Origin of the sequence: Streptomyces sp. HUAS TT11, assembly GCF_051553595.1 — a bacterium.
In the GTDB taxonomy this organism is placed as follows: Bacteria; Actinomycetota; Actinomycetes; order Streptomycetales; family Streptomycetaceae; genus Streptomyces.
Window position 1 is genome coordinate 512,356 of record NZ_CP196184.1, and the last position, 55,751, is coordinate 568,106.

The window sequence follows — 55,751 nt, forward strand, 5'->3', positions numbered from 1 at the left end:
TTCGTACGCCGTCGTGTTGGCGACATGCGCGCTGCCCAGCAGCACGGGCATGGTGCCCGTCGCGATCGCCGCGAGCAGCTGGGCCCGCCGCACCCCGCCGAACTCCCGTGCGGTCAGCCCGCCCACGACCACCGTGCCCGCGGCGGCCAGTGCGGACCACAGCCGCAAGCCTTCTGCCGAAACCCCGAAGAGAGACAGCGACACCCGGGCCAGCAGCGGCGCGAGCGCCGGCTGGTCCACATAACTCGCCTGCAGATGTCGGGCACAGTCGAGGAAGTAGAGCTCGTCGCGGTGGAAGCCGTAGCGCGAGGACAACACCATCAGCACGGCGAAGACCACGCCTGCCACGACGAACACCTGCCGGTCCAGGGGTGCGATCCGCCCCCCGCTCGTCTCGCCGGTCTCCTCCGTACACCCCACGTCCGCCGCGTCCGCCATTCCCCCGCCACCCCCGGTTCTCGGCCCCTGGCTCGCGTCGTCCACGCGACCGACGCGGCCCGGCGCACACGGCTCCGGGCCGCTCGTACCTTACGCACCCGGTCTACACGGGGTGAAGCGCACCCGGCCGGTGCTTCCGGACGCGAGACCTTCGTCGCTTCAGTACGTGGTGGCCCGCGGTTTGGCCTGTGCTGCGGCCGGCGACTGAGCCTGCCCGGATTTCCGGTCGAGACGCAAAGATCGTCGCTTGCCTGGAACCTCTCCTGCTCGGTGAGGCGACCGGACAACTGCGCTCAGCCTTGCGACGCTGTTCCCCACCGCGGGGCACCACCCGCTGCCACCACATCGATGCCATGCGGCCTCGGCTGACGAGGCGGCACATTCCGAGAGGAAGACCATTCCGTGCGCGACCAACGATCGACGAACGGCGTCGAGCCCGCAGTGGCCGGCATTGCGCTGAGTGACGTCCCAGCCCCGGACACGGCCGCGTCGAGCGCCGCCCTGGAGGTGGCGTCCGCATACCACTCCCCCGCGCTGCTCAACCATTCCGTGCGGTCCTACATCTGGGCGGCGGCCCGTGCCATGGCGCAGGGAATCTCGGTCGATTCCGAGTTGCTGTACGTGGCCGCTCTGTTTCATGACGTGGGCCTGGTGCGGGAATTCGACAGCCACACGGTTCCGTTCGAGGTGGCCGGCAGCGATGTGGCCCGGGTGTTCACAGCCGGCGCAGGGTGGCCGGCAGAGCGACGCCGGCGACTGGCGGAGGTCATCGTTCGACACATGTGGCCCGAGGTCGACGTGTCCATGGATCCCGAAGGGCACGTACTGTGCAAGGCGACGGCTCTGGAAGTCGTCGGCAGGAACGCTGACGACTTCGCTCCCGATTTCAGGGCCGCAGTACTCGAACGCCATCCCCGGCTCGGGTTCGCCACGGAGTTTCTGACGTGCTTCCAGGACCAGGCTGCCCGCAAGCCCGACAGCTCCGCCGCGGGCGCCGTACGGTCCAGCCTGGAGACGAGGATGGCCGACAACCCGCTGGACGCCCCCGAACAGTCGGCAGATTCACAGTGACTACGGGAACGCGGCAGCCTCCGCGCCGGGGCAACATGCGTCCGACGGTTCGACGGTGGCCCCCACTCGCTTCGCGGTTTCGGGGCCCTCGTCGACCACCGCCCGACGTCACAAGAACGCTTTCGGCGCGCTCCGCTCGATGGTGGGCAGTCCGTACCGGGCAAGGCGGTCGGAGATGCACCGGTCAGGCACCGGCGGTGGCGAGAGCAGCTCCGCGGCAACCGCCTTGCTGACCAACCGTTGCCGCGGGCCTTCCCGCTCGGAGCGGGTCAGGTGCCGGGGCGCCCGGCGGCGGTCCACGCGGTGTATTCCTGGCGAACGTACCCGCGGTGGCTGAAGTCCCGTCCCGTCGCGTCGGGTTGATGCGGGCCGGCCACCAGGTGAGGATGCCGACGGTCGTACAGCACGAGTTGCCCGGCGGTTCGTACGGCGGCGCCGACCGGCCCGGGGCTCGGGTCGTTCAGGGCCATCCGGTCCATGAGCGCCGCCCGGCGCAGCAGCCAGGCGCGGTCGGCGACGGCCCCGTCGGTCGGCGGGCCGGTGGCGCTCCTTGGCCGGCGGCCGTCGCGTTCAGCCCCGAGCGCAAGCACCTGGTGCAGCTCGCGGCGCAGGTCGGGGGCGTTCTCGTACGTCTGCTGCGGGGACGGAGTGCTGGTGTCCGCGGCGGCATCCTCGGTCACCGCGGCCGGTAGGTCGGCGCCGCAGCGTCTGCACAGGGCCGTGCTGTGGTCACGGCCGCCTGGCTCGGTGGCCGCCCGGTTCGCCGGTGTCCGTGCGGACACCGCGGGCCGGCTGGAGCAGCCGTCGATCGGACATGGCTTGTGGGTCGAGAGCGCGCATTCGGTGGCGTCGTCGGCTGCCCCCACGGGGATGTCTACGGATCCCCGGGCGCCGCCCTGTTCGGAGGCCGATGACCACCGCAGTGACGTGGTGCCGGCCCGCGCAGGGGTGTGGCGACCGTACGGAAGTCCTAGGCAGATCGTGCCGAGCACCTCAGACGGGCCCGCACTTCACGGCCGCCGCGCGTCTGGCAGATTTCGGTCGACTGCGCGAGGCAGCTGACGATGCCCGTACCGCGGCCGTGTTCGTCCGGGGCGATGTGGGAGTGTGAATGCTCAACAGCCGTTCCGGAGTCACTGACCACGATGTGCAGCATGCAGTCTTCGAGAACGAGTTGCAGGGTCATGCGCTCCCGGCCGTACTGCGCTGCGTTGGCGGTGAGTTCGTCGATGATGAGAACGGCGGAGTCCCGTTCCCTCTCGGGCACGCTCCAGCTCTGCAGCAGCTCGGCAGCGAAGTGACGAGCGACGGAGACGTGTGCTTCCCGCGCGGGCAGGCTGAGCGTCGCCTGGCGTCGGCAAGGCTCGGAGAGCGGTGGGCTCGGGCAGGGGGAATCGGTCACAAGCATGATCTTCTGGCTCTTCTGTGGGGGTGCGGAGACCGGAACGTGGGGTGCCGCCGAGTACATGAAGGGGCGGCCGGTATGCCGGATCCTGCGTAGGAGCGCTCATCGAGTTCCACGTCGCCGCACGCCGATCGGTTCAGGGTATTCATCCCTTTTTTCCGAGCTCTTCGCGGGTCGGATTCGGCGCCTGCGGTGAGGTGCGCACACCTACGCAACCCTGCCGGAATCCGATCCCGAACTCGGAGAGCGACCGGGCTCGTTGGAACTCCGAGCACGGACCTCCCGGCGGCGGCTGCACCAGGGTTTTGGGACCGTCCCGGACGTCCGCAACAGAGCGGTGCGAATGGCCATGCCGCTGCACACCCGACGCCGAGCCTTGTTCAGCTCGCACGCCGCTCCATTGACGCGACGGGCGCGCACATCGCCGCGCGGATACCGGCCGTACGCCCACGCAGGGTCGTGGGCCCGGACAAGGACCCCCCGGGCGTCTCCCCGCCGCCCTCACGCCTGCATGGTGACCAGCTTCTGGCCGTTGCCCGCAACGATCTCAAGGTGCCCGATGTCGTCCGGAGCCATGGGGGCGGACCCCGGGATGGTGGTAGCGGAGGGGTAGGAGCCTGCACGCCAGGTCGCACCGTCCGCCGTTGCCCCGCCGGTCCCGACCACCTTCAGTCGGCAGGTGATTCCGGCGGGCGCTCCCTTGGCGGAGACCTGCAGAGTGCTGCCCCAGGCGGAGGGTGAGACCTTCACCGTGGCGGAGACGCCGGTCGCGGGGTCGTGCCCGGTGAAGGTGCGCAGCGGGGCCGGCGCGGTCGGACCGGGCGGTGTCGCCTCACTGCTCACGGAACCGACGGTGGCCAGCCATGTGCCGCCGACCGCCGCTGCCAAGAACGTCAGGGAAGCGGCGGCACCGGCCAGTTGCAGACGCCAGGTCCTGCGTCGCCGGGCGGCGGCCTGCCGGAGCAGTCTGTCCAGCAGGCCGGCTTCGGAACGGGGCGGCGCGGCGGCAGAGTCGGGCCGCACGGTCAAAGAGGCCTGGGCGCCCTCAGCGGCCCGCGCCACCAGCCGATCGGCGAGGTCACCGTCGGCTGCGGCAACCGTCTCGCCCATGACGTCCGCTCCGGTCACCGTCGAGAGCAGCGCGGGCAATCCGGCCATCTGCGCGTGTTCCGCCCGGCACTCATCGCATTCCGCGAGATGGGCGCTCACCTGCTCCATCTCCGCGGGAGGCAGCGTACCGAGAACATATCCGCCCAACGCCAGCCGGAGGCTGTCGTGGTCCTGGCTCATGGCCGGCACCTCCTCCAGGCCACCGTCATGGCTCGATGCCCCGCTCCTGCAGTGCAAGCCGTAGGGCGTGCAGGGCGTAGTACGACCGCGACTTCACCGTGCCCAGCGGAACACCCAGCACACGCGCTGCCTCTGCCATGGTCCGGCCTCGGTAGTACGTCTCCAGAAGAACGGCGCGATGGTCCGGGGACAGCGTCCGAACGGCCTCTGCCACCGCCCAGCTCTGCAGTGCCTGCTCGATCTGGTCCTCGCCCGGTGTCTGCTGGGCGGCCCGCTCCAACGCCTCGCCACCGTCCTCGGCGACCCTGGCCCGCCGGGCCCGGTGAGCATCGATGACCAGGCGCCGGGCGACCGTGCACAACCATGCCCGAGCCGGGCCGCGTTCGGGCTCGAAAGCCGCGGGATGCTGCCACGCCCGCAGCAACGTCTCCTGCACGACGTCCTCTGCCCATTGCCAGTCTCCCGAGGTGAGTCGCAACACGTAGTGGAACAGTGGCCGGGCGTGCTCGGCGTACAGAGCGCGGAGCAGTTCCTCGTCCGCGGTCGAAAGGTTCCCTTTACCGGAGACACGTTTCGCGGAGCGATCCGGATCGGTTGTCGGGCTATGCCTTCGCGAACCCCATGGCATACGCCGATCATCGCGCACATTGGCTGATTTGTCAGGATACACACCGTTATGCATAGGGGACGCCGGGTAGCACGGACCACGTCTCCCCCTCGAGCCCGGGCGGCGCCCACGTCAGGGCTGCGGGCACGACACGGCCGGGCCTCAGTCGCTCTCGGCGGCCATCAAAGGAAGGCAGAAAAAACGCGCACCCGTCGAACCGCACGGCACACGCCACCCGTGAAGCAGACAAGAACGGTCATACGCGGCATTGCTCCGCCTGGCTCGACCCGGAGCCATCAGCAGTGACCGAGCTGCACCACTCGGATGCGGCATGCACGGAACACCGGTCATGCCCACCCGAGTGCCTTACAGCGAGCACGTCACGGCCGGGCACCCACGCTCGACCGTGACACGTCTCCCCCGCACACCCACTGCCACCGACGGCTGCCTGCTGTCGACGGGCACGTGGCCCCATCTCTGCCGCCCGACCCACGAGGAACCACCACCATGCATCCGAACTTCCGTCCATCACGCCGCCGGACACGCGTCGCAGCCGGACTGGCGGTCGCCACCCTTGGCACACTGGGGCTACTGAGCGCGTGCGGCCACTCGCCGCACCCCTCCTCCCGAGCCGGCGGCATCACCCCGGGCCCGGGACAGAGCCAAACGGCCGGGATGCCCGGTGACGACGGAACGGGCAACAAGGCGGGCTCGGCTTCCAGCGTCCCGGCGATGCCTCACATGAGCATGCCTCCGAGTTCCCCCGACGCAAAGGCACCCGCCACCGGAGACGCGGTGGCGATCAAGAACTTCGCCTTTTCCCCGGCCAAGCTGAAGGTCACAGCGGGCACGACGGTGACCTGGACCAATCAGGACACCGACCCCCACACCGTCACCAGCGCCGGATCGGGCGGCCCGCTGCATTCGGCCGCCCTGACCACCCACGCAACCTACAGCTACACGTTCACCAAGCCCGGCACCTACGCCTACCTGTGCACCATCCATCCGTTCATGACCGCAACCGTGGAGGTGACCTGATGGCCGAGTACCACGACAGCAAGGACGGGAACCAGGAGAGTTCCACGTCGGCACAGGGCATGTCCCGACGACAACTCATGCGGCACGCAGGATGGTTCGGGGGCGCCGTGGTCCTCACCGTGGCCAGCGGAGAGGTGATCAGCCGCATAGCGGGCCCCGAGGACACCACGGCCGGGAACACCGCAGCCCCCGCACCAGCCGGCAGCGCCCTGCGATTCGTGCAGATCTCCGACAGCCACATCGGCTTCCAGGGCCCGGCGAACACGGACGTGACCGGCTCCTTCACCGAGGCGATCAACCAGGTCAACTCCCTGGGCTTCCGGCCCGACTTCGTCATGCACAGCGGCGACCTGACCCACCTGTCCACGACAGGGCAGTTCGACCAGGTCAGGCAGATGATGACCAGCCTGCGGACAGATCGCGTCTTCACCGTACCGGGCGAGCACGACTCCATCGGCGACGCCGGCCGCGCCTACCGCCAGATGTTCGCAGGCGGAACGCTCGGAGACGGCTGGTACAGCTTCGACACCCACGGTGTGCACTTCATCGCCCTGGTCAACACCCTGAGCCTGGAAAAGCTCGGTCACCTGGGCAACGACCAGGTCGAATTCGTCCGCAGGGATCTTTCCGGACTGTCGTCGGACACTCCCGTCGTGATCTTCAGTCATATCCCGCTCTTCGCCATGTACCCGCGGTGGGGCTGGAGCACGGACGACGCATTGAAGGTGATCGCGCTGCTGCGCCGATTCGCCTCGGTCACCTGTCTCAACGGGCACGTCCACCAGCTCTTCACCAAAACCGAGGGCAACATCACCTTCCACTCCGCCACCACGACCGCCTACCCGCTGCCCAAACCAGGCCGGGCGCCCGCCCCCACTCCCCAAGTCGTCCCCGCCCGACAGCTCAAAGACGCACTGGGCATCCGCACCGTCGGCTACCGCCAGGGCGACCGAGAACTGGCCGTCAAAGACCGGAGGCTCGCGTGAACACTCGCAGAATCCTCATCTGCACCCTGCGGTGGGCGACCTCCGCCACCCTCGCCGTGAGCGGGTACATCCACGCCCAACTCTGGGGGGAGGAGTATCACTCCCTCCCTGTCATCGGACTCCTGTTCCTGTTCCAGGCCGGTGTCTCCTTCGCCTTCGCCGTCCTGCTGCTGATCGGAACACCACCACTGGCATTGCGGGTCGGCGCGGCCGGTGTCGCGGCCGGTGCCCTCGCGGGCTTCATCGCCTCCCGCACCGTGGGCTTGTTCGGATTCACCGAACACGGTCTCCAGCCCGCCCCGCAGGCGCTGTTGAGCCTCCTGGCGGAAACGGCCACATTGCTGCTCCTCGCGGTCTGGCAGGCGACCCTGATCGCACAGGAGCGAGCTGCCGGACCGCCCGCCAGAACACACGAATGGCGCCCTCCCGCCACCCGCACACCACCCAACTGATCCACCGCCACCGAGAAGCCGCTCTCCACCGGGGACCCGGCATGAAGCGCGGCGGAACAGGGCTGATCGCGACAACCACCTACCGCGGAAGCGGCGCGGTCCGGGCCCCCGGCAGCCCTCCAGCACGTAGACAAAGGAACAGCCTCCATGCCCCTGGAACCACGCCCCGTACCCGCCGTGCCGGACTCACACCTGCGCGAGCTGAGGGACATCGTGCGCGCCCTGCTCAAACTGGACGACGACACCGCCGTCGTCATCCGCCAACTCAGCTGGACCGCACCGGGCCATCGCCGACTGGAGACCAGCATCTCCGCGCGGCGCATGGACGGCCGGGTGCGCCACTGGACACTCGACGGGCCGACCGACCAGATCACCGAGAATGCCCTGCGGGCCGCCCTGATCCCCCATCCGACGAACTGCCGGAGCTGCCCCCCGCCCGGAGTGGCGGCTTCGGCTGCCACCTTGTTCCAGATGCTTGTCCTGTCCGTCGTCGTCACGCTGAGGTGACCGCCCGGCGGCCGGCTCAGAGGTCCACCCGGAATCGGATGCCCAGGCGTGCAGTCGCGGTCGTGACGCCGTCGCGACCGGTGCCGTGCCGGGGAGAGGACCCCCGGCACGGGCCACGTGGACTCAGAGATCGGCGCAGCCGGGGAAGTCGGCACAGATGCGCTCGAGTTCACGTGCGCCGACGATGCCTTGGACGTTCGTGGCGAGGGGGCCGCCGCCGTGCGCGAACGACTCGGCCGGCCTGCCGCTGTACGAAACCGCGTCGACGATCTGCCGCCTCGCGTAGACGCCGTGACTGCTGACCGATCGGTACCAGGCCTTCCACGCACCCCGGTGCACGCCACCGCGTGTCAGAGGTTGGCGTAGCCGGGGATGCTCGCCTTGATGCGCTCCAACTCGCGTGCGTCGGAGATGCCCTGGAGGTCATGGCGGGGGGTGTAGGGCGCCTCCAGGCGGCGGGCCTCGTCGTCCGTCATCTCCAGGTCGAGGGAGCCGACGGCGTCGTCGATCTGCTGGATCGTGCGCGCGCCGACGAGGGGGGCCGCGACGACGGGGTTGCGGCGCAGCCAGGCGAGGGCGACCTGGGCGCGGGTGGCACCGTGGGCGTCGGCGATCGCGCCGACCTCGTCGAGGATGGCGCGGTCGCTGTCGGCGGTGGCCTTGCTGTAGAGCATGTCGGCGTAGGCGCCGTCGGTGGCGGCGCGCTCGGTGGCGTTCGCCTGGTCGGCGGGTCGGGCGAGGCGACCGCGGGCGAGCGGGCTCCACACCATCGTGGCGACTCCCTCGTCGGCGCAGAGCGGAAGCATTTCGCGTTCCTCTTCGCGGGCGAGCAGGTTGTAGTGGTCCTGCATGGTGACGAACCGGGCCCAGCCGTGGCGCTCCTGCAGATGGAGGACCTTCGAGAACTGCCAGGCATGCATGGAGGAGGCACCGAGGTAACGGGCCTTGCCGGACTTCACCACGTCGTGCAGGGCCTCCAGGGTTTCCTCCAGTGGGGTCTCGTTGTCGAGACGGTGGATCATGTAGACGTCGACGTAGTCGGTGCCGAGGCGGCGCAGGCTCTCGTCGATCTCGGTCATGATCGCCTTGCGGGAAAGGCCGCCGCCGTTGGGGCCGGAGCGCATGGCGTGGCGCACCTTGGTCGTGATGACGACCTCGTCGCGGCGTGCGTAGTCCTTGAGGGCGCGGCCGAGGATCTCCTCACTGGAGCCGTAGGAGTACAGGTTCGCGGTGTCGAAGAAGTTGATTCCGGCCTCCAGGGCATGCCGGATCAGTGGGCGGCTGGCCTCCTCGTCCAGGGACCAGACCGGGTGGCCGCGGTCGGGCTCGCCGTAGGTCATGGCGCCGACGGCGACCGGGGAGACGTCCAGGCCGGTACGGCCCAGCTTGATGTATCGCACGGGAGGGCTCCTACAATGGGGAAGAACAATAAGCGGAGAGCTCTCCGCTTGACCTCGACGACGTTAGCGGAGACCTCTCCGCTTCGCAACCGGTCGATGCCCGCACGCCAGGAGGACCCATGCCCGACGCCGCGCCGCAGCGCTCCGACGCGCTGAAGAACCGCGAGGCGATCCTCCAGGTCGCCCACGACGCGCTCGCCGAGTCCGCGGACGCCTCGCTCAACTCGATCGCCAAGCGCGCAGGCGTCGGCCCCGGCACGCTCTACCGCCACTTCCCCACCCGCGAGGCGCTCATCCTGGAGGTCTACCGACGCGACGTGGACCGCCTCGTCGACTCCGTACCGCACGTCCTCGCCGACCATGCCCCACTGGACGCACTGCGCCAGTGGTTCATCACCCTCGCCGCCTACGTGCGCCTCAAGCACGGGCTCGGCGAAGCACTGCACACCGCCGCGGCTCAGGAGGTCGTGGGAGCGACGTCCGCTTCCGTCACCGCCGCCGTCGGCCGGCTCCTCGACGCATGCGAACGCGCCGGCGAGGTACGACCCGGCCTCGACCCCACCGACGTCATCATGCTTCTGAGTTGCCTGTGGCGGACCCCCGACAACCCCGTCGGCGCCGCCCAGGCCGATCGACTGATGGAACTGGCGATCGCCGGTTTCCGACCGTAGAGCGCACACCTCGGGCCGGTCCTCGGCGATGTCCGGGCGAGGCCGAGGCGCTGAGCCGAGCACGGAGCCCGGCCGTCGAGCAGTGCCGCGACGACCGGGGCGGGCGAATACCTCGGGAGCGAGAGCGGCGCGCACATCCCCGCCGACCGGTGCACCCTCCTCCTCCCCCCGCCCGCACGCCCGTCTCCCGTCGCACGATCCCGGGCGAGGTCGAGCCTGTCGTCCCGGACCCGGCACTCGCCGGAACCAGGTACGGCCGACCTCGCCGCCGGCCGCTCTGCCGTGGGTCTCCCCGGCAACCTCGTCGCTCCTCCTCGCACCCGTCGATCCCCCGGTCTGACAGACGGTGCGTCCGCTCGCGCATGACCGGCGCATCAGGCGGTACTCGCAGGGTTCGCCGCCGCATCGATCGGGCTGGGAGGAGTCATGGCCGAACCGGACACCCCGGGCGGATCGGTGACACGCGTCGAGGACGGCCCCCTGGTTTCGGGGCACGGACGCTTCGTGGCCGATCTGCGGGTGCCCGGGTGTGCGGAGGCCGCATTCGTGCGCAGTGACACGGCGCACGGCCGGCTCCGGGCAGTGGACCTGGCGGCGTCACGGCAGGTGCCCGGTGTGCTGGGAGCCTGGTCGGCGGGTGATCTTGGTGAGATGCCCCTGGTGCCGGCGTTGATGGACCCGGACGTCGCCCGTGGCCGTCCCTGGCCCGCCCTCGCCGACGCCCGGGTCAGATATTCGGGTGAACCGGTGGCCGTGGTGGTCGCCGAGGACCGGTACCTGGCCGAGGACGGTCGCGACGCCGCCCGCGTGACCCTGGACCCCCTGCCTGCCGTGCTCGACCCACAGATCGCCGCCCGGGACGAGGTCCTGCTGTACCCGGGCCGGTCGAACGTGGCCATGGAGACGACGCTCGGCGACCCGATCGACCCGGGAGTGTGGGAGCGTGCCGCGGTGGTCGTCGAGGCGACGTACCGGTATCCGCTCCTGTGCCACACCTCCATGGAGGCCCGCGCGATCCTGGTCAGGCCCGACACCGGCGGAGGTATCACCGTCTGGTGCTCCCACCAGGCGCCGCACCGGTTGCGTGGCGACCTGGCCGACGCGCTCGGCATCGAAGCGGACCGAGTCCGCGTGGTGGTGCCGGATGTCGGCGGGGCGTTCGGCGCCAAGAGCGAGACCTGGCCGGAGTACCTGGCCGTGGCCTTGGCGGCGCTGCGCCTGGAACGCCCGGTGCGGTGGGTGGAGGACCGGAAGGAGGCGTTGACGGCGGGACCGCGTGGTCGCGGCCAGAGCCAGTGGGTGCGGCTGGCCTCGGACGCCGACGGCCGCCTCCTCGCCCTGGAGATGCAGACCGACGCCGCCGTCGGCGGCTATCCGCACACCGGTTCGTTCCTCCCGGAGGTCACGGGCAGGATGGCCGCGGGTACTTACGCGATTCCTCAGGTGTGCGTTCGGGCGCGAGCCGTGGTGACCACGACTCCCCCGCTGTGCCCCTATCGGGGAGCCGGCCGTCCCGAGGCGGCCTACGCGGTGGAATGCACCGTCGACCTGATGGCCCGCCGCCTCGGCATGGACCCTGCTCGGCTGCGCCGGCTCAACTTCGTCCGACCGGAGGCCTTCCCCTTCACCACACCGACCGGGTTCCGGTACGACAGCGGCGACTACGCGACCGCCCTGGACCTGGCGCTCCGCACCGCCGACTACGCGCACTGGCGCTCGGAACAAGCCCGCCGGCGTGCACACGGCGGCACTCCGCTCGGACTGGGCATCTGCACCTACGTCGAGCGTTCCGGTGCCGGAGGCGAGTACGGCGCCGTCGAGGCGCACACGGACGGCTCCTTCACGGCGACGTCCGGCTGCTGCTCGACCGGGCAGGGGCATGCCACGACGTTCGCCCAGGTGGTGGCGGGCGAGCTCGGGGTGGACCGGAGGCGGGTGCGTCTGATCGAGGCGGACACGGCTGTCGTACCGGACGGGATGGGGTCGTTCGCCTCCCGCTCGATGCAGAGCGGTGGTGAGGCTCTCCTCCAGGCGTCGCGCGACCTGGTGAGCGAGGCCAGGCGGCGAGCGGCCGACCGCACCGGAGCGCGCGTCGATACGGCGTCCTACGAGCGGGGCGCCGTCCGGGCGAACGGCAGCACCTTCACCCTCGCGGAACTCGCGGCTGACCGTCCGCTGCGCGCCGAAGCCAAGGCGGAGCCGCCACAGGCGTTCCCCTTCGGCGCCTATGTCGCGGTGGTCGAGGTGGACCCGGACCTCGGCATGGTGCATGTTCTGCGGCTGGTCGCCGTGGACGACTACGGCACCGTCGTCAATCCACTTGTCGTGCACGGGCAGACCTACGGATCGATCGCACAGGGACTGGGCCAGACGCTGTACGAAGCAGCCGTCGAGGACGAGGAGGGCGTACCCCGGGCCGCCTCCCTGCTGGACTATCTGCTGCCGACCCTTTCGGAGATGCCGGAGGTGGCCATGGACGAGACGTGCACTCCCAACCCCAACACGCTGCTGGGCGCCAAGGGGGCGGGGGAAGCCGGCTGCATCGGCACACCCCCGGCGGTCGTGAACGCGGTCGCCGACGCCCTGCGGGTCGACCCGACGGCCCTGACGATGCCGTTGACCCCTTGGGTGTGCTGGGAGGCAGGCCGATGAAACCAGGGCCGTTCGACTACGTCGCGCCCGCCACCCGGCAGGAGGCGCTGGCGGCGCTCGCCGTCGCGCCGGAGGGAACGCGGGTCCTGGCGGGCGGCCAGAGTCTGGTGCTGGAGATGAACCAGCGCGCCGCGCGCCCGCACCGACTGGTCGACATCAACAACATCGCCGGCTTCGACCGACTCGACGTGGACCGTGCCGATGAGGACGGAGGGTGGCTGCGCGTGGGCGCCCTCGTCCGCCATCGCGCCTTCGAGCAGCCGGTGGAGGGTGGACCGTTGGGCCGGCTGCTGGCCCGCACGGCGCACTTCATCGCCCATCCGCCTGTCCGCACCCGTGGCACCCTGCTCGGCAGCCTGGCGTACGCCCACCCCACGGGGGAATGGCCGACCCTGGCCGTCACCCTGGGCGCCGAACTCGTGCTCGTGAGCGCCGACGGTACCCGCACCCTGGACGCCGAAAGCTTCCTCATCGGCCCCTTCACCACCGCACTTCGGCCGGGAGAACTGCTGGAAGAGGCGCGCTTTCCGTTGCTCCGACCGACAACGGGAGTGGCGTTCGTGGAACTCCGGCGCACCGCCGCGAGCTTCGCCCACCTGTCCGCCGCCACCGCCCTGTCCGTCGAGGACGGCATCGTCGTCGATATACGGCTCGGCATGGCGGGCATCGCCCCGCAGCCCGTCCGGGCCCGCGACGCCGAACATCGTCTGGTCGGACGGCCGCCCACCGAGCGGGCGATCGCCGAGGCCGCGGCAGCGGCCGCGGCCGGTGTCGCGGAACCGCCGGCCGACCCGCACTCGGGCAGCGTCTACCGGCGCCATGCGGCAAGGGTGCTGGCCGAGCGGGCTCTGGTGAGGGCATGCCAGGACATCAGCGACGACGTGGAGCGGCCATGAGGATCTCCCTGACGGTCAACGGCGAGAAGCACCAGCTGGACGTGGAGCCTCGCCGGACCCTGGCCGACGCGCTGCGCGAGGACTGCGGCCTGACCGGCACCCACCTCGGCTGTGAGCACGGCGTGTGCGGATCCTGCACGGTGCAGGTGGACGACAACGCCGTACGCAGCTGCCTGATGTTCGCCGTTCAGTGCGACGGCCGGACCGTACGGACGGTAGAGGGCCTCGCTGCCCGCGACGGCACACCGCACCCCCTGCAGTCGGCCTTCACCGCGGAACACGCGCTGCAGTGCGGCTTCTGCACCCCCGGCTTCCTGATGCTGGCCGCAGCCGCCCTGGACGAGGATCCGGCGGTCGCCGACGACCCGGATCGACTCCGTGAACTGCTCACGTCCAACCTGTGCCGTTGCACCGGTTACGAGTCGATCCGCCGTGCCGTGCGACGTGCGGCCCACGCACCCGGCTCGCCGGACCCACTCCCGGACTGACCTCCGCCGGGCAACACGTCGGCCGCGCCCTTCCCTTGGCCTGACGGCTACCGGGAGCACCGCACCGATACTCAGGACCGCCGAGCACACTCAAACCGCGGAGCACACTCAGGACCGCCGAGCACACTCAGGACCGTGGAGCACCGAGGACTCGCTGGTGCCCTCCCCCCTGCGAGCCCTCGAGCCGGTCCCGGCGGTCGGATTCGGCTCAAAGGAGGATGTCGAGGGTGATCGGCAGCGAACGGATCCGCTTCCCGGTCGCGTGGTAGACCGCATTGGTGATCGCGGGCGCGATGCCGACCAGGCCCACCTCACCCACGCCCTTGGTACCCGTCGGCGTACCGCGGTCGGGTTCACCGACGAACACCACATCGAGCTCGGGCACGTCGGCGTTCACGGCCACCAGGTAGTCGGCGAACGTGCCGTTGGCGATGCGCCCGGTACGCGGATCGGTGACGGTGTCCTCCAACAAGGCCATGCCGATCCCGCCGACCGTGCCGCCGATGATCTGGCTCCTGGCCGTCTTCTCGTTGAGAATGCGCCCACCGTCGATCGCCGACACCACCCGGGCGACGCGCACAAGACCGAGGTCGGGATCGACGCGGACCTCCACGAACTTCGCGGCGTAGGCACCGGCGAGGGACATGCCGATCTCCTTGGCGTCCGGAGGCGTGCTGCTCCCGGTCGCCGACAGCTGCGGCATCCCGTGCCGGGCGAGGATGTCGACGTACGACTCCCCACGGTCAGGACAGCCCATGAGGTGGATCCGGCCGTCGCTGCACTCCACGTCGTGCGGGGAAATCCCCTTCAGGGGTGAGTCCGCGTCGTTGCGTACGAGTTCTACGAACGAGCGCACAAGTCGCCGGCAGGCGTCGTGGACCGCGTTGCCGAGGGCTCCGGTCAGGCCGGAGCCGCCCGCCATCATCGAGTTGGGCATGTCCGAGTCGCCGAGGTCGAAGCGGACCTTCTCCAGGGGCAGACCCAGTTCCTCGGCGGACAGCTGCGCCATCACCGTGTACGTCCCGGTGCCGATGTCGGTCGCCGCACTGCGCACGAAGGCACTGCCGTCGCGATGGACGGTGGCCTCGGCCATGCAGGGCTGTGCGAAGTACGGGAACATCGCGCTCGCCATGCCGTATCCGACGAGCCAGTTACCGTCGCGCATGGAACGTGGCTCGGGGTTCCGGTCGAACCAGCCGAATCGCCGCGCGCCGATCTCGTAGCACGCCAGGATCGCCTTGCCGGACCAGGGCAGTCCGTTACGGGGATCGACGTCGGTGTGGTTGCGCACCCGCAGCTCCAGCGGGTCGATGCCCAGGGTGTAGGACAGTTCGTCGAGTGCCGACTCCAGCGCGAAGTTGCCCTGTGCCTCCGCCGGGGCGCGCATCGACGTCGGAACAGCGATGTTGAGCTTGGCCTGTTCGTCCCGGGTGATGACGTTGGGGCACTGGTAGGCGAAGGCGGTTCCGGACGAGAACGGCTCGAAGTCGTTGTCCTCCATGCTCAGCGAGCTGAGGCTGCGGTGGTCGAGGGCGACCATTTCGCCGCCGCGCGTGATGCCCACGCTGAGCCACTGCACTCCGCTCGGCCGGTGCCCGATGGAGGTGAACATCTGCGGCCGGGTGAGCACCAGCTTCACGGGGCGTTTGGTCATTCGGGCGGCCATGGCGGTCAGGATCACATGCGGCCACGCACGCAGACCGGCTCCGAAGCCGCCGCCCACATAGGGCACCAGGACCCGCACCGAACTCTCCGGGATACCGAAGGCCATCGCCAGGCTGGTGCGCACCATCGAGGGCCACTGGCTGGTGTCGTGGACGGTGAGGGTGTCGCCCTCCCACACGGCCAGGGTGGCGAACAAACCGAGCGGGTTGTTGGTGTTGTCCGCCGTCAAGTACGTGCCGTGCAAGGTCACTTCGGCGCTCTCCAGCGCCGCGGCGGCGTCGCCGCGCGAGTGGTCCATCCCCCACGGGTCGAGCAGGTGCTCGGCCCGTGGGTCCTGCAGGTCGAGCAGGGGCTCCGCGGCCTCGTAGTCGGCGCGCACCAGCCGTGCCGCGGCGGTGGCCTGCTCGGGCGTCTCGGCCACCACGAACGCGATGTGCTGGCCGTGGTGGACGATCCGGTCGTTGCGCAGCGGGGCGGGCGGCGACGCGCCGAGCACCGATACCGGGCCCGTACCGACCTCCAGGGCGTTCTCGTGGGTGAGCACGGTGACCACGCCCGGGGAGTGTTCGGCCTCGTCGGTGTGCATGCGGACGATCCGGCCGGCGGCGACGGTGCTTTGCACCAGGGCGCCGTAAGCCTGGCCGGGAACGCTGAAGTCCATCGGGTACGGTGCCGCGCCCGTGACCTTGCGCGGGCCGTCGACCCGGCTGATACCTTCGCCGATCAGCGGCCTGCTCTCGACGGTGCTCATGAGGTCACTCCTGACACTGTCTGCAGCTCCCGCACGAGCGTGCGCCGGGCGAGCGGCACTTTGAACTCGGTGCCCGGCACCGTCCAGGCGTCGCGCATGGTCGCCTCGGCCGCGTCCAGGAAGGTGGCGGTCGTGGCCGGCGCGCCGGTCAGCACGTGCTCGGCCTCGTAGGCACGCCAGGGCTTGGACCCCACTCCGCCGAGCCCCACCCGGGCCTGGCGGATGGTGCCGCCGTCGATCACGAGCAGTACCGCGGCCGAGGTGAGGGCGAACTCGTACGAAACCCGGTCACGGACCTTGAGGTAGCCCGAGCGCGCGGTCGGCGGCGGCAGCGGGATCTCCACCTCCGTGATCAGCTCGGCGTGGTCCAGGACGTTCTCGCGCTCGGGGCTCTCGGCGGCGGTGATGTAGAACTCGGTCAGGGGCACGGTGCGCCGTTGTGTCGGCCCTTGGATGTGCACGAGGGCATCCAGCGACACCAGGGCGACGGCGAGGTCCGAGGCGTGCAGTGCGATGCACCGCTCGCTCACGCCGAGCACGGCGTGCATGCGCGCCGCGCCCATCACCGCCGCGCAGCCCGAGCCCGGGGAACGCTTGTTGCACTCGGCGACGCCGGGGTCGCGGAAGTAGCGGCAGCGGGTGCGCTGCAGCAGGTTGCCGCCGATGGTGGCCATGTTCCGCAACTGCACCGATGCGCCCAGCAGCAGGGATTCGCGCACCACGGGCAACCGCTCGGCCACGGTCGGCTCGGCGGCGAGTTCCTCCATGGTGGCCAGAGCACCCACGTGGAGAGACTCACCGCGCCGCTCGATCCCGTGCAGCGGAAGCCGGGTGATGTCGATCAGCCGCGGTGGCTCCAGGATCCCGTCCTTCATCAGATCCAGCTGCGTCGTGCCGCCCGCGAGGCAACTGGCCGCCGGGTCGTCGGCCAGCAGTCGTACCGCCTCCTGAGTGTCGGTGGCCCGCACGTAGTCAAAGGTGCGCATCGTGACCTCCCCCGGACGCCACGGCGCGGATCGCGGCCACGATGTTGGGGTACGCGCCGCAGCGGCAGATGTTGCCGCTCATGTACTCCCGGATCTCCTCGTCGGAACCGGCCCGGCCCTCGGCCATCAGCGCCACCGCGGACATGATCTGGCCCGGGGTGCAGAAGCCGCACTGGAAACCGTCGTGCTCCATGAACGCCCGCTGCACCGGGTGCGGCCCGTCGGCGCCGGTGAGTCCCTCGATGGTGGTGATCTCCCGGCCCTCGGCCTGGGCGGCGAGGGTCAGACACGACAGCACTCGCCTGCCGTCGAGGTGGACCGTGCACGCACCGCAGGCGCCCTGGTCGCACCCCTTCTTGGTGCCGACCAGACCCAGCCGGTCCCGGAGGGCGTCAAGCAGGGTCACGCGGGTGTCCAGGCGGAGGGTGTACGTACGCCCGTTCACATCGAGCGTCACGACCCGCTCGTTGACGGTGGAGCGGCTGTCCGCGTCCCGTTCGCTCGCCACGTCTCTCATCGCGTCCTCCTCCGGACGGGGGCACATATGACTCACGCCCCTCCTGGGGGCGGAAACGGTGAGCTCATTCGACCGTCGCGAATTAATTAGTGCATTTCATCACCATATAGTCCGAATGAGTGCTCGGCATGCAGTCCAGCCAGGGGGGTCGCGCGCCGTCGCGAGGGTGACGGCGCTGGAGCGCCGGGGCGCCTCGGCGCCACCGTGCAGGGGGTGCGGTACGGAGAGTGATACGCGGGTCCGGACGGGTGACGTAGGGCGTGCCCCGCGCACCCGGGACGGGGCCGAACAGAGCCCCCGAGCCGGAGCGCGGCACACACCCGATTCCGACCGGGGGGCTGTACTCCGACCGAGGGCTGCACGGGGAGGTGCGTGACCCACTCGCTGCGGCACCGAGCCTCACCGGAACGCCGCCCGCCGGTCGCAGTGAACGTGCAGCTGCGCGAAGCAATGGTCGGTGCCCGTACCCGGGCACACCCCTCGGCCGCCTCGCGCGGATCAAGCCGCCGTGGCCGGCCCCCGCGTTTGTCCGGTCATCACGTGCTGCGCGGCCCGGACGAAGGCGGTGACCTCCGGCCGTGTGACGTCGTTCCGCCGGGCCAGTGCCAGCGTCGTGCCGGGCAGATCCGTCACCGGGACGGCCCTCACTCCGGGCGTCAGGCGCTCCCCGACGCCGGATCCCACGACGGTGACAAGACGTCCGAGAGTGACCCGGTCGAGGATTTCGTCCAGCCCCATCGGCGGGCAGTGATCCTGGTAGACCGGATCCTGGCGAAGGTCGGCGACCGTGACCGTCGCCAGCCGCGCCAGGTCGTGATCGCGTGGCAGCAGCGCCATCGGACGCTCTTCCGTGACCACGGTGGTCCGCAGATCCGTGAGATCGTCGCTGCCGATGCACAGCAGTGCGACATCGGCCGAACCCTCACGCAGGGCCTTGCTCCCGTCATGAGTGAACAGGAGCTCGAGCTCTGCGCTGCTGTAGGAACGCAGCAGACGCGCAAGGAGCTCGGAGCCGGTTCCCGGTCGAACCGCGAAGACGAGCCGTGACGGAAGGCCCGCCTGCTGCGTGCGGCGTACGGCGCCGTCGAGCCCTTCCAGCAGGCGCCGGCATTCCTCGAGGAAGACGGAACCCGCCGAGGTGAGCTCGACCCGGCGGCTGGTGCGCTGAAGAAGCGCGACCCCCATCCGGCGCTCCAGCCGCGAGATGGCCCGGGACAGCGGCGGCTGCGCGATGCCCAACCGCTCCGCGGCGCGGGTGAAGTGCAGTTCCTCGGCCACGGCCACGAAATAGACGAGCTCCCGGGTCTCCAGCCGATCCATACCCTCAGAGTATCGCAGCATGTCACAACGATCATGGCTCGTCGCGCCGACGACTGGTCCACTGGACTACCGAGTCCCCATACGAGCCTTGAAGGAGCAGTACCGGTGAGTGACGAGCGCAAGATCCAAGAAGTCCTGGCCCGCTACGTCCGGGCGACGGATCGTCGTGACGGCAAGGCTCAAGGGGCCTTGTTCACCGACGAGGCGGTCGTGCAGATCCATGTGAAGACAGGACGGGACTCGTACGAGCCGTTCGGTGAGCCCTTGATCGGCGGGGCCGGTGTGGAATTCGCGGTGGAGCACTTGATGGCGCCGCACCCCGAGGGCGGCTCGAGCCATCACACCACCGCCGACCACATCATCGACATCGAGGGAGACAGCGCCCGGATGAGCGCCCAGTTCGTCGTCTTCTCGGTGCAGGCCGCCGCCCGTCCCGCGGACGGCTGGCCGGACGGCGTCTTCGGTGCCCAGGGCACGGTGCGGCCGATCGAGTCCGGCTACTACGAGACCGGACTGCGCCGCGTCGACGGCGAGTGGAAGATCGTGAAGCATGACATTTTCATGGACATGCCAATCGCGGTTACGGGTGCGTGATGAAGGCGATGGTCTACCGCCGTTACGGCGGTCCGGAAGTTCTCGAGCCGGCCGAACTGCCCGAACCGAAGACACATGTCGACACGGTCCTGGTACGAGTGAAAGCCGCCGCGCTCAATCCTGCGGACCTGGCCCTGCAGGCGGGAGCGCTCGATGACGCCCTCGATACATACTTCCCCGTCATCCCCGGCTGGGACATCGCCGGCGTGGTGGAACGCCCGGGGCCGGCGACACCGGAGTTCCCGGCGGGCAGCGAGGTCATCGGATACGTCAGGGGGGATGTGCAGCGCGCTCACGGCGGAATGGCCGAGTTCGTCGCCGCGGATGTGCGCACTCTGTTCCGCAAGCCCCGCACCATGAGCTTCACGCAGGCCTCCGGTCTGCCACTGGCGGGTCTGACCGCGTATCAGGCCGTTGTGCACGCCCTGGATGTCCAGCAGGGCGAAACCCTGCTGGTACACGGAGCAACCGGTGGCGTCGGCTCCCTCGCCGTCCAGATCGCCTTGTCACGCGGTGCTCGAGTCATCGGAACCGCGTCGGAGCGGGATCACGAGTACCTGCGGGCGCTCGGAGCCGAGCCGGTCACCTACGGATACGGTGTCACCGACCACGTCCGTGAACGCGTCCCCAACGGCGCGGACGCGGTCCTGGACACCCACGGCCACGGCGTACTCACCGCGACGGCCCGGGCCGCGGCACATGACGCACGTGTGGCGTCGATCGCCGACGCCGGCCTGACGGGTGTGCTTCCGGTCTTCTGCCGAATGGACCACGCGGACCTCAGCGCCCTCGTGGAACTCGCCGAGGCGGACCGGCTGCGCGTTCGGATCGGCGCCACATATCCACTGGAGCGCGCGGCCGACGCACAGCGCGCGCTGGCCGCCGGGGACGTCGCCGGCAAGATCGTCATCACGATCGACTGACCTGCCTCCGCTGACGCTCAAAGGCGTCCGCACGGTTATGCCCTCGACGTACGGCATGGCACGTCGCAGTCGCCCAAGAGGATCGCCGACCTCTTGGGCCTGGCAGGAACTCTCCGTCTGCGAGGCTTCAGTCGACCTTCAGGAGCCGACCCGCATGCCTCGGACGCCCGCGTTCGGTGTGCGAGTGATCCGTGCCACCACAGTACGGGACCCGTCAGGGGCACTTCGGGCACCGAGCCTCTCATGGGCCTCGCTGCCGAGCCTGGAACCGTAGATTCCAACTCAGCAGTCCCACCCGCGCGGCGTGGCCGCACTTGACCGTGGCTCACTGGGCCGGTCGCCCTTCCGGTCCGAGCCACTTCACGAATCTCGCAGCCCGCCGCCACCACCTTTGAAGGAGTTCCGGCGATGAAGACCGTCACCCACTGGATCGGTGGCAAGCCCTTCGGAGACGCTTCAGGCGCCACCGGGGCCTGGGCCCCTGTGACCGATCCCGCCACCGGAGAGGTCACCACGCAAGTGGCGTTGGCCGGCGCGGACGAGGTCGACGCCGCGGTCGCCGCGGCAAGGACGGCCTACGCCACCTGGAGCACGTCCCCGCTCGCCCGGCGGACCGCGATCCTCTTCCGCTATCGGGCTCTGCTGGACGCGCGCCGTGACGACATCGCCGCGCTGATAACCGCCGAGCAGGGCAAGATTCACTCGGACGCACTCGCCGAGGTGGCCCGCGGCCTGGAGATCGTCGAACTGGCCTGCGGGCTCGGCATGGCGCTCAAGGGCGACACGTCCACCGACGTGTCGAGCGGCACCGACGTGGCGTCCATTCGCCGGCCGCTCGGTGTGATCGTCGGTATCTCGCCGTTCAACTTCCCCGCAATGATCAGTATGTGGATGTTCCCCATGGCCATCGCCTGCGGGAACACCTTTGTCCACAAACCGAGCGGGAAGGCCCCGTCCGCGTCCATGCTTCTCGCGGAACTCGCGGCCGAGGCGGGCGTGCCCGACGGAGTGCTCAACATCCTTCATGGCGACAAGTCCGCCGTGGACGCACTGCTCGACCACCCGGACGTCGCCGCCGTGTCGTTCGTGGGCTCCACGCCGGTCGCCCGCCATGTCTACAGCCGGGCGTCCGCCGGTGGGAAGCGCGTCCAGGCCCTCGGCGGCGCGAAGAACCACATGCTGGTGCTGCCCGACGCCGACCTCGACGCGGCGGCCGAGGCCGCCGTGTCCGCAGCCTACGGCTCCGCCGGTCAACGCTGCATGGCCGTCTCCGTCGTAGTCGCGGTCGGCTCGACTGGAGACGCACTGGTCTCGCGGATCGCCGAACGCGCCACAAAGGTCAAGATCGGGCCGGGCAACGACCCGACGTCCGACATGGGCCCGCTGGTCACCAAGGAGCACCGAGACGAGGTCGCGGAGTACGTCGCCCGCGCCGCGGCACAGGGTGCCGAAGTCGTGCTCGACGGCAGGGACTTCACCGTCGAGGGCCTGGAGAACGGGCACTGGATGGGCATTTCGCTCCTCGACAGGGTCCGCACGGACTCGGACGCCTACCGGAACGAGATCTTCGGTCCCGTCCTGTGCGTGCTCCGCGCGGAGACGTATGAGCAGGCCATGGAGATCATCAACGGCTCCCCGTACGGCAACGCCGGCGCGATCTTCACCCGCGACGGCGGCGCGGCGCGGCGGTTCCAGCTGGAAGTCGAGGTCGGCATGGTGGGTGTGAACGTGCCGATGCCGGTCCCGGTGGGCTACCACTCCTTCGGCGGCTGGAAGGACTCGGCCTTCGGCGACCACCGCATGTACGGCAGTGAAGCCGTGCACTTCTACACGCGAGGCAAGGTCGTCACGAGCCGCTGGCCGGATCCGGCCGAGACGGCGACCGGTCCGGACTTGGGCTTCCCCACGTCCCACTGACCCTTGCGACTCAGCATCCGCAGCCGAGTCGACTGCCCGTTCCGGGTCAGCCGCCGGCGATGTTCCCGCCCGGCATGGGCTCGGCCGGCGCTCTGCGCCAGTCGGACACACCGAAGGCACCTGCGAAGTACCGGGTCTCGTGGACCACATACCCGAGGGCGAACTCCATGAAGCTGACCCGTCAGATGGGCACCCCGTCGTACGTGATGACGCACTCGCCGACCCACAGATCCCCGAAACCGACGATCCGGGGGACGGTGAAATGCCGATCGGCGGGGCGCCCACCACGTTGCACCGAGATGGTCATGCGTCTCACATGGTCAACCGCGGCCAACCGGGGGAAAAGAACAACGCGGCATGTTTGATCGTTGATTTGCCCTCCACGAGATCAATACTTGCAGTCGATCGTTCGGGAAAATCAACGACAGAGGTGAATAACGGTGCATACCGTTTCCAAGTGGGGGCTTGTCGCAGCGGCCGTACTTTCGGTGGCGGCCGCGCCCAACTCCGCGTCCGCCTCTCAAGGACCCGTCTCCCGCGGTGTGCAGGGAAGCGTCGACCGTTATGAGGTCCTCCGCCTGACCGCACACGCAGAGCAGATCACCTACCTCTCCAACGGCAACCCGCAAACCGGAGTGGGAAAGCAGTATCTCTACATCAACACCATCCAGCGGGACGGGCGGCCGTTCGGCAAGGAAATGCTGGAATGCACCCAGATCGGGGGCACTCTCACCTCCCCCGGTCCGCACAGCGACCAGTGCAGAGGCACGTTCCTCTTCCCTGACGGACAGGTCACCTGGCAGAACGGGACGTCCTCACCCACGTCTGCGCCACCGGAAGACATCGACATCGCGATCACCGGCGGTACGGACAGGTACGCGGGCGCCACCGGTTACGGTCACGTCAATCTCACGGAACCCGGGGAAAGCACGCAGACGGTCCACCTCTGGCTGAGGCCGGAGGTACGGGGGCAGTAGACAGCCGCGCCCCGGTGAGCCGTTGGCAACGGCCGGTCAGACGCGGACGCCGAACATGAACGGTCCGCCGATCGTGCTCATGGACTCGTACCGGACGACGGTGCCGGGACGCGGGGCGTGCAGCACCTGGCCGTTGCCCGCGTAAAGGCCCACATGGTGCAGGTCGTTGAAGAAGAAGACGAGATCGCCGACCTTCAGGCCGCTCGTCGAGTAGATACGGGTGCCGGCGTTCGCCTGCGCCTCGGAGGTACGGGGTATGCCGACACCGACCTGGGCATAGGCCCAGGAGGTCAGGCCGGAGCAGTCGAAGGAGGACGGGCCGGAGGCGCCGTAGACATAGGGCGAGCCGACCCTGCTCTGGGCCACGCCGTACGCGGCACCGGCCCGCCCTGAGGCGGGTGCGGTGGAACCGCCGAGCGCGTCGCGCATGCTGTCGCGGCTGGCGCGGTCCTGGTCGGCCTCGAGTGCCGCACGCTCCTGGGCGGTGAGGCTGTTGAGCAGCTTCTGCGCGTCGGCGAGCTTGCCCTGGACCTCCTTCTTCTTCTTGCCGAGTTCGGTGCGGGTGGAGGCGAGGTCCTTGAGCTTGTCGGTGGCTTCCTGCCGCTCCTGGGCCAGCTCGCGCTGCTTCTCCTGGATCTTCTTCAGCGCCTCGACCTGCTGACCGCTCAACTGGTCCAGCGTCGACGCCTTGTCGAGGAAGTCGTCCGGGTCCGCGGACAGGAAGAGCTGGATGGACGGGTCGATGCTGCCGCTGCGGTACTGGGCGCTGGCCATCGTCCCGATGCCGTCCCGCAGCTGGTTGAGCTCGTCCTGACCCCGGGCGACCTTGTCCTGCAGGATGGAGATGTCCTTCTCCAGCTTGCCCTGCTTCTCCCTGGCCCCGTTGTACGCCTCGGTGGCCTTCTCCGCCTCTTCGTAGAGCTTGTCGACCTTGGACTTGACCTCGTCCTTGCTCGGCTTCGCGCCGGGAGCGGCGTCGGCCGCCTGGGCGCTGAGGACAACGGCTGCGGCCGCCGCGGTGGTCAGCACGGTCACACGTGCGCGGCTCGGCTGCTTGGGTCGACGGTGGGACGCCACGGAGGCGAGCTCCTTCTTCCTTCAGCCGCCTACCGACACGCCGGTGGGCGGGCCCCTCCGCCGCCAACCACCCCTTGTGAGTGATCGCCCGGACGGGGGTTCGAAGCCAGACTCTAATGACTTTCTTGTCGGAACTTCAAATCTTGGCAAGAAAATTCTGGACGCCCGTGGATCCTTCACACCGACCCCCGAGTGACGCAACTGGCGTGACGCTCCGTCGTGTTGTGGGACATCGCCGGGCCGGTCGATGCGATGGGCCGTCACAGGCGGCGGGCGCCCCGTGCCCGCCTTGTCGTGGCGGGCACGCCCACGGAGGTCCCTGACCGGACCCCGGAGGTCGCCGAAACCGGCTTCGGACTCACCACCGTCGCCGGCCTCACCGCGGCCATCGCCGGTCCCACAGCTGCGCGACGGCACCGTGAACCCGGATCTGACGGCATCCGGGTTCACGGCCGTCATCAGGCGTTCCCCGCGCCGTTGGACGCGACGTCAGCCAGCCGGGGCCAGGACGGTGGTGCGGCCGCCCAGTACCGCGGAGAACCGGTCCGTCACCTGCGCCAGGGCCTCGGCGGCACCCGACGCTACGGTCAGCGTGCCGTCGTCGCCGACGCTGATGTCCTTGTCGACCGTGAACCAGCCCTGGACGATGTGCGAGGCGCCCATGGAGCTCAGTACCGGACGGAGTGCGTAGTCGATGGCCAGGACGTGCGCCGTACTGCCACCGGTGGCCAGCGGCAGCACCGTCTTGCCGGTCAGGGCGTACTGCGGGAGCAGGTCGAGCAGCGACTTCAACAGACCGGCGTAGGCAGCCTTGTAGACCGGAGTACCGATCACAACGCCGTCCGCCCGGTCGAACAGAGCGGCGGCCTCCGCGATCGCCGGGTGCCGGAAGTCCGCGCCGAGCAAGGCGTCGGCGGGCAGAGAGCGTACATCCAACGCGATCACGTCATGGCCCTGCTGCCGTAGCCGGTCGTCCAGATGGCGCAGGAGTCGAGCCGTGCGGGAGGTGGCAGACGGGCTGCCGGAGACAGACAGGATGGCGGCCATAGGAGGACCTTTCGGATTCAGATTCACAGCTGCGAGTGCGAGGGTGCGGTGCGAGCCGCACACCTCGGCGTCTTGTTCTCACCGGCGCATCCGTGGGAGGCAGGCGTCACCATGCGCTCAGTTCCACGGCGATCAGTGGCACGAGGTCGTTGCGCACGGTCTCGAGAAAGGTGACGATCTCGGCCGCCACCGAACGGTGTTGCAGGTCGTTCAGGACGTCGTGGTGCGCACCGCGGACCACCGACAGGCGGGCACGGGCTTGCGACTTCGCCGTACGCGCGAGCGCGCCATGGTCGGCGAGTGGGTCGGCGTCGCCGATGAGGAACAGTGCCGGTACGGCGACTTCGCCGTTGTACGCCGCTCTCAGTACGGCGTCCGGCACGGCATCCTCGAGCGACCCTCGCCGGACTTCGTTGTCCTCGGTCAGCGTGCCGCGATGGGTCGGGCAGGAGGTACGGACCTCGAGTTCGTCCTCCCACCCACCGACGTCGGCTGCGGCGTGGCCCGGAAGTCCCGCAAGGACGACGGCGTCCGGCTGCCAGGCCGCCGGAGCCTCCGCCCCGCCGAGGAAGGCCGCCACTGCTGCGGCTCCGGTGTCGGCCGCCACCAGCACGACAGGGTGGACCACATCGTCTTCGGCCGCGGTGTCCTCGACGATGTCGGCAAGTTCGGCGCCGAAGCGGTCCAGTGATCCAGCCAGGTCGTCGGCGTCGATGTCCGGGGTGTCGACGACGCGGACGCGGTAGGCGTCGGCGGCCAGCCGCCTGCCCAACCGGGTATACGTCTTCCGGGTTTCCCCTCGGCCGGGGACGACCACGATCGTGCCCCGGGTGCGAAGGCCTTCCGGGCCGTGGTGGTCGGTGTACTCGCTCATCTCACTCTCCTGCGGGCTGCGGCTCGGTCGCGGGCTTCCAGCCCAGTGCGGGTGCCACCTCGGTCGCGATGACCTCGAGGGCACGGATCGCGGCATCGTGGTCGGGGACAGCGGGGTTGAACTGGGTGATCAGATCGGTCACGACGGGCAGGACCTTCTCCTGCCGAAACGCGGCGACGATGTCGTCGGGATGGCCGTAGAACGTGTGGAACCGGCGCAGTGCCTCCTCCAGGTCCAAGCCCTTGGGGAAGGTGCCGCTCTCGGCGAGGCGATGCGCCGCCCGGTGGACGTCGTCGCCGATCTGCTCGAGCGCCGCGCGCTTGTCCTTGGCGGGGAAGACGAACCGTGACAGGCCGATCCGTGGACGTCGCGGGTGCTGCCACGCGGCTAGGAACGCTTCCGCCCACGGGCGTTGCACCTCGTCCGTGGGCTCGTCGAATCCGTAGGCCGCCCGGTTGAGGAGCAGGTTCGAGCCGGCAGCGGCGGCATGTTGTGCGCCCGTGGCGCTGAAGACGCCCTGCCAGATCCTGTCGGTGAAGTCGGCGGGCTCGGGTTGGATCCGGAATCCAGGCGTGCGTACCTCCTCGTGGGCAAGGGCCTGCCGCAGCAGCACGAGGTGCTCGCTGGTCAGCCGGCGTTTACGGGTGACGTCCTTGCCGAACGCGGCGTATTCGATGTCACTGGAGCCGCTGCCCACACCGACTTCGACACGACCGCCGCTGAGCGTGTCGACGACGGCGATGTCCTCGGCGAGACGGACGGGGTCTTCCAGGGGCAGGATCGTGATGGCGGTGCCGAGCCGGATCCGGGTGGTCTGCGCGGCGGCGTGCGCGAGGAAGGTCCACGGCGAGGAGAGGCCGCCACCGCCGAGGGGCACATGATGCTGGGCGACCCAACCGGCGTCGAAGCCGAGTTGGTCCGCAACGACGAAGAGTTCCTGAGCGTTTCGGTAGGTCTGGCCCAAGTCGTCACCTCGGCCCTGCACATGGGTGAGGAAACCGAGCCTGAAGCGCGGCGCCTGGGTGGTCATGAAGTGCCTTTCAGGGTCGATTGAGGTCCAAGTCGTCGGGTGCGCCTCGTGGTCCGGTGGAGCATCGGCGCACGAAGTCCTCTGCGGCCGCGCACGGTTCGGGACCGTGGTCGGCGGTGGGCTCGGCACTGCGGTCGCCTGCCTCAGCGGCCGGGCAAGGGCGCACGGGCCTTCGCGGACCCCGTCGGTGCGTTCACTGTCACCGGTGGTCCGCGCAGGTGGGAGCCGGGCTGTACAACCCTCGTCCGCCCACCACGGGCAGGGCCTTCATGGCCCGGTCCTCAGTCGTTCACGAGTTGGGGCTCGCGGGTGTGGCGGTTGTCCGGGATCGGCAGGCCGAGGTTGCCGCGCAGGGTGTCGGCCTCGTACTCGGTGCGGAACAGCCCGCGCTTCTGCAGGATCGGGACGACGCCGTCGACGAAGAGGCTGAGGTCGTCTTCCGTACGGAAGGCGAGGTTGATGCCGTCGAAGGTGCCGGCGTTGAACCACCGCTCGATGGAGTCGGCGACGGTCTGGGGTGCGCCCACGAACGGCGAGCGGCGGAATTCGCTGATCGACTGGGCGACTTGGCGCAACGTGAGGTGCTCGGCCCTGGCCCGCTCGATCAGCTTGGCCGCGCCCGTCCGGCCGCCGTTCTCGGCGAGGTGTGCGACGTCCGGGAAGGGTGCGTCCAGGTCGTGCCGGCTGAAGTCGTAGGCACCGAAGGAGCGGCCGAGGAGGGCGAGGTTGCGGTCGAAGTCGTTGTCCTCCTCGAAGATCTCTCGCTCACGGCGCCGGGCGTCCTCGTCGGTGCGCGCGACGATCGGGCCGCCGTGGATGAAGATCTTGATGTGCTCGGGGTCGCGGCCGTAGGAGGCGGTGCGCTTCTTGATGTCGGCGTAGTAGTCCTGGGCCTGTTGCAGTGGGCCGCCCGGCGCGTAGATGCCCTCGGCGACCTGGGCGGCGAGGTCGCGGCCCTCGTCGGAGACCCCGGCCTGGAAGATGACGGGCTGGCCCTGGGGCGAGCGGGAGATGTTGAGCGGGCCGGCGACGTTGAAGTGCTCGCCCACGTGGTTGAGGGCGTGCAGTTTGTCCGGATCGAGGAAGATGTTGCGTTCCACGTCGGCGGGAAAGGCATCGTCCTCGTAGGAGTCCCACAGCCCGCGGGCGACGTGGACGAATTCCAGGGCCCGGCCGTAGCGGGTGGTGTAGTCCAGGTGCTCGTCGACTCCGTAGTTCCTGGAGGTGCCGGTGTCGAAGCTCGTCACGACGTTCCAGCCGGCCCGGCCGCCGCTGATGTGGTCGAGGGAGGCGAATCGGCGGGCGAGGTTGAACGGTGAGTTGTAGGTGGAGCTCGCCGTGCCGACCAGGCCGATGTGCCGGGTGTGGGTGGCGACCGCCGAGAGCAGGGTGAGGGGTTCCAGCCGGTTGAGGTAGTGCGCCGGATAGGTGGCGTTGATGAACTGGCTGTCGACGATGAAGAGGGCGTCGAAGAGCGCGTGCTCCGCCGCCTGTGCCTGGGCGATGTAGTAGGTGATGTCGATGCTGGCGTTCTTGGCGATGCGGGTGTCTTTCCACAGTCCGTGCTGGCCGGGTCCGCCGACCCCGTAGGGGTGCAGCGCGAGGTGGATCTTGCGGGGCATGGCTGTTCCTCTCTGGTGTGTGCTTCAGGCCTGCAGCAGCGCGCGCAGGGCTTTGCGCTCCTCCCGGTCGGCCGGTGCCGTACGGAGGGTGGGCGCGGAGCTGACGAGCAGGCGGGTGTAGAGGTGCTGCGGATGGTTGATGACGTCGCGGGCGGCACCGACCTCGACGAGCTCGCCCTGGTGGAGCACGGCGATGCGGTCGGCGATCCCGGCGACGGATCCGAGGTCGTGGGAGATGAAGACGAGGGCCACTCCTGTGGCTCGGAGTTCTTTGAGGATCTCCAGGACCTGGACGCGGTTGGCGGAGTCCAGGGCGCTGACCGGTTCGTCGAGGATGACCAGTCGGGGATCGGTGACCAGGGCCCGGGCCACCGCGACGCGCTGCCGTTGTCCGCCGGAGAGTTCCCCGGGCAGCCGGTCGAGAAGCTCGTCGGGCAGGCGGACACGAGGAAGGAATGCGCGAGCCCGTTCGGTCGCCTCGTCGCGTGGGACTCCGTGGACGAGCAGGGGTTCGGCCAGGGACTCCCCGATGGTGAGGTCCGGGTCGAGGCTGCGCAGCGGGTCCTGGAAGACGTACTGGACGAGACCGCGGCGACGCAGCCCGCGCCACTGACGGTTGCGGTAGCCGCTGACGTCGTGGCCGCCCAGGACGATCCGGCCGGCCGAAGGGCGGACGAGACCGAGTACGGCGCGTGCGAAGGTGGATTTTCCTGAGCCCGTCTCGCCGATGACACCGACGGTTTCGCCGGGGGCGACGCTCAGCGAGATCCCGTGGAGGGCTTGGCGGCGTCGGCGGCGCAGCCCGTAGTGCACGTCGAGGTCGGTCACTTCGAGTACGGCGCCGGTGGGCGCTTCGGTGCCGGCGGCCGCCGGTGCCGGGAGCCGATCGATCACGATGCCTCCTGCGGCGTGCGGAACTTCTCCAGGCCGTACTGCTCGTGCTCGGCGATGAGCAGGCGGGTGTATTCGTGCTGCGGGTCGTGAAGCACCGCCCGAGTCGGGCCGTGCTCGACTACGCTGCCCTGCCGCATCACGAGCACCTCGTCGCACAACTGGGCGACGACGGCCAGGTCGTGCGAGACGACGACGAGGGCCAGCCCTGTGTGTTCCCGCAGGTCGGCGAGCAGGTCGAGGATCTCGGCCTGGACGGTGACGTCCAGGGCGGTGGTGGCCTCGTCGGCGATGAGGATCTGCGGGTCGGCGGCGATGGCGGCCGCGATCAGGACACGCTGGAGCATGCCTCCCGACAGTTCATGGGTGTACTGGCTGTAGACGAGTTCCGGCTCACGCAGTTGCGTTGCCTGCAGCAGTTCGATGGCACGGTGCCGTGCCTGGCGGCGCTTCAGTCCCTTCTTGATGCGGATGACCTCGGCGATCTGGGGGCCCACGCGGAGGGAGGGGTTGAGGTAGGAGGCCGGGTCCTGGAAGACCGCGCTGATGGTGGCACCGCGCAGGGCTGCCCATTGCCGGGGGGTGAGGGTCGTGATGTCGGTGCCGCCGATCTCGATCGAGCCGCCTGACACCTCGAAGTGCGGGGGCAGGATGCCCAAGGCGGCGCGGCAGGTGAGGGTCTTGCCGCTGCCGGACTCACCGACGATCCCGACGGATGTGCCGGGCGTGAGGTCGAAGGTCACTCCGTGGACGATCTCGCGGTCGGTGACCCGGTCGCTGATGTGCACATCACGGACGGCGAGCACAGGCGGAGTCGGCGGGTTCCTGTCCGTGCTGGTGCTCTTCGTCTTCTCGGACAGCGTCGTCATCGCGCGCCTCCGGTGGCTACGAGGTCGGACTTGGTGCGGTGGTCGGCGTGGGCCTTCCGGTTGTTGATCAGGGCTCGGCCTGCCTCGCCGGAGACATCACGCAGGGCGTCGGCGAGCAGGTTGGCGGCCCAGACGGTGACCATGATCAGAAGGGCGGGGGCGAGGGGCGCCCAGGGCTGGTAGCTCAGATAGCCCAGGTCGGACGCGAGCAGGCCGCCCCATGTGGGCTCGGGAGGCTGGATGCCGATGCCGAGGAACGTCAGGCTGGAGACGATGATGAAGCCCACGCCGATGGTCTGGGCGAGTGCGACGGCGATCGACGGCAGCACCTTGTTCCAGACGTGGCGACGCACCACCCAGCCGATCGACGCCCCGGAGATGAGGGCGGCCTCCACGTACTGCGAGCGGGCCACGGCCAGTGTCGCCGCGCGGGACACCCGGTAGAACAGGGGTGACACCAGTGCACCGGTGACAAGCATGGCCTGCGTGAGGCCGTTGCCGAGCAGTGCGATCACGGCGACCGCGAAGAGCAGGAACGGCAGGGCGACCAGCGTGTCGGCCAGACGGAGGGTGACCCATTCGAAGGCCCGGCCCAAGTAGACCGACAGGATGCCTGGGATCGCACCGACTACCAGTGCCGTCAACGCCACTTCGAGGGATCCGGCCACGCTGACGCGGGAGCCGTCCAGGAGACGGCTCAGCACGTCGCGACCGAGGTTGTCCGTGCCCAGCCAGTGGGCACCTGAGGGGTTCGCGAGGGTGTGGCTGCTGGTGGCCAGCGGATCCTGCAGGGCCAGCAGCGGTCCGAAGAGCGCAAGGAGCGCGATCACGGCGAGGACACCGAGGGCGATCCGTCCGGGGGTGAGGGAGAGGATGCGGCGCATCATGGTCAGACTCCTCGCTGGGAAGCGGGCGTGACGCGCGCCAGCACCAGATTGACGATCAGGTTGAACGTGACGACCAGGACGATCGACACAACGAGGACGCCCTGCACGGCCGGCACGTCGCCCGCCTGGGCGGAGTCGTTGGCGAACCTGCCGAAGCCCTGCAGACCGAAGATCCACTCGGTGACGACGGAGGCACCGACCAGTGCGGGGAATTTCAGACCGAGGGTGGCCAGCGCCGGACCGAGGCCGTTGCGCAGCACATGGACGAAGAAGATCCGCCGGGTGCTCAGTCCTCGCACCACGGCGCCCGTCACATAGTTCTCGCGGTAGGCAGCGACGAGGCTGGTGCGCAGCTGGCGGGCCACGTCGGCGACCACGTCGAAGCTCAAGGCCAGCGCCGGGAGGGTGATGTGCGCCAGCCAGGGGCCGGTTCCCTGCTGCGCGGGGACGTATCCCGCTGAGGGGAACAGGTGGAGCCCCACCGCGAAGATCTCGATCAGCACGATACCGACGACGAAGGCCGGCATCACCGAGATCACGGTCACGAATCCGGTGATCGCGCGGTCCAGCCAGGTGGTGCGGCGCAGTGCCGCCAGTGTGCCGAGGCCGAACCCGACGACCACTCCGATGAGGAGCGCGAACGTCGCGACCGAGAGGCTTACGCCCAGGCCGAGGCCGATCAGCGTGGAGATGTCGGCGCCGTTGGTCCAGCTGGCGCCGAGTTGTCCGTGCAGGACGCCGCTGAACCAGTCCCAGTATTGGACGAAGAAGGGCTTGTCGAGGCCCCATTGGGCCTCCACCCTGTGGATCGCCTCGGGTGTGGCGTCCTCGCCCAGCTGAATCCGTGCGGGGCTGAGTCCGCTCAGCGAGCGCAGCGCGAATGTCACGAACGTCGCGACCAGGAACACCGGCACGAAAATCGCGATCGACCGGACGAGGACGGCCAGGACGCGGCCCAGCGCGTGCCGCACCCCTGGCCGGGCGACCCCGTGGCGGCGGGCGGGAGCGACCTGGAGCGTGGTCGTCGTCATGGGGCTGCCTCCTCTCTGTGGTGGGGGGAAGTCACTTGCTGCCGGAGATGGTCACGCCGGTCCAGTCGATGTGGGCGGGAATCTTCGGCAGGCGGGAGATCGCCTTGCTCGTGGCGATGAGGTTCGGCGCGGAGTACGTGAAGACCAGCGCCTTGCTCTGCAAGCCGGCCCGGGTCGCCGCCCGAAGGACGGTGGTGTAGTCCGGCGCGTCCAGCGGTGTCCGGCGGACCTTGGCGACGGCTGCCTCGAAGCCTGCCGGCTCGTAGGGCGAACTCAGGTTCAGCGGGCCGTTGGGGCCGAAGTGGGCGGTGAGGGTCTGGACCGCGGAGTCACGGCCCGTGGTGGAGTACAGCGAGAACGTGAGGTTCTTGGCGAAGAAGGGGGTGGCCCAGTTCTTGTCGATCTTGATCGTGACGGTGATGCCGACCGCGGCCAACTGGGACTGGACGATTTCGGCTTGCGGATCCTCCGCGGGGATCACCAGGTCGAGCTTGAGGTCCCCGGCCCGGTAACCCGCCTCGGCGAGGAGCTTCTTCGACGTGCCCGGATCATAGGGGTAGTTGTTCCGCGACGCCGGGTCATAGGCCACGTATCCCTTGGGGAAGGGCTGATCGGTCACCTGGCCGTAGCCGAAGGTCAGCTTGTCGACGAACTCCTGGCGGTTGATCGCATGGCGAACCGCATCAACGACCTTGTTGTTGTCGAAGGGCGCCTTGTTGATGTTGAGGCTGATGTTCGAGGCGTTGAAACCGGGCTGCACGAAGACGTCCAGGCCGGCCTTCTTGGCGGCAGCCGCCTGACTCGGTTCGATGTCGGCGAAGTTGTACACCCCGGTCTGCAGCCCGGACACGACGGTCGACGCATCAGGTGCCGAGGTCAGTTCGACGTTGTCGATGTGGATGTTCTTCGCGTCCCAGTAGTGGGGATTCTTCTTCAGAACGGCCTTCGTACCGGGGATCAGCTGTGTGATGGTGAACGGCCCGGCGCCGACCGGGTTCTGGTCCAGCTTGTCGGGGTCGGCTGCCGCCTTGGGGCTGGCGATCTGCAGGACGCGCTCCCCGAGCAACTGGGGGATCTGGTAGTCGACCTGCGTGAGGTGGACAACCGCGTCCAGTCCGTCGGCGTCCACCGACTTGATGGAGGTCAGATCACCGAAGAGCGCGGAGTTCTTCTGCTTCTTGGCCCGCTCGATGGCCGCCTTGACCGCGGCGCCGTCGACGGGCTCACCGTCGCTGAACTTCAGGCCCGGACGCAGATGAAAGGTGATCTCGTCGCCCTTGCTGTTGTACTCCCAGCTCTTGGCAAGGTCCGGGACCGCCTTGCCGGTCTCGTCGGTGCGTGTCAACGAGGCGTACACCAGGGCGAGTTCACGGAACTGGGCACCGCTTCCTCCGACCACCGGGTCCCAGTGGGTCGGGAAGTAGGAAGAGGCCCACTTCAGCGTGGCGGCGCCGCCTGCTGAGGACGCGGTTCCGCCGCACGCGCTGAGAGCGCCGACGAGCACGGTGAGCAGGACGGTGACGAGGGCTGTGGGCCGCAGTCGGCTCGCAAGCGGGGCAGGGCGGCGGGGCATGAGTCGTCCGGGCATGTGGCTACTTCCTTTGGTGGCCTCGTCCCTGTCATCGGCGGGCAGGACGGGAACGAGGGGCGGCTCACCCCGCGCTGGACGTCTGCACCTGACGGCACGGCACGTCGACGTTTGCTTCGGTGCACACGTCGGACATGCGGCGTTCAGGGCATGGCGCGTCGGCAGGTTCGCAGGGCGGGCCGGGATGCGGAAAAACGGGGGCGACGAAGCGCTGGGGTGAGGGCGCGACGGCAGGCCGTGCTCAGCGGAGCAGTGGGCGGCCGGTACTGACGGGAACGGTCAGGCGCCTGGGTGCCAAGGGCAGGCGATCAGCGACAGAGGGCGCTGCTGGTGCGCCGCAGGTCCACGTAGCGGCACACCACACCGGGGTGCGTCGTAAGCATGCTGAACATCTTGGTGGGGGCCGTAAGCGGCTGTCAATGGACACCAATTGGTGTCTCATTCGGTGGAACGGGCGCCGGCATCCGCTCAAGGCGTGCCACGGCCGCGCCTCAGCGCGGGATGGTGGCGGGGTGGACCGCGGCCTCCCGCGGATGCAGCCACAAGGGTCCGTTAGCGGTCTCCGCCCGAACCGCGTGCTGCGGCGGCCAGGGGCCCTGCGTCAGCAGGCGGACCTCGGGGTCGGTCAGACTCCCGTACCGCTCCAGCGCTGCCCCGGCGGACAGCGCCGCCGGGGACGACAGCAGCCCCGGGCAGAGCTCCTCGACGGCCGCCGCGTACTCCTCGAAAGGCCGCCAGCCGGGCACCGTGCGGCGCTGCGAAGCGACGCGGAACAGCAGCGTGGGCAGCGCATACCGGTACCCGCCCTCCGCGGTCTCCTTGGCGGTGCCAGGGTGCGGCGAGCCACCCAGGCCGGACAGCACCTCGGGGACCGGGCGCCGCGCCTCGGCACGGTCGGCTCGCACCTCCTCCAACACCTCGGCGCAGGCCGCGTCGCGCGAGAGCCGCTCCCGGTCCAGACCCGGCGTCCCCCGCACCGCGGACAGGGCCAGCGCAGTGGTGTCCGCCGGCTCACCGAGCACAAACACGGTCTCGCGCAGCCGCCGCAGTACCCGCTCGGCCACGGAGTTCCCTTGCAGTTCGGCGGCCTTGGCGACCAGGGAGGACGGCCAGGAACTCTCCGCCACCCGTTGCAACCGGACCGCGCGGGGCGCCCCGGTGTGCCTGCTGATCTCCGCGACGTAGTCCATGTACCAGGCGGTTTCCGCCGCCGGGTCCGGTGGCGGATCGTCGTCGTGGTCGAAGAGGATGCAATACACCCGGCGCCAGCGCACTCGCCCGGCGAGTGCCGCCCGCAGCCTGCGGAAGACGGGTTCCGATCCCCAGGCCCAGGGACACAACGGGTCGGTGTACTCAACCACTTCCATGGCGGACGGCTCGGGCACCTGTGTCATGCAGCGCCCTTGTGGGCCGACGGTTCGAGCGCCTCCGCGGGCAGCAACGACGCCAGCGTCACCCCGCCCAGGACGGCCGCCGCATCCGCCTCGACCTGCCGCCACACGCCGGGCAGGCCCACCGCAGGGCCGGGGTAGGCGAGTTCGTCGAGAGACTCACCGCGCAGGGTGATCACCTCACCGTCGACGGCCCGCACGACGTCCAGCAGGGTGATGTCCTCGGCGGGCCTGCCGAGCCAGTAACCGCCTTCGCAACCACGCTGACTGCGCACCAGACCGGCCTTGCGCAGCTCACCCACCACGGACTTCAGGAACCGGAACGGAATCTGCTGCGAGGAGGCGATGAACTCGCAGGTGAGGGGCCTGGCGGGCGTGCGGGCGAGCTCCAGGAGAGCCCGCGCGGCGTAGTCCGCCTTCGCGGAGATATGCATGCGCCCATCATGCCCGACGGCTCCTCCGGCTACCGGGCCGTGCCGCCTACTCCTCCGCATTGCAGGAACGTTGCCGCAGGTGAACGGCAATGGACACGTCTTGACATCCTTTTTGGCCCACATCTAGCGTCCCCGTCATGAGCGAGCCGTCGACGACCCCTGGTGAAGGCTTCCACCCCCATCTCCACGACACGGCGGGGCACCCGACGGCCCCGCTGCGAACCCGCCTGCACCACATCCGCGCCGACTCCCTGGACGGTGACACCGCCCAGACCGGCGGCATGCGCAGGTTCGCCGCCGTCAGCGGAAAGACCGTCGGATCCGAGAAACTGTGGATGGGTCAGACACACGTCGCCCCCGCGACCTCCTCCTCCGACCACCACCACGGCGAATCCGAGACCGCCATCTACGTCGTGAGCGGCCACCCCGAGTTCGTCTTCCTGGACGGCTCGGGAGAGGAACCGGAGGAGATTCGGCTGCGGACCGGGCCCGGTGACTACATCTTCGTCCCGCCGTTCGTACCGCATCGGGAGGAGAACCCGGCCCCCTCCGAAGAGGCGGTGGTCGTCATCGCCCGCAGTACCCAGGAAGCGATCGTGGTCAACCTCCCTGGGCTGTACGCCCTTCCCACCGAGGAAGGTTGATCGACGCGCCGAGGTGTCCTTTGGCACGCCACGAGCGTGTGAAGACAGCCCCTGGAGCCCGAGACCTCTCGGAAGGCTCGGGACACGGCTCTGACCCACCACACCCCGACCAACCACCGCAGTCGGACCGACAGGCTCCATCTCCGCCGCCGCACCGTGTCGCCCGATCTGCTCGGGCCGTACACCGGTATACGACCCGAACAGATCCGGGCCTCCCCCGCCCATCCGCGGCCTGGAACAGGGGGAGGCGTTGGATCAGGCGACCTCGGCGCGCGGCCGAACCACGATCTCGCTGACGTCGACGTCGGCCGGCTGGCCGACGACGTAGGCGATGGCGTCGGCGACCGAGGAAGCCGGCAGTTGGAGGCTGTCTGCCATCGAGCGGATGTAAGCCATGGTCCCGGGGTCGCCGCCCTGGATCAGTTCGGACTCGGTGAAGGACGGGCTGATGTCGGTCACCCGGACGTCGTTGTTCTCCTTGCGCAGGCCCTCGGAGATGGCGCGCACCGCGTACTTGGTCGCGCTGTACACCGCCGTGGCGGGGACGACGTAGTGCCCCAGGGTGGAGGCGATATTGATGATGTGACCGTGCCCCTGGGACTTCATGAGCGGTAGCACAGCGGCGATACCGTGCAGGACACCTCTGATGTTGACGTCGATCATCTGGTTCCAGTCGTCCACACGCGCGGCGTCCAACCGCGACAGGGGCATCACACCGGCATTGTTCACCAGGACGTCGATCCGGCCGTGCCTGCTGTGGGCGCCTTCGACGAAGGCCTTCACGCTGTCGGGATCGGTGACGTCGACCACGGCGCGGTCCGCCTTGTGGCCGGCCACCTGCAGCTCCCTCACCAGGGCGTCGAGACGGTCCACCCGACGGGCGCCGACCACCACGTGGTGTCCCTCGCCGGCCAGACGGCGAGCCGTGGCTGCGCCGAGCCCACTGCTCGCTCCGGTGATGAGGACGATCTTCGAGGACATGAGTACTCCAACATTCTTCACGCACGGCCGTGACGCCCGAGGACCGAGAGACCCTCGACGAGGACTCGGGGGCGCCAAAAGGCCGTGCGGGCGTGCGATGGCTATATGCGAATGACTTTTGCTGATGCCGATGACTGCCGACCACCCAACGGCACACCTCAGAGCACTGCCGTCGGTTGTAATGACGTCTCGAGGTTTGCACCTCACATCTACCCCGTCAAGCCGCGGTTTGCCATATGTGTAAAGCATTAGCTCATCACGAGCCGATGTGGTCTACCATGGATCCCGACACAAGGAGAGTCATGACCGAACAGTCCGCGCCGACGACAGCGGAGAACGCGCCCCCGGCCCCGTTCGCCACAGCCGACCTGCTGCTGGCGTTCGTCAATACGCAGTCTCAGCCCGGGCGCGCACGCGACCTGCTCGACGACCGCACGGCACTCACGGAGTGGCTCGCCTCCTACGGCATGGACGACGACGCGATGATCGTCACCGACGCGGACGCCGCCGCGACACGCGAACTCCGTGGCGCCTTCACGACCGTCTTCCGCAGCCACGTCGGCTGCGAACAAGGGGCTGAACTCCGGGGCGAAGCCGAGCAGTTGCTCCGAAGCTACGGCCGGCGCTACCCGCTGACCCCGGTGATCGAGGCCGACGGCTGCACCTTCCGGCCCTCGCACACCGGAATCGTCGGCGCCTTCGAGACGTTGCTCGCCGCCGCCGTCGACCTTGCCGCCCGTGACGTGTGGCCCCGGATGAAGATGTGCAGCTCTTCCTCCTGCTACCGCGGCTTCTACGACCGCACACGCAATTCCTCCGGCCGCTACTGCAGCACCCGGTGCAGCCAGCAGGCAGCCACGCACGCCTATCGCGACCGGCAGAAGAAGAACTGCGCGACCAAGCCCACGCCGGCCACCTGACCGTTCTCGGCCGGACAGGAACACCTTGGCGCGGCGCCACAACCCCGCCGCGGAGCGAAAGCGATCCGGCCCACGGGCCGCGCATCCGCGGGTGAGTCAGTACCGAGCCACGACGACGTGGACGCCCTCCCCGTAGCCGCGCCCGAGGATCAGCAGACTGTCCAGCGCCAAGCGGGCGACGCACCTGTGTGCCCACTTCAGTCCGACCGAAGAAGACCGGACCCGTATCCGCTCACCCGGTTGGCCTCGGCGGCGCCTGCCTCGGACTCGTCAGGGCAGCCACTTGAACGAATGCGCCGCGATCTCCGCTCCCCGTCATCGAGCGGACAGTCCTGTCGGCCACGGACGGCCGGGCCCCGTCCGGTCGGTCTCTGCCGACGCAGTCCACGTGTGCGAGCCGGACGGCAGCGTCCTCACCAAGGGCCGGCTTCCGTCGTAGGCTGCGTCTCACGCGCGAGAGAGGGGGCTGCGATGGCCCAGACGACGCCGGCCGAGGTGATGGCCGAGCTGGCGGAGCTCGAGGACCCCAAGGCACGCGAGGTGAACGAGAGACACGGTGACGATCACGGGGTGAACCTCGGCAAGCTGCGCGCGCTCGCCAAGCGCCTCAAGACGCAGCAGGAACTCGCCTGCCGGCTGTGGGAGACGGATGACACCGCAGCGAGACTCCTGGCGATCCTGATCTGCCGCCCGAAGGCGTTCGAGCGTGACGCCTTGGACGTCATGCTGCGCCAGGCGCGCTCCCCAAAGGTGCACGACTGGCTCGTGAACTACGTCGTGAAGAAGAACCCGCACCGCGAAGATCTGCGGCTTGCCTGGTCCGCCGATCAGGATCCCGTCGTCGCGAGTGCCGGCTGGGCACTGACCACCGAACGCGTGGCGAAGAAGCCCGAGGGCCTCGACCTCCGAGGACTGCTCGACGTCATCGAGGCGCAGATGAAAGACGCCCCTGACCGCCTGCAGTGGGCATTGAACCACTGCCTGGCCCAGATCGGCATCGAGCACGCCGAACACCGCACTCGCGCACTCGACATCGGCGAACGCCTGGAGGTACTCAAGGACTATCCGACCTCCCCCGGCTGCACCTCGCCCTTCGCTCCCACATGGATCACCGAGATGGTCCGCCGTCGACACGATCGGGCGACTGCCTGATCGGCGGTCACCCCGCGTCACGCACCGAGGGCTGATCGAGCGGCCGATGTCGCCGGACAGCGGGGGCTGGATCGACGCCACACGACGGATTCGGCCGAGTCACTGGCCGCGGTCCCCCGTTCCTTCGCGCGACGCGCCCTTCCGAAGCAGCGCAGCTCTCAGTGACCTCCGTCGCCGAACAGCCGTTCCGCCAGGGGATGTTCACCGAGGAACTCCTCCAGTGCGGCCCGGTCCGGTGCGGTGGCGGGTCCGCGGCGGCCCACCGCGTAAGCCGCCGCGGCATTCGCGCCATGTGCCGCCGTCAGCGGATTGTGCCCCTGGCTGAGCAGGGCCAGGAAGGCACCGACGTGTGCGTCGCCCGCGCCGTTGCTGTCGATCGCATCCACCGGGAACCCCGGTACATGCGTCGCAGTCCGCCCGGGAGCCGCCAGCCAGCAGCCGTCCTTGTCCGCCCGTACGATCACACCCGCGCCCGGCGCCAGTCGTTGCCGCAGCGCTTCGGCCGCCGATCGCGGGTCCTTGTGCCCGGTCATCAGGCGCGCCTCGCGTGCGTTGGCGCTCAGCCAGTCGGTGCGGGCGAGGACCGGCTCGAGAACGGACTCCGGGATGTCGGCGACCAGGGGCGCGGGGTCGAGGCAGACGGTGATGTCGGCCGGGAGTCCGGCGGTGAGGCCGGACAGCAGCGGACCGTTGCCCGGCATCACCAGTCCGTAGCCGGAGAGTTGCACCAGATCACCGGGACGCAGCCGCGCGGCGACCGTGTCGACGTCCGATGGCGTCAGTGTCGCTTCGACCCCGAAGCTGGTGACGAAGGTGCGCTCGCCACCGCCGTCGATCAGGGCCACGGTGAAGCCGGTGTCACCCTCGGCGCGGGCGGGCAGCAGCGTTGCGATGTCCTCGGCCGCGAGCGCCTCGCGTACGAGGTCGCCGTGCGGCCCTGTGCCGTGCAGACCGGCGAAGGCCACCTCGGTGCCCAGGCGACGGGCCGCGACCAGGGTGTTGAATCCGCCCCCGACGGTCGTTTCGCTACGGGTGCCGATGACGTCTCCGCCGCGTTCGGGCAGCGTGGGGACCTCGATCACCAGGTCGGCGATGACATTCCCGGCGAGTACCAGGCGGCTGCTCATCGTCCGGCCCGCTCAAGAGCGGGGGACGTGGATCCGTCGGCACTGCCGGCGGCCGAGCCGGTGCGGCGCCCGAACAGCGCGTAGATCAAGCCGCCGACGACCATGGAGATGGCCCAGCCGAGGCCGTTCACACCGAACCAGGTGTCGGAGAGCGGGCCCGCGAACCAGACATCGGTCGTGCTCGTCGAAGCCTTGGTGAAGAGCAGGCCGGCCACGATGGCGACGGCCCAGCCGAGCACGGCGGGCAGCCGGAACCCGCCCGAGTACCAGTACCGGCTGGTGCGGGTGGTGTCCATCAGCGCCTCGGAGTCGTATGTGCGCCCGCGCAGTGAGTCCACCGCGATCACTCCGATCCACGCCGAGATGGGTACGGCCAGAAGGGTCAGGAAGGTCGAGAAGGGACCGTAGAAGTCGTCGGCGATCAGCATGAGGTAGATGCCCCCGGCGAACATCACCACCACGTCGAGGGCGACTGCGGCGGCGCGGGGCACCCGCAGACCCAGGGTGATCATCGTCAGCCCGGCGGAGTAGGTGGAGAGGTGGTTCGACATCAGCAGCCCGCCGAAGGCCGCGACGAGATAGGGGATCGCCATCCAGGAGGGCAGCATCGCGTTGATGGCGGCGACCGGGTCGGAGGCGGTGGCGAGCGTGGGGTCGCCCGCCGACAGCAGCGAGCCGAGCGAGATCAGCAGCACGAGCGGGATGCCCGCACCGAACGCCGAGGCCGTGATCAGCCGTCGGCCTGGAATCGTGCGGGGCAGGTAGCGGGCGTAGTCCGCACCGGCGTTGGCCCAGCCGATGCCGGTACCCGCGGCGACGAAGCCGACCCCCGCGATCACTCCGCTGGACGGCCCCGCTGCGGCGTCGAGAACCTTGGACCAGTCGACGGTAGCCACCAGGAAGCCCATCACGACGAGGTTGAGCACACCGAAGACGACCGTGGCCCACTTGTTGATCCACATGATGGTGGCGTGGCCGAGTCCGCTGATCAACAGCGTGCAGACGATGAAGACCAGCAGACACACGAGCGTGAGCACGGTGTTCTGGCCGACCCCGAACGCGGTGTTCAACAGCGCCAGCAGCGCGTATGCCGCGGTGGTGGTGCTGATCGTCTCCCAGCCGACCCGGCTCAGCCAGGTGATCAGGGTCGGTCCCGCGTTGCCCCTCTGTCCGAACACCGCGCGGGAAAGGGTGAGTGCCGGCGCACCGCCCTTCTTGCCCGCCAGGCTCAGGGCTCCCACCAGCGTGAACGAACCGAAGGCACCGACGACGGCGACGAGGAGCGCCTGCCAGATGTTCAGTCCGCGGAAGGCGACGAGGGTAGCGCCGAGCGGGAGGCCGAGGATGCTGATGTTGGCGGCGAACCAGGTCCAGAACATCTGGCTCGCCTGGCCGTGCCGCTCGTGGTCGGGGACCGGTTCGATCCCTCTTGTCTCGATGGCACCGACGCGATCGTTCGTCTTCGAAACGGCCATGACGGAACCTCCTTGCAGGATGCGGAGAGGACGGGTAGTGAGAGAAGCGGGTGTGCCGAAAGGAGCGGCCGGACCGGGGTTTCCGACCCGGCGACGGGTGTGCGGGCGGCTCAGCGGAGCGTGAGCAGCCGGGCGGTCAGAGGTTCCAGTTCGAGGGAGTTGACGGTGCGAAGCGTCCGGACGGCTTCGGGGGGCAGCCCCGAGAGTCCGGTGACGGACCCGGCGACCGCTCCGGCGATCGCGCCGATGGTGTCGCTGTCGCCGCCGAGGTTGGAGGCGAGCAGGGCAGCACGCCAGGGATCGCCGCCGGCCACGGCGAGTACGGCGAACGCGGCGGGCACCGACTCCTGGCTTGCGACGCTGGTGCCGACGAGCGCGACGATCCGGTCCAGGGCCTCGGCCTCAGGGAGATCAAGGGCCAGGTCCCACGCCCACCCGATGCGGGACGCGATGTCGGCGCCGGCGACCCAGTGCCCGCGCCGTGCCCCGGCCCGGGCGGCCGCCACCGCGGACGCCACCGCCTCGTCCAGCGATCCGCCGCCGACACCTGTGCTGACTGCGGCCGCGACGGCAGCCGCGCCCGCGATGCCGATGCCCGTGTCATGGGTGACTTGGCAGGACTCCACAACGTGGTCCAGGAAGGTGTCCAGCGGGTCGACGGCGAACGCGATCCCGACCGGTGTGACGCGCATGGCGGCACCGTTGGTGGTGCCGTGCTTGCCCGCCTCCTGCGTCGGGACGCCACGGGCGACCGCGTCCAGGGCGGCCTTGGTGGAAGGGCCGAGGAGGTCGAAGGAACCTTTGGCCTTCATCTCCTTCTCCCAGTCCAGCAGCTCATGGGCGAGGCGCAGGGGGTCGATCCTGCCGCGGCCCTCGTCGAGCAGTCGGCCGACGATGACGGCCTGGTCGGTGTCGTCGGTGACGGACCCGGCCGGCATACCGGCGCTGACCGGGTTGTCGGGTCGGGCCGACTCGAAGCCGGTGAGGGTGCCGTAGACCCGGACGACCTCCTCACGGGACATCACCTGTGTGGGCATGCCGAGAGCGTCGCCGAGGGCGAGCCCGTAGTAGGCGCCGAGGGCGCGGTCGAGTCGGTCGGTCACAGCCGGCCCCCTCGGCCCGAGCTCACGTGGAGTTCGAATCGGGCGGGGTCGAGGAGACTGGTGACCTGTTCGACGACCGAGCCGTCGCCGGCCCGGTACACCTGGGTGAGCCGCAGGAAGGACTCCCCGGGCGAGCGGTGCAGTACGGCGGCCTCCGCGGCGTCGAGCCCGCGGACCGACACCCGGCCGTCGCCGGAGTCGGCGATTCGGCCCGCGGCGACCAGCGCGCGGCTGAGCGAGCCGCCGTCGAGGCCTCGTTCGGGCAGCCCGGCCAGTTCCTCCGTGACCGGGACCCTGCTGTGCTCGAGGGATACGCCCTGCCCGTCGGCGAGCCGCCTGACCCGGTCCAGGGCGATGAACGCACTGGCCGAGAGTTCCAGTTCGGCGGCCAGCTCCTCGTCGGTCACCTCTTCGAAGCGGAGCGTCTCGGTCGTGAGCTCAGTGCCCTGCTCGGCCAGCGCCCGGGTCCAGCCGAGACGGTTGTCGAGGGGTGTTCCGTCGAAGGTGACGAAGGAGCCGATTCCGGCGTGTGTGGAGATGAGTCCTTCCTCGCCGAGAACCTGAAGTGCTTGCCGCAGGGTGGTGCGGCTGACGCCGAACCGCCGGGTGAGCGTGTACTCCCCCGGCAGTCTGCTGCCGTCGGCGTGCACCCCGGCTCTGATCTCGTCGGCGAGAACACGGGCGATGCGATGATGCTTGTGTACCTGTCCAGGCATGTCTAGACAATACAGGTGACTGTTGCCCTGGTCTACCGGTGCACGTGAATCTTCTTCCCGGGCGCAGGAGGCGCCTGTGTCACGGCGGGCCCTGACACCTGGGGCGGGGAGGTCGGGCCGGCCCACTCCCTTACCTCACCCCCGACCGCCGTCCCCGGACCGTACGGCGCCCACCCGACACCCGACACCTGCACGCCGCACGCCGCACGCCGATGATCAATCCGCTTGGTGCCGACGACCACCCGCGCCGCTGCAGCTCCAAGGCCAGGGTCGATCGCGAAAACGCCCGTCGCGCCTGGTGCGCCGATCCACTGTCGCGGCCGAGTCACCCCTACGGTACGAGGGGACCCCTGTGGTGGTGGTCAGTTTTGGTGGTCAGTCCACCTCCGCCTCGGCAACCAGCTGTTCGAGCGTCGCGCGCAGCTCGGCCTGCTCGCCCGGGGTGGGGTCCGCCGGTTCGTGCGGCACCAGCGCAGCGGGCTGTACCACGGGCACGGTGCCCTGCGGACCCGGCACGGCCGCGGCGCGGGCAAGAAGCGCGACACTGCCGGTCGGCAGGATGGCGAGACCGTCGACGAGCTGCCGCAGTGCGGCCCCGAGCGGCCGCTGCGGGAAGGGGAAGTCGGCCGGGAGCAGCCCTGCCTGATGCGTGTGGTCGTCACCACGGAACTCAAAGTCCCAGTTCTCCCAGCCCGGCAAGGGCCAGTCGTGGACGCCGACCGCGGTCTGCACCGCCCAGAGCGAGACGCTTCGGGCTTGCGGATCGAAGTGGATGCCGCCGTACGGCATGTCCGCGAGCGGAGGGGTGGCCGGTGACGCGACGATCAGGTCGATCAGGCCGGGGCTGTTGGTGAGGTGCTCGATGGGCTCCCGACCGCTGCCCCATGCGCGAACGCTTCCGTCGGACAGACGGACGGAGACGGCGGACCAGGGTTCCGAATCCTCGGGGTCCGCGTACCAGGACGGCTCGAAGGTCTCGAACCAGCCGGGCGACCGGGTCAGATCCCTGCCGAGACCCAGGTGATGGGTCAGATCACCCATGCCGTCGTGAGCGAAACGCACGTCCCAGCCCGGCCATGTGCGGGCGAGTACGGCGCGGGCCGCGACATGGTCCGCCCAGCTGTCCGCGAAGGCGAACCAGAGGAGGGTCCGGCGGTCGTGGTCGACGAGTGCGGCGCCCTCGCACCACACGTCGTCGAGCCATTCGTCGATCTCCCGATCGGCGCGGAAGCAGCGTGTCGCCGCGGCCGGACCGGGCAGCAGATCGTCCACCACCCGGTTGGCGGCCCAGTGCGAGAAGTACCGCTTCCAGGTGCCGTTCTCGACCACCACGTACTGCGCTCGTGCTCCCATGGCCGGCGAGGTCAACGTCGCCGAGCCACGGGCGACGAACGCATTTGCGGCGACGAGCCCCGCTCGTCGAGGATGGCCGACGGCCAGGCCCGCGAACACCGGACAGCCCTCCCGGCCGGCCCAACCGATGCCAGACTCGACCACCATGAGCGACTGGTTCCTGCAGCAGGGGTACGGAGTCCGATTCGAGTGGGGTCCCACCGGTGCCCAGCAGTTGGCGTCGGAGGCCGCGTGCCTGGTGGTGGTCGACGTGCTGTCGTTCACGACATCGGTGACCGTCGCTGTGGAGGCGGGAACCCAGGTCTTTCCCTATGCCTGGCGTGACGAGACGGCGGCCGACTTTGCCCGGAGCAAGACAGCGGCGCTGGCAGTGGGACGGCGAGCAGCCACTTCGACCTCACCGTGGTCGCTGTCTCCGGCAGCATTGCGGCAAGCACCGTTCACCCCCCGACTCGTGCTCCCCTCACCCAACGGATCCGCCATCGCCGCGGCGGCAGGCGATTCACCGATGGTGGCGGGCTGCCTGCGGAACGCCACAGCTGTCGGGCGATGGCTGACCCTGCACGGCTACGGGACCGTGGAACGTCCGCTCGCGGTGATCGCTGCTGGTGAGCGGTGGCCGGACGGAGGCCTGCGACCTGCGCTGGAGGACTTGCTGGGCGCCGGGGCGATCATCGCCGAACTGACGTCGCAAGGCGTTGGCCCGCTGTCCCCCGAGGCGGCTGCCGCACGAGCTTGCTTCGCCCACACGCCCGACGTCGCCGGTGCTGTGGCTGCCTCTTCCTCCGGCATCGAAGTGGCTCGCGGCGGATTCCCCGACGATGTGGTGATCGCAACCGAGCTCAACGCGAGCGCAATCGTGCCCGTCCTCACCGACGGCGCCTTCAACCATGCCACCGGTACGGGGTCGTAGCCGATCATGTGAAGTCTCGGCGGCACCTGGCACGGGTTCGCCGGCACAAGTGCGCTTGGGAGGGGAAAGAGTTGGACGGAACGCGGATCGGGCTTGTAGCGTCCTGGGTACCGTGACAGGACGCGAGGAGGTGAGACCCATGAACGCTGTATCGACGTGGGTGCTCCCGCTTTTCGTCACGGCCGGGCGATCGACATAGCTGTCGCCGGGAGCGCCTCCACACAAGGCACTTCCGAAAGGCAACAAACCTATGCATTCCTTGCAGTTCACTGCCGAGTCGTCGTCGAACGGCATGCTCGAGCGCGACTTCACCCTGGGTGAGGTGCCCGGCGTTCTCTGGTCGCCGCTTTCCGGCTCCGATCGTGCGCCTCTGGTACTGATGGGGCACGGCGGCGGAACCCACAAGAAGGCTCCGGCAATGTCGGGCCGTGCACACCGTCTCGTGACCGGCTGCGGCTTTCACGTCGCGGTCATCGACGCACCCGGTCACGGTGACCGGCCGCGCACGGCGCACGACGAGCAGGAGATCGCCGCCCTGTACCGGGCGAGGGCCGCGGGGGAACCCGAGGGTCCGATCGTGGTCCGCTACAACGCGCATCTGGCGGAACTCGCGGTGCCCGAGTGGCGGGCGACCCTGGACGCCCTTCAGGAGCTTCCGGAGATCGGTGCCGAGGGGCCGGTCGGCTACTTCGGCATCAATATGGGCACCGCGATCGGGGTGCCCCTGGTGGCGGTCGAACCCAGGATCACGGCTGCGGTCTTCGGTCAGCACTGGCCCGATGTACTCGCCGAGAAGGCCGAGCAGATCACCATCCCGATCGAGTTCGACATGCAGTGGGACGACGAACACATCCCGCGCGAGGCGGGTCTGGCGCTGTTCGACGCGTTCGCCTCGAAGGAGAAGACGTTGCACGCCAACGCGGGCAGCCACAAGGAGTTGCCCCGGTTCGAGGCCGACAGCGCGGTCCGGTTCTTCGCCCGGCACTTCGGCCGAACGGTCGCCTCGCCGGCCTGACGTGAGCTGTCGCGGCGTCCGGCCTTCCGGCCGGGCGTCGCAACGGCGGCGCCGAGTTCGTAAGGAGCTGCCTGTTCCTCCACCGATGGTGCCTGCTGCGTCAGCAGGCACCATCGGCTCCCGTCGGTCCGCCCGCACCCCGAAGGTGCAGGCGCGGGCGGACCGGCTCAGGGACGGTTACGGACGGCGGCGGTCTGCCCTCCGACTCGGCGTCGGAAAGCTGCGCCAGGCTCTCAGGCGCATCCCGCCGGTACCGGCCGTGACGCATCGTCGATCAGGGCGCTCTGGGCCGTCTTCAACCGTGCCACATCGGGTTTGACCACCTTGCGGTCGTACGTCATCAGGCCGTTGAGCTCGCCCTCGACGTCCGAGATCTGTGTGTAGACCGCGCCGTTGCCGCCCCGGCACGCGAGCGCGTGGACTTCGGTCAGTTTCTGCAGGTAGTCGTCCGTGTAGGTCGTGGGGTCGACATCGACGTACGACTGCTGCACCGACCAGGCGTGGCCCGGAATCCCGAGACCCAGGCCCCCGTACTCGCCACTGACCAGGGCCCGTTGGCCGTCCGGGTTCGGTGGCAGGGCCGGGCTCGGATAGCCGTGCTCGTCCATGATGTCGCCGGCTCCGCCGTCGTTGCCGAGATTGAGGCCCGACATGTTGTTGACCAGACGGCTGGGGTCCCAGGACTTGGCCTGCGAGGCGACACGGCCGATGTCGTACTGGCCCCAGCCCTCGTTGAAGACGACCCACATGACGACTGCCGGACTGCTGATGTGTTCGTCGATCATCTCCTTCATCTCGCGCTCGTACTCGGTGCGGGCCGCGGTGGAGGGGTTCACACCCGCCGTCATCGCCGGCATGTCCTGCCACACGAGCAGGCCGAGTCGGTCGGCCCAGTAGAACCACCGGTCGGGTTCCACCTTGATGTGCTTGCGGACGGCGTTGAAGCCCATGTTCTTGTGCATCTTCAGGTCGTAGGCGAGGGCCTCGTCGCTCGGTGCCGTGTACAGGCCGTCCGGCCAGAATCCCTGGTCGAGTGTGGCCATCATGAAGACCGGCTTGCCGTTGAGGACCGTGCGCGGTACGCCGTCGATCTTCTGCACCTCGATGGAGCGCATTCCGAAGTAGCTGCCGACGAGGTCGGCGCCGACGCTCACTCTGAGGTCGTAGAGGAACGGGTGGTCGGGTGACCACAGGCGGGCGTGCGGGATCCGCAGGGTCAGCGGTTGGCCGGTGCGGCCGGTGACCGTGGCCACCTTGTGCTTGCCGTCGTAGGCCGTTGCGGTGACGCTGACGCCGTTGCGTACGCCCTGCGGTTCGACGGTCAACGTGCCGCTGTCGACATGCGGGGTCAGTTTCAGCTGGTCGACGTGGTCCCGCGCCACGGGCTCCAGCCAGACCGTCTGCCAGATTCCGGAGGTCGGGGTGTACCAGATGCCGCTGGGGTCGAGGCGCTGCTTGCCGATCGGCGGGTTCTCGCCGTTCGCGGCGTCCGTCGGGTCGTAGACACCGACGATGAGCTCCTGACTGCGGCCGGGCTTGAGTGCGTCGGTGATATCGGCACTGAACTTGTCGTAGCCACCCTTGTGTTCGGCGACCTTGGTGCCGTTGACATAGACGTCGGCCTGCCAGTCGACGGCGCCGAAGTTCAGTTGCAGCCGCTTGTTGTCACCGATCTTCCAGCCCGGGGGCACCGTGAAGGTGCGGCGGTACCACATCCGGTCCTCGTGCCGTTCTATGCCCGAGAGCTGGGACTCGACGGGGTAGGGGACGAGGATCTGCTCGGCGAGCTTGCGGCCCACGGGCGGATTTTCGCCCTCTGTCGCCGCGGCGAACTGCCAGCTGCCGTTGAGGTTCTGCCAGGCATCGCGTGTGAGCTGCGGGCGCGGGTACTCGCGGTGGGCGTTGGCCGGTGTGACGTCGTCGGCCCATTTGGTGCGCAGTTCGTAGGTGGAACGGTTGGCGCCGCTGCTCCAGAACGCGCCGATCGCCTTGCCGTTCTTGTCGGTCAGCCCGCCTTGGCCGTCGTAGCGGACGTCTGCGAGTCCCGGCGCGGTGCCGGTCTTGTTGCCGACGACGGGTTCCTTCAGGGAGACGAGCAGGGACTTGGGGTCGGTCGGGTCGAGTCGGGCGGCGCCCAGTGGCCAGGTGGCGCCGCCGATCACCGCGTCGAGATGGTTGATGAGCGCGGTGGGCGGGGCGTTCAGCGCCTGTGCGAAGTCGAGTTGGAGGGTTCGGCCGTCACGCTGGACGGTGGTGGCGATGGCGCCGTCGTAGTCGTATCCCTCCGGCAGGAGGAACGCCGACTGCGGGATCGCGGTCTTGGTCCCGCTCGGCGGGGTCCAGCGCACGTGGAGGTTGGATCCCCCGTAGTGCTCGAAGTACTCGACCTTGATGTCGTACGCCTTGCCTGCGGTCAACTCGACAGGTTCGCCGCTCTGTTCGCGGTCCCAGTCGTCGACCCAGTGGTCGATCACGAGACGGCCGTCGACCCAGAGCCGGAATCCGTTGTCTCCGATGATCGAGAAGGTGGTGGGGCCTGTCTTCTCGGGCACGATGCGCCCGGTCCAGCGGACGCTGACGTCGTCCGACTGCCCGGTGGCCGAGTTCAGACGGGACTCCAGGGACCCGAAGTCGAGCTGCGGGTCGAATCCGGTGGCCTTGAGCTGGGCGAAGTCGAAGGCTCCGGGGGCGGATTGGGTGTAGTACTCGCCTTTGAGGCCGTGGACTTCGACAGGATCGTCCACGGGTGTGGCGGCTGACGTGGCGGTCGGTGTCGCGGCCAGCCCGGCAATGCTCAGGGCATCCGCGAGCAGTAAAGTCAGACGGCGTCCGACTGGTCTGATGCGCACGGATCCTCCTTGACTGAGGAAGGGTGGCGGCTCACTGCTTCAGTCTGTACAACGTTGGAAGCATGGCAGTTGGCATGAGAGCACGGCTCCCGGCCGCTGTCCAGGGTCATGACAATGCTCCGACGTCAGGAGCTCCCATCGATGCCGAGGAGATCCCTTGCGGGTCAGCCTGAAGGACGTGGCCGAAAAAGCCGGCGTCTCGATCAAGACCGTGTCCAACGTCGTGAACAACTATCCGCACGTCACGCCGACGATGCGGGCCCGCGTCCAGCAGGCCATCGACGAACTGGGCTATCGGCCGAACCTCACCGCTCGGCACCTGCGCAAGGGCCGCACGGGCATCATCGCACTCGCCGTCCCCGAACTCGGCAACCCGTATTTCGCCGAACTGGCCGGAGCGGTGATCGACGCGGCCGCCGAACACGATTTCACGGTCCTGCTCGACCACACCCGTGGCCGGCGCGAGCAGGAGGTACTCGTCAGCCAGGGCTTCCGGGCCCGGGTGATCGACGGGCTCATCCTCAGCCCTCTGGAGCTGGAGGCCGAGGACCTGCAGGGCCGGCCGGACGACGTGCCCCTGGTCCTGCTCGGCGAGCGGGAGTACGACACTCCGCACGACCACATCGCCATCGACAACGTGGCCGCCGCGCGTACCGCCGTACGCCATCTGCTCAGCCGCGGTCGCACCCGCATCGCCTACCTCGGCGCCCGCACGGACTCCGCGAACCGTCCGGCCCACCTGCGACTCCTCGGCTGGCGCGAGGAGCTGACGGCGGCGGGGGTGCCGGCACCGGACGAGCTGGTGGTACCGGTCGGCGGCTGGGACCGGGACGACGGCGCGCGGGCCATGGCCAGGCTGCTCGACGCCGGCGTGCGGCCCGACGCCGTGTTCGCGTTCAACGACCTGATCGCGATCGGGGCGATGCGGGTGCTGCACGAGCGTGGGCTGCGGGTGCCGTGGGACATCGCCGTGGCGGGATTCGACGACATCGCCGAGAGCCGCTTCGGCGCCGTGTCGCTGACCACCGTCTCGCCGGACAAACAGGCCATCGCGCGCATGGCGGTGGCGTCGCTGCTGCGCAGTCTGTCGGGGCGCAGCGAGCCGGGCGGACGTGAACTGATCGCGGAATTCCGGCTGGTGGAGCGGGAGAGCACCCTCGGTCGCCGCTGACGGCCGCCCGTTCCGTTCGGCCGAGATTTCGGACGGCAGGGTTTACAGGCTCCTTCCAACGATGTAAAAACCTCCTCTGAACGACGTGCACGCCGAGTTGACCGCACGAGCCGTCCTTCCCCGTGAGCGCTCCGAGCGCCGGGGCCACGCCGTTTGGGGTACTCATGAAGCACATCGCACCACTGCGTCGCGCCTCCGTACGGACACTGCTCGCCACCGGCCTTGTCACCGGTCTGGCGCTCACCGCCGGATGCGCCAAGTCCGAAGACAGCTCCGGCAACGACAAGGCTTCCGTCCAGCAGGAGGATCCCGGCCAGGTCGTCGCCTCGCCCAGCGGCGGTTCCGGGCCGAGCTGCACGATCGACTCCTACGGTGGCTCGAAGGTGGACCTGAAGTCCGCCACGGTCGGCTTCTCCCAGTCCGAGAAGGAAGCCAACCCCTTCCGTATCGCGGAGACGGCGTCCATCAAGGCCGAGGCCCGGAAGCGAGGCGTCAAGCTCCTGACGTCCAACGCGCAGTCGCAGTTCTCCAAGCAGATCAGCGACGTGCAGGACCTCATCGCCAAGGGTGCCGACCTGCTGGTCATCGCCCCGCTCAACTCCGACGGCTGGGAGCCGGTGCTGCGCACCGCCTCGGCCGAGCACATCCCCATCGTGACGATCGACCGCAAGATCAACGCCGCCGCCTGCAAGGACTATGTGAGCTTCATCGGCTCCGACTTCGTCGAACAGGGCCGGCGCGCCGCCGACCGGATGATCGAGGCGACCGGCGGCAAGGGAGAGGTCGCCATCCTGCTCGGCGCCGCGGGCAACAACGTCACCACCGAACGCACCAAGGGCTTCGAGGACCGCATCAAGGAGAAGGCGCCCGGGCTCAAGATCGTCTTCCGGCAGACGGGCGACTTCGCGCGCGAGAAGGGCCAGTCCGTCACGGAGAACCTGATCCAGTCCAAGCCGGGGATCAAGGGCATCTACGCCGAGAACGACGAGATGGGACTGGGCGCCGTCAATGCCCTCAAGGGCGCCGGCAAGAAGCCCGGTGACGTGAAGATCGTGACGATCGACGGAACCCGCAACGCCGTTCAGGGCATCGTGGACGGCTGGATCGACGGCGTCATCGAGTCCAACCCGCGTTTCGGGCCGCTGGCATTCCAGACGCTGGACACCTTCACCCAGGGTCAGGAAGTGGCCCAGGACATCGTCATCCAGGACAGTTCCTACACCGAGAGCAACGCGAAGGCCGACCTGGGCAAGGCCTACTGAGATGCTCACGGTCACCGGACTGTGCAAATCCTTCCCCGGCGTGCGGGCGCTGTCCGATGCGGACTTCGCCGCACGCGCCGGGGAGGTGCACGCCTTGGTCGGCGAGAACGGCGCCGGGAAGTCGACACTGATCAAAGTCCTCACCGGGGTGTACGAGCCCGACGCCGGCGAGGTGACATACGACGGCGCCCCTGTCCGCTTCACCACTCCCCTGCAGGCTCAGCAGGCGGGCATCTCCACCATCTACCAGGAGGTCAATCTCGTCCCGCTGATGAGTGTGGCCCGCAACCTCCTGCTCGGCCGTGAGCCACGCGGTCGGCTGCGCCTGATCGACTTCCGCCGTATGCACCGGGAGGCGGACGAGACCTTGCGCAGCCTCGGCATCCGGGTCGACGTACGCCGCCCCCTGCGTGAACTGAGTGTCGGCGCCCAGCAGATGGTCGCGCTCGCCCGGGCCGTGGCGGTCGACGCCCGAGTCGTGATCATGGACGAACCCACCTCGTCGTTGGAGCCCCGCGAGGTGAGCACGCTGTTCGAGGTGATACGCACGCTGCGCGAGCGCGGCATCGCAGTCGTCTACGTCAGTCACCGCATGGAGGAACTCTACGAGATCTGCGACTCGGTCACCGTCCTGCGCGACGGGGCGGTGGTGCACACCGGGCGGCTCGCCGACCTCGACCGGCTGCATCTGGTGTCGCTGATGCTCGGACGGGAGATCGGCGAGGTCCGCCGAGAGGGCCTGACGAAGTTCACCGGGTCCCATGACGCCGCGGCCGAACCGGTGCTCCAGGCAGAGGGGCTGACGGTTCGTCATCGACTGCGTGATGTGTCCCTGTCCCTGCGTCCCGGAGAGGTGGTCGGACTCGGCGGTCTGCTCGGCTCAGGGCGCAGCGAGACCGCCAGGGCCATCGCGGGCGCTCTGCCGGTCGACGGCGGCCGGGTCGTGGTGGACGGTGCACCGGTACGCGCGGGCTCCACCCCGGCGGCGATCCGGGCCGGGATCAGCCTGCTGCCCGAGGATCGCAAGACCGAAGGCATCGTGCCGGGACTGTCGGTGCGGGAGAACATCGCACTCGCGGCGCTGCCGGGCCTGTCGCGCTTCGGCCTGGTCGACGACGCCCGGATCGACCGTATCGTCGACACCTTCATGAAACGGCTGCGTATCAAGGCCTCGAGTCCCCATCAGAGGGTCGGCGAACTGTCCGGCGGCAACCAGCAGAAGGTGCTCCTTGCCCGCTGGCTCGCCCTGCACCCCAAGGTCCTGCTGCTGGACGAGCCCACACGCGGAATCGACGTGGGCGCCAAGGCGGAAGTACAGGCTCTCGTCGACGAACTCGCCGACGAGGGCCTGGCCGTCCTGCTGATCTCCTCCGACACCGAGGAACTGATCGAGGGCAGCGACCGTGTGGTCGTCCTCAAGGACGGTGCCGTGGTGCGCGAACTCACCGGAGACGCCGTCACCGAGGACGAACTGATGCGGGCGATCGCCGACGTACCCGAGGGAGGGCCTCATGGCTGACGTCAGCCTCGCCCGTGTCACAGTGGACCGCGACCGGGCGCTGCGCCTCCTGCAGAACTACGGTGTGTACGGCGGAGTCATGGTCCTGCTGGTCTTCAACTTCGCCTTCACCCCGCACTTCGCCTCCGGCGAGAACTTCCGCACCCAGGCCGTGCAGGTCGCCCCCGTGCTGATCGTCGCCCTCGGGATGGCCCTCGCGATCGGCACCGAGGGCGTCGACCTGTCGGTCGGTTCGGTCATGGCCCTGTCCACGTCGCTGCTGTCGCTCTACCTCGGTTACGGGCCCTGGGTCGCCACGCTGATCGCCGTCGTCGGCGGCATCCTGGTCGGCGCGGCCAACGGGGCGCTCATCGCGTTCGTGGGCGTGCAGCCCATCGTCGCCACACTCGCGTTGATGGTCGGCGCCCGTGGTGTCGCCCTGGTCCTGCTCCCCCAGCTCAAGGACGTGCGCAATCCCGGTATGGCCTCCCTCGGCTCCGGTGACGTGCTCGGCGTCCCGTATCTGGTGTTGATCGCCGCCGCGCTGGCACTGCTCGTGGTGTTCGTCGTCAAACGCTCCACGTTCGGCCGCCGTCTGCTGGCCATCGGGGACAGCCGGCCGGCCGCACGTCTCGCGGGACTGCCCGTGCGGGGGGTTCTGATCGTGGTCTACGTGTGTTCGGGCGCTCTGGCGGCGGTCGCGGGCGTGCTCGCCACCGCACGTCTCACCGCGAGCGATCCCACCTCACTGGGCACGCTGATGGAACTGTCCGCCATCACCGCGGTGGTGGTCGGAGGCACTCCGCTCAGCGGCGGTCGGGTCCGCATCGGCGGAACTGTCGCGGGCGCCGTACTGATCCAGCTGCTCACCACCACGCTCATCAAGCACGACCTGCCGCCGTCATGGACGCAGATCGCGCAGGCCGTCGTGATCGTCGGTGCCGTCTACGCAGCACGCGAGCGAGGGAAGCGATGACCATCGACACCGGGGAAGCCACCATGGGAACCGAAGCCGCCCTCGCCGCCACCGCCGACGACGTCCCGCCGGGTACGACCGGATCCGAGCGCATGAGCGCGCTCGCCCAGCAGCACGGCGCTCTGGTCACCCTCGTGATCGCCATGATCATCGCCTCCCTCGCCTTCGACACCTTCCTGACCGGCGACAACCTGGAGAACATGGCGCTGTCGTCGGCGTTCCTCGCCGTCGTCGCCCTCGGCATGACCTTCGTGATCGTCACCGGCGGCATCGACCTGTCCGTCGGCTCGCTGTTCGCTCTGGG

Annotated in this window: 55 protein-coding genes (2 of these 55 only partly in view); 23 read left to right on the forward strand and 32 right to left on the reverse strand. The window is 69.2% G+C overall.

What is annotated here, in order from left to right; translation table 11 throughout:
- Positions 1-438 carry the start of an ArnT family glycosyltransferase gene (locus ACSHXN_RS02545; RefSeq protein ID WP_438302541.1) on the reverse strand. The gene continues 1,107 nt to the left of window position 1, outside the view, so the window shows 438 of its 1,545 coding nt (coding positions 1-438); its start codon is at positions 436-438; the stop codon falls past the left edge of the window.
- A 402-nt stretch (positions 439-840) separates the two neighbouring features.
- On the opposite strand from ACSHXN_RS02545, the gene ACSHXN_RS02550 reads away from it, so the two are divergent.
- Positions 841-1,509 (forward strand): HD domain-containing protein, encoded by a 669-nt coding sequence (locus tag ACSHXN_RS02550; RefSeq protein ID WP_438302542.1) that lies wholly within the window; start codon positions 841-843, stop codon positions 1,507-1,509.
- 269 nt (positions 1,510-1,778) lie between these two features.
- On the opposite strand, the gene ACSHXN_RS02555 is transcribed toward ACSHXN_RS02550, so the two are convergent.
- From ACSHXN_RS02555 to ACSHXN_RS02570, 4 genes are all read right to left on the reverse strand, one after another.
- The gene (locus ACSHXN_RS02555; RefSeq protein ID WP_438302543.1) at positions 1,779-2,291 is read right to left on the reverse strand and encodes a hypothetical protein; all 513 of its coding nucleotides are present in this window, start codon (positions 2,289-2,291) and stop codon (positions 1,779-1,781) included.
- Positions 2,292-2,479: 188 nt separating this feature from the next.
- Positions 2,480-2,911, reverse strand: coding sequence for an ATP-binding protein (locus ACSHXN_RS02560; protein WP_438302544.1), 432 nt, complete (start codon positions 2,909-2,911; stop codon positions 2,480-2,482).
- 504 nt (positions 2,912-3,415) lie between these two features.
- Positions 3,416-4,204 (reverse strand): anti-sigma factor family protein, encoded by a 789-nt coding sequence (locus ACSHXN_RS02565; RefSeq protein ID WP_438302545.1) that lies wholly within the window; start codon positions 4,202-4,204, stop codon positions 3,416-3,418.
- Positions 4,205-4,229: 25 nt separating this feature from the next.
- Positions 4,230-4,832, reverse strand: a complete 603-nt coding sequence (locus ACSHXN_RS02570) for a sigma-70 family RNA polymerase sigma factor (RefSeq protein ID WP_355140290.1) — start codon at positions 4,830-4,832, stop codon at positions 4,230-4,232.
- 720 nt (positions 4,833-5,552) lie between these two features.
- Between ACSHXN_RS02570 and ACSHXN_RS02575 the strand changes: the two genes are divergently transcribed.
- The 4 genes from ACSHXN_RS02575 to ACSHXN_RS02590 all read left to right on the forward strand — a co-directional run bounded on the left by ACSHXN_RS02575 (position 5,553) and on the right by ACSHXN_RS02590 (position 7,794).
- Positions 5,553-5,849, forward strand: coding sequence for a plastocyanin/azurin family copper-binding protein (locus tag ACSHXN_RS02575; protein WP_355140289.1), 297 nt, complete (start codon positions 5,553-5,555; stop codon positions 5,847-5,849).
- The gene (locus tag ACSHXN_RS02580) at positions 5,849-6,835 is read left to right on the forward strand and encodes a metallophosphoesterase family protein (RefSeq protein ID WP_355140288.1); all 987 of its coding nucleotides are present in this window, start codon (positions 5,849-5,851) and stop codon (positions 6,833-6,835) included. Before ACSHXN_RS02575 ends, ACSHXN_RS02580 begins: the two co-directional genes overlap by 1 nt.
- Entirely contained in the window at positions 6,832-7,287 is a 456-nt protein-coding gene (locus ACSHXN_RS02585; RefSeq protein WP_361153023.1) for a hypothetical protein, read from the forward strand. The genes ACSHXN_RS02580 and ACSHXN_RS02585 overlap by 4 nt, the downstream gene beginning before the upstream one ends.
- A 147-nt stretch (positions 7,288-7,434) precedes the next feature.
- Positions 7,435-7,794, forward strand: coding sequence for a hypothetical protein (locus tag ACSHXN_RS02590; protein WP_438302546.1), 360 nt, complete (start codon positions 7,435-7,437; stop codon positions 7,792-7,794).
- 123 nt (positions 7,795-7,917) lie between these two features.
- On the opposite strand, the gene ACSHXN_RS02595 is transcribed toward ACSHXN_RS02590, so the two are convergent.
- Positions 7,918-8,133 (reverse strand): hypothetical protein, encoded by a 216-nt coding sequence (locus tag ACSHXN_RS02595; RefSeq protein ID WP_438302547.1) that lies wholly within the window; start codon positions 8,131-8,133, stop codon positions 7,918-7,920.
- Between the two features lie 11 nt (positions 8,134-8,144).
- Entirely contained in the window at positions 8,145-9,194 is a 1,050-nt protein-coding gene (locus ACSHXN_RS02600) for an aldo/keto reductase (protein ID WP_356112535.1), read from the reverse strand.
- A 119-nt stretch (positions 9,195-9,313) separates the two neighbouring features.
- Here ACSHXN_RS02600 and ACSHXN_RS02605 point away from each other — a divergent pair, with 119 nt between their 5' ends.
- The 4 genes from ACSHXN_RS02605 (at position 9,314) to ACSHXN_RS02620 (ending at position 13,901) form a co-directional block, all read left to right on the forward strand.
- Complete coding sequence (locus ACSHXN_RS02605) at positions 9,314-9,865, forward strand: TetR/AcrR family transcriptional regulator (protein ID WP_438302548.1); 552 nt, start codon at positions 9,314-9,316, stop codon at positions 9,863-9,865.
- Between the two features lie 426 nt (positions 9,866-10,291).
- Positions 10,292-12,517 carry a xanthine dehydrogenase family protein molybdopterin-binding subunit gene (locus tag ACSHXN_RS02610; protein WP_438302549.1) on the forward strand — a complete coding sequence of 742 codons (2,226 nt, stop codon included), beginning with the start codon at positions 10,292-10,294 and terminating at the stop codon, positions 12,515-12,517.
- Positions 12,514-13,413 (forward strand): FAD binding domain-containing protein, encoded by a 900-nt coding sequence (locus tag ACSHXN_RS02615; RefSeq protein WP_438302550.1) that lies wholly within the window; start codon positions 12,514-12,516, stop codon positions 13,411-13,413. The genes ACSHXN_RS02610 and ACSHXN_RS02615 overlap by 4 nt, the downstream gene beginning before the upstream one ends.
- The gene (locus ACSHXN_RS02620) at positions 13,410-13,901 is read left to right on the forward strand and encodes a (2Fe-2S)-binding protein (RefSeq protein WP_438302551.1); all 492 of its coding nucleotides are present in this window, start codon (positions 13,410-13,412) and stop codon (positions 13,899-13,901) included. The genes ACSHXN_RS02615 and ACSHXN_RS02620 overlap by 4 nt, the downstream gene beginning before the upstream one ends.
- A 208-nt stretch (positions 13,902-14,109) precedes the next feature.
- Here the strand turns inward: ACSHXN_RS02620 and ACSHXN_RS02625 are convergent, their stop codons facing one another.
- The 4 genes from ACSHXN_RS02625 to ACSHXN_RS02640 all read right to left on the reverse strand — a co-directional run bounded on the left by ACSHXN_RS02625 (position 14,110) and on the right by ACSHXN_RS02640 (position 19,140).
- Positions 14,110-16,317, reverse strand: coding sequence for a xanthine dehydrogenase family protein molybdopterin-binding subunit (locus tag ACSHXN_RS02625; protein WP_438302552.1), 2,208 nt, complete (start codon positions 16,315-16,317; stop codon positions 14,110-14,112).
- Positions 16,314-17,303 carry an FAD binding domain-containing protein gene (locus tag ACSHXN_RS02630; RefSeq protein WP_355140279.1) on the reverse strand — a complete coding sequence of 330 codons (990 nt, stop codon included), beginning with the start codon at positions 17,301-17,303 and terminating at the stop codon, positions 16,314-16,316. Before ACSHXN_RS02630 ends, ACSHXN_RS02625 begins: the two co-directional genes overlap by 4 nt.
- On the reverse strand, positions 17,290-17,820 hold the full coding sequence (locus tag ACSHXN_RS02635) for a (2Fe-2S)-binding protein (RefSeq protein WP_355140278.1): 531 nt from the start codon (positions 17,818-17,820) through the stop codon (positions 17,290-17,292). The genes ACSHXN_RS02630 and ACSHXN_RS02635 overlap by 14 nt, the downstream gene beginning before the upstream one ends.
- Positions 17,821-18,318: 498 nt before the next feature.
- Positions 18,319-19,140: a LysR family transcriptional regulator gene (locus tag ACSHXN_RS02640; RefSeq protein ID WP_355140277.1), complete on the reverse strand. Its 822-nt coding sequence runs from the start codon at positions 19,138-19,140 to the stop codon at positions 18,319-18,321.
- Positions 19,141-19,245: 105 nt separating this feature from the next.
- Here ACSHXN_RS02640 and ACSHXN_RS02645 point away from each other — a divergent pair, with 105 nt between their 5' ends.
- The 3 genes from ACSHXN_RS02645 (at position 19,246) to ACSHXN_RS02655 (ending at position 22,574) form a co-directional block, all read left to right on the forward strand.
- A complete protein-coding gene (locus ACSHXN_RS02645) occupies positions 19,246-19,734 on the forward strand; it encodes a nuclear transport factor 2 family protein (RefSeq protein WP_438302553.1) in 489 nt (162 codons plus the stop codon).
- Entirely contained in the window at positions 19,734-20,657 is a 924-nt protein-coding gene (locus ACSHXN_RS02650; RefSeq protein ID WP_438302554.1) for an NADP-dependent oxidoreductase, read from the forward strand. Before ACSHXN_RS02645 ends, ACSHXN_RS02650 begins: the two co-directional genes overlap by 1 nt.
- A gap of 408 nt (positions 20,658-21,065) precedes the next feature.
- Complete coding sequence (locus ACSHXN_RS02655) at positions 21,066-22,574, forward strand: CoA-acylating methylmalonate-semialdehyde dehydrogenase (protein WP_438302555.1); 1,509 nt, start codon at positions 21,066-21,068, stop codon at positions 22,572-22,574.
- 46 nt (positions 22,575-22,620) lie between these two features.
- On the opposite strand, the gene ACSHXN_RS02660 is transcribed toward ACSHXN_RS02655, so the two are convergent.
- Together ACSHXN_RS02660 and ACSHXN_RS02665 are read right to left on the reverse strand one after the other, a co-directional pair.
- On the reverse strand, positions 22,621-22,743 hold the full coding sequence (locus ACSHXN_RS02660; protein ID WP_383357598.1) for a hypothetical protein: 123 nt from the start codon (positions 22,741-22,743) through the stop codon (positions 22,621-22,623).
- Between the two features lie 12 nt (positions 22,744-22,755).
- A complete protein-coding gene (locus tag ACSHXN_RS02665) occupies positions 22,756-22,881 on the reverse strand; it encodes a hypothetical protein (protein ID WP_356112548.1) in 126 nt (41 codons plus the stop codon).
- A gap of 133 nt (positions 22,882-23,014) precedes the next feature.
- On the opposite strand from ACSHXN_RS02665, the gene ACSHXN_RS02670 reads away from it, so the two are divergent.
- Positions 23,015-23,551 carry a hypothetical protein gene (locus ACSHXN_RS02670; protein ID WP_355140272.1) on the forward strand — a complete coding sequence of 179 codons (537 nt, stop codon included), beginning with the start codon at positions 23,015-23,017 and terminating at the stop codon, positions 23,549-23,551.
- 36 nt (positions 23,552-23,587) lie between these two features.
- Here ACSHXN_RS02670 and ACSHXN_RS02675 read toward each other — a convergent pair whose 3' ends face one another.
- The 12 genes from ACSHXN_RS02675 to ACSHXN_RS02730 all read right to left on the reverse strand — a co-directional run bounded on the left by ACSHXN_RS02675 (position 23,588) and on the right by ACSHXN_RS02730 (position 36,292).
- Positions 23,588-24,628: a C40 family peptidase gene (locus ACSHXN_RS02675; RefSeq protein ID WP_383357601.1), complete on the reverse strand. Its 1,041-nt coding sequence runs from the start codon at positions 24,626-24,628 to the stop codon at positions 23,588-23,590.
- A 489-nt stretch (positions 24,629-25,117) separates the two neighbouring features.
- Positions 25,118-25,675: an NADPH-dependent FMN reductase gene (gene ssuE, locus ACSHXN_RS02680; protein ID WP_438302556.1), complete on the reverse strand. Its 558-nt coding sequence runs from the start codon at positions 25,673-25,675 to the stop codon at positions 25,118-25,120.
- A 106-nt stretch (positions 25,676-25,781) separates the two neighbouring features.
- Positions 25,782-26,549 (reverse strand): alpha/beta hydrolase, encoded by a 768-nt coding sequence (locus ACSHXN_RS02685; protein ID WP_438302557.1) that lies wholly within the window; start codon positions 26,547-26,549, stop codon positions 25,782-25,784.
- A gap of 1 nt (position 26,550) precedes the next feature.
- Positions 26,551-27,579 (reverse strand): LLM class flavin-dependent oxidoreductase, encoded by a 1,029-nt coding sequence (locus ACSHXN_RS02690; protein WP_438302558.1) that lies wholly within the window; start codon positions 27,577-27,579, stop codon positions 26,551-26,553.
- Positions 27,580-27,860: 281 nt separating this feature from the next.
- Complete coding sequence (locus tag ACSHXN_RS02695) at positions 27,861-29,201, reverse strand: NtaA/DmoA family FMN-dependent monooxygenase (RefSeq protein ID WP_438302559.1); 1,341 nt, start codon at positions 29,199-29,201, stop codon at positions 27,861-27,863.
- Positions 29,202-29,225: 24 nt separating this feature from the next.
- On the reverse strand, positions 29,226-30,098 hold the full coding sequence (locus ACSHXN_RS02700) for an ABC transporter ATP-binding protein (protein WP_438306415.1): 873 nt from the start codon (positions 30,096-30,098) through the stop codon (positions 29,226-29,228).
- A complete protein-coding gene (locus tag ACSHXN_RS02705) occupies positions 30,092-30,961 on the reverse strand; it encodes an ABC transporter ATP-binding protein (RefSeq protein ID WP_355140184.1) in 870 nt (289 codons plus the stop codon). Before ACSHXN_RS02705 ends, ACSHXN_RS02700 begins: the two co-directional genes overlap by 7 nt.
- Positions 30,958-31,848, reverse strand: a complete 891-nt coding sequence (locus ACSHXN_RS02710; RefSeq protein ID WP_438302560.1) for an ABC transporter permease — start codon at positions 31,846-31,848, stop codon at positions 30,958-30,960. The genes ACSHXN_RS02705 and ACSHXN_RS02710 overlap by 4 nt, the downstream gene beginning before the upstream one ends.
- Before the next feature lie 2 nt (positions 31,849-31,850).
- Positions 31,851-32,879: an ABC transporter permease gene (locus ACSHXN_RS02715; protein ID WP_355140186.1), complete on the reverse strand. Its 1,029-nt coding sequence runs from the start codon at positions 32,877-32,879 to the stop codon at positions 31,851-31,853.
- Between the two features lie 31 nt (positions 32,880-32,910).
- Positions 32,911-34,467, reverse strand: coding sequence for an ABC transporter substrate-binding protein (locus ACSHXN_RS02720; RefSeq protein WP_355140187.1), 1,557 nt, complete (start codon positions 34,465-34,467; stop codon positions 32,911-32,913).
- Positions 34,468-34,958: 491 nt separating this feature from the next.
- Complete coding sequence (locus tag ACSHXN_RS02725) at positions 34,959-35,861, reverse strand: DsbA family oxidoreductase (protein WP_383357615.1); 903 nt, start codon at positions 35,859-35,861, stop codon at positions 34,959-34,961.
- Positions 35,858-36,292, reverse strand: a complete 435-nt coding sequence (locus ACSHXN_RS02730) for an RrF2 family transcriptional regulator (protein WP_355140189.1) — start codon at positions 36,290-36,292, stop codon at positions 35,858-35,860. Before ACSHXN_RS02730 ends, ACSHXN_RS02725 begins: the two co-directional genes overlap by 4 nt.
- 137 nt (positions 36,293-36,429) lie before the next feature.
- On the opposite strand from ACSHXN_RS02730, the gene ACSHXN_RS02735 reads away from it, so the two are divergent.
- On the forward strand, positions 36,430-36,936 hold the full coding sequence (locus tag ACSHXN_RS02735) for a cupin domain-containing protein (protein WP_355140190.1): 507 nt from the start codon (positions 36,430-36,432) through the stop codon (positions 36,934-36,936).
- 255 nt (positions 36,937-37,191) lie between these two features.
- Here ACSHXN_RS02735 and ACSHXN_RS02740 read toward each other — a convergent pair whose 3' ends face one another.
- A complete protein-coding gene (locus ACSHXN_RS02740; protein WP_355140191.1) occupies positions 37,192-37,917 on the reverse strand; it encodes an SDR family oxidoreductase in 726 nt (241 codons plus the stop codon).
- Between the two features lie 302 nt (positions 37,918-38,219).
- On the opposite strand from ACSHXN_RS02740, the gene ACSHXN_RS02745 reads away from it, so the two are divergent.
- On the forward strand, positions 38,220-38,837 hold the full coding sequence (locus ACSHXN_RS02745; protein WP_438302561.1) for an ABATE domain-containing protein: 618 nt from the start codon (positions 38,220-38,222) through the stop codon (positions 38,835-38,837).
- Positions 38,838-39,308: 471 nt separating this feature from the next.
- Complete coding sequence (locus ACSHXN_RS02750) at positions 39,309-39,989, forward strand: DNA alkylation repair protein (RefSeq protein ID WP_438302562.1); 681 nt, start codon at positions 39,309-39,311, stop codon at positions 39,987-39,989.
- A gap of 158 nt (positions 39,990-40,147) precedes the next feature.
- Here ACSHXN_RS02750 and ACSHXN_RS02755 read toward each other — a convergent pair whose 3' ends face one another.
- From ACSHXN_RS02755 to ACSHXN_RS02775, 5 genes are all read right to left on the reverse strand, one after another.
- Positions 40,148-41,116, reverse strand: coding sequence for a PfkB family carbohydrate kinase (locus ACSHXN_RS02755; RefSeq protein ID WP_438302563.1), 969 nt, complete (start codon positions 41,114-41,116; stop codon positions 40,148-40,150).
- Entirely contained in the window at positions 41,113-42,591 is a 1,479-nt protein-coding gene (locus ACSHXN_RS02760; protein WP_438302564.1) for a purine-cytosine permease family protein, read from the reverse strand. Before ACSHXN_RS02760 ends, ACSHXN_RS02755 begins: the two co-directional genes overlap by 4 nt.
- Before the next feature lie 110 nt (positions 42,592-42,701).
- The gene (locus ACSHXN_RS02765) at positions 42,702-43,694 is read right to left on the reverse strand and encodes an ADP-ribosylglycohydrolase family protein (RefSeq protein WP_355140196.1); all 993 of its coding nucleotides are present in this window, start codon (positions 43,692-43,694) and stop codon (positions 42,702-42,704) included.
- Positions 43,691-44,410, reverse strand: coding sequence for a GntR family transcriptional regulator (locus ACSHXN_RS02770; RefSeq protein WP_356293942.1), 720 nt, complete (start codon positions 44,408-44,410; stop codon positions 43,691-43,693). Before ACSHXN_RS02770 ends, ACSHXN_RS02765 begins: the two co-directional genes overlap by 4 nt.
- Before the next feature lie 375 nt (positions 44,411-44,785).
- A complete protein-coding gene (locus tag ACSHXN_RS02775; RefSeq protein ID WP_438306553.1) occupies positions 44,786-45,910 on the reverse strand; it encodes a hypothetical protein in 1,125 nt (374 codons plus the stop codon).
- On the opposite strand from ACSHXN_RS02775, the gene ACSHXN_RS02780 reads away from it, so the two are divergent.
- Entirely contained in the window at positions 45,909-46,676 is a 768-nt protein-coding gene (locus tag ACSHXN_RS02780) for a 2-phosphosulfolactate phosphatase (protein ID WP_438306416.1), read from the forward strand. The genes ACSHXN_RS02775 and ACSHXN_RS02780 overlap by 2 nt on opposite strands.
- Positions 46,677-46,926: 250 nt before the next feature.
- Complete coding sequence (locus tag ACSHXN_RS02785) at positions 46,927-47,691, forward strand: alpha/beta hydrolase (RefSeq protein WP_355140200.1); 765 nt, start codon at positions 46,927-46,929, stop codon at positions 47,689-47,691.
- Between the two features lie 233 nt (positions 47,692-47,924).
- Here ACSHXN_RS02785 and ACSHXN_RS02790 read toward each other — a convergent pair whose 3' ends face one another.
- Positions 47,925-50,540 (reverse strand): PA14 domain-containing protein, encoded by a 2,616-nt coding sequence (locus ACSHXN_RS02790; protein ID WP_438302565.1) that lies wholly within the window; start codon positions 50,538-50,540, stop codon positions 47,925-47,927.
- A 157-nt stretch (positions 50,541-50,697) separates the two neighbouring features.
- Between ACSHXN_RS02790 and ACSHXN_RS02795 the strand changes: the two genes are divergently transcribed.
- The 5 genes from ACSHXN_RS02795 to ACSHXN_RS02815 form a co-directional block, all read left to right on the forward strand.
- A complete protein-coding gene (locus tag ACSHXN_RS02795) occupies positions 50,698-51,711 on the forward strand; it encodes a LacI family DNA-binding transcriptional regulator (RefSeq protein WP_438302566.1) in 1,014 nt (337 codons plus the stop codon).
- A gap of 164 nt (positions 51,712-51,875) precedes the next feature.
- Entirely contained in the window at positions 51,876-52,973 is a 1,098-nt protein-coding gene (locus tag ACSHXN_RS02800) for an ABC transporter substrate-binding protein (RefSeq protein ID WP_355140203.1), read from the forward strand.
- 1 nt (position 52,974) lies between these two features.
- Positions 52,975-54,492 carry a sugar ABC transporter ATP-binding protein gene (locus ACSHXN_RS02805; protein WP_438302567.1) on the forward strand — a complete coding sequence of 506 codons (1,518 nt, stop codon included), beginning with the start codon at positions 52,975-52,977 and terminating at the stop codon, positions 54,490-54,492.
- Positions 54,485-55,447, forward strand: coding sequence for an ABC transporter permease (locus ACSHXN_RS02810; protein ID WP_356112578.1), 963 nt, complete (start codon positions 54,485-54,487; stop codon positions 55,445-55,447). The genes ACSHXN_RS02805 and ACSHXN_RS02810 overlap by 8 nt, the downstream gene beginning before the upstream one ends.
- Positions 55,444-55,751, forward strand: the start of a protein-coding gene (locus ACSHXN_RS02815) for an ABC transporter permease (protein WP_438302568.1). 730 nt of this gene lie beyond the right edge of the window; 308 of the gene's 1,038 nt are visible here — the first part of the coding sequence; its start codon is at positions 55,444-55,446; the stop codon falls past the right edge of the window. Before ACSHXN_RS02810 ends, ACSHXN_RS02815 begins: the two co-directional genes overlap by 4 nt.

Bases quoted from the DNA above. Each gene is read 5' to 3' on its own strand.
- ACSHXN_RS02690 (WP_438302558.1), bottom strand. From the start codon at position 27,579: ATGACCACCCAGGCGCCGCGCTTCAGGCTCGGTTTCCTCACCCATGTG.
- ACSHXN_RS02805 (WP_438302567.1), top strand. From the start codon at position 52,975: ATGCTCACGGTCACCGGACTGTGCAAATCCTTCCCCGGCGTGCGGGCG.
- ACSHXN_RS02715 (WP_355140186.1), bottom strand. From the start codon at position 32,879: ATGACGACGACCACGCTCCAGGTCGCTCCCGCCCGCCGCCACGGGGTC.
- ACSHXN_RS02575 (WP_355140289.1), top strand. From the start codon at position 5,553: ATGAGCATGCCTCCGAGTTCCCCCGACGCAAAGGCACCCGCCACCGGA.
- ACSHXN_RS02760 (WP_438302564.1), bottom strand. From the start codon at position 42,591: ATGGCCGTTTCGAAGACGAACGATCGCGTCGGTGCCATCGAGACAAGA.
- ACSHXN_RS02615 (WP_438302550.1), top strand. From the start codon at position 12,514: ATGAAACCAGGGCCGTTCGACTACGTCGCGCCCGCCACCCGGCAGGAG.
- ACSHXN_RS02650 (WP_438302554.1), top strand. From the start codon at position 19,734: ATGAAGGCGATGGTCTACCGCCGTTACGGCGGTCCGGAAGTTCTCGAG.
- ACSHXN_RS02685 (WP_438302557.1), bottom strand. From the start codon at position 26,549: ATGAGCGAGTACACCGACCACCACGGCCCGGAAGGCCTTCGCACCCGG.
- ACSHXN_RS02610 (WP_438302549.1), top strand. From the start codon at position 10,292: ATGGCCGAACCGGACACCCCGGGCGGATCGGTGACACGCGTCGAGGAC.
- ACSHXN_RS02780 (WP_438306416.1), top strand. From the start codon at position 45,909: ATGAGCGACTGGTTCCTGCAGCAGGGGTACGGAGTCCGATTCGAGTGG.
- ACSHXN_RS02580 (WP_355140288.1), top strand. From the start codon at position 5,849: ATGGCCGAGTACCACGACAGCAAGGACGGGAACCAGGAGAGTTCCACG.
- ACSHXN_RS02810 (WP_356112578.1), top strand. From the start codon at position 54,485: ATGGCTGACGTCAGCCTCGCCCGTGTCACAGTGGACCGCGACCGGGCG.
- ACSHXN_RS02695 (WP_438302559.1), bottom strand. From the start codon at position 29,201: ATGCCCCGCAAGATCCACCTCGCGCTGCACCCCTACGGGGTCGGCGGA.
- ACSHXN_RS02625 (WP_438302552.1), bottom strand. From the start codon at position 16,317: ATGAGCACCGTCGAGAGCAGGCCGCTGATCGGCGAAGGTATCAGCCGG.
- ACSHXN_RS02785 (WP_355140200.1), top strand. From the start codon at position 46,927: ATGCATTCCTTGCAGTTCACTGCCGAGTCGTCGTCGAACGGCATGCTC.
- ACSHXN_RS02620 (WP_438302551.1), top strand. From the start codon at position 13,410: ATGAGGATCTCCCTGACGGTCAACGGCGAGAAGCACCAGCTGGACGTG.
- ACSHXN_RS02735 (WP_355140190.1), top strand. From the start codon at position 36,430: ATGAGCGAGCCGTCGACGACCCCTGGTGAAGGCTTCCACCCCCATCTC.
- ACSHXN_RS02660 (WP_383357598.1), bottom strand. From the start codon at position 22,743: ATGGAGTTCGCCCTCGGGTATGTGGTCCACGAGACCCGGTACTTCGCA.
- ACSHXN_RS02720 (WP_355140187.1), bottom strand. From the start codon at position 34,467: ATGCCCGGACGACTCATGCCCCGCCGCCCTGCCCCGCTTGCGAGCCGA.
- ACSHXN_RS02665 (WP_356112548.1), bottom strand. From the start codon at position 22,881: ATGACCATCTCGGTGCAACGTGGTGGGCGCCCCGCCGATCGGCATTTC.
- ACSHXN_RS02635 (WP_355140278.1), bottom strand. From the start codon at position 17,820: ATGAGAGACGTGGCGAGCGAACGGGACGCGGACAGCCGCTCCACCGTC.
- ACSHXN_RS02740 (WP_355140191.1), bottom strand. From the start codon at position 37,917: ATGTCCTCGAAGATCGTCCTCATCACCGGAGCGAGCAGTGGGCTCGGC.
- ACSHXN_RS02745 (WP_438302561.1), top strand. From the start codon at position 38,220: ATGACCGAACAGTCCGCGCCGACGACAGCGGAGAACGCGCCCCCGGCC.
- ACSHXN_RS02725 (WP_383357615.1), bottom strand. From the start codon at position 35,861: ATGACACAGGTGCCCGAGCCGTCCGCCATGGAAGTGGTTGAGTACACC.
- ACSHXN_RS02570 (WP_355140290.1), bottom strand. From the start codon at position 4,832: ATGCCATGGGGTTCGCGAAGGCATAGCCCGACAACCGATCCGGATCGC.
- ACSHXN_RS02590 (WP_438302546.1), top strand. From the start codon at position 7,435: ATGCCCCTGGAACCACGCCCCGTACCCGCCGTGCCGGACTCACACCTG.
- ACSHXN_RS02750 (WP_438302562.1), top strand. From the start codon at position 39,309: ATGGCCCAGACGACGCCGGCCGAGGTGATGGCCGAGCTGGCGGAGCTC.
- ssuE (WP_438302556.1), bottom strand. From the start codon at position 25,675: ATGGCCGCCATCCTGTCTGTCTCCGGCAGCCCGTCTGCCACCTCCCGC.
- ACSHXN_RS02565 (WP_438302545.1), bottom strand. From the start codon at position 4,204: ATGAGCCAGGACCACGACAGCCTCCGGCTGGCGTTGGGCGGATATGTT.
- ACSHXN_RS02800 (WP_355140203.1), top strand. From the start codon at position 51,876: ATGAAGCACATCGCACCACTGCGTCGCGCCTCCGTACGGACACTGCTC.
- ACSHXN_RS02755 (WP_438302563.1), bottom strand. From the start codon at position 41,116: ATGAGCAGCCGCCTGGTACTCGCCGGGAATGTCATCGCCGACCTGGTG.
- ACSHXN_RS02655 (WP_438302555.1), top strand. From the start codon at position 21,066: ATGAAGACCGTCACCCACTGGATCGGTGGCAAGCCCTTCGGAGACGCT.
- ACSHXN_RS02730 (WP_355140189.1), bottom strand. From the start codon at position 36,292: ATGCATATCTCCGCGAAGGCGGACTACGCCGCGCGGGCTCTCCTGGAG.
- ACSHXN_RS02640 (WP_355140277.1), bottom strand. From the start codon at position 19,140: ATGGATCGGCTGGAGACCCGGGAGCTCGTCTATTTCGTGGCCGTGGCC.
- ACSHXN_RS02775 (WP_438306553.1), bottom strand. From the start codon at position 45,910: ATGGTGGTCGAGTCTGGCATCGGTTGGGCCGGCCGGGAGGGCTGTCCG.
- ACSHXN_RS02630 (WP_355140279.1), bottom strand. From the start codon at position 17,303: ATGCGCACCTTTGACTACGTGCGGGCCACCGACACTCAGGAGGCGGTA.
- ACSHXN_RS02770 (WP_356293942.1), bottom strand. From the start codon at position 44,410: ATGCCTGGACAGGTACACAAGCATCATCGCATCGCCCGTGTTCTCGCC.
- ACSHXN_RS02710 (WP_438302560.1), bottom strand. From the start codon at position 31,848: ATGATGCGCCGCATCCTCTCCCTCACCCCCGGACGGATCGCCCTCGGT.
- ACSHXN_RS02605 (WP_438302548.1), top strand. From the start codon at position 9,314: ATGCCCGACGCCGCGCCGCAGCGCTCCGACGCGCTGAAGAACCGCGAG.
- ACSHXN_RS02705 (WP_355140184.1), bottom strand. From the start codon at position 30,961: ATGACGACGCTGTCCGAGAAGACGAAGAGCACCAGCACGGACAGGAAC.